This is a genomic window from Maribacter aquivivus (genome assembly GCF_900142175.1).
Classification (GTDB): Bacteria; Bacteroidota; Bacteroidia; order Flavobacteriales; family Flavobacteriaceae; genus Maribacter; species Maribacter aquivivus.
On the sequence record NZ_FQZX01000001.1, the window covers coordinates 1 to 57,671 of the forward strand.

The window sequence follows — 57,671 nt, forward strand, 5'->3', positions numbered from 1 at the left end:
TACACACTATTCTTAATATCACAAGACTTTTTGAAATAAAATAACCAAAGTTTTTTAACCAACCCATAACACCATGATTTACCGACTGTTAGAAACAACGGAAAAACGAATAAAAACAACTTACTGTATTACAGTTACTTAAGTAAAAAAACAGGTGTATTTTATTAATTACCAATACATTGACTCATCTTAATCTATCCGTTAAGAAAAGAAATTCCACACTAAACCAAAGCGTATAACAAAATCACGGTATGGATAATTAGGCGCGGCATAATAATCATACCCAGAAAAAGACGCATTAAAGTGTTCTGCCTTAAGGTAAATTCTAGTTTGTTTAATTCTGGCATTAATAAAGAAATCTAATAAAGGGTATCCACCCAACTCTTCTTTATTCTGTACATAGAACTCACCAAGAATAGGATTATAACCATTCATGTTATAACTAGAGAAATATTTAAACGTAATACCTGTTTGCAGGTACATTGCTTTCTTAAATACATCTGAAGAAAAATACAATGTATTTCGAGTAACCAATTGAGGGACATTCAACACTTGCGTATCTTGGGTTACATTCTGATACATCACCGTATTATTCAAAGCAAACATACCAACCTTAAACTCTTTCTCATATTTAACTTTTAAATGCGAGACACTATTACCCTCTTGTAACGGTTTTATAAATGCATTCTCCATATCATTCCCAATTTCGTCATCTGAGACTGGAGCAAAATATGTGTAGTTATCTAAATTACTATACTTTACCATAAGGTAACCCCATGTTTTTGAAAGCAACTCGCCTTTTAAACTACTGGCACGCTCTTTCTCGAACACTTCGCTATTGTTCCAATTATAATTAAGGTATTCGCTTTGATATAAAAGGTAATTGAAATTTGGCATTCTACTAGAGGTGTGTAAAGAGAATCTCAACCTATGGTTCTTATTTATAACGTACGCCGCCGAAGCATTAAAAAGGTTACCCGCTAATTCGCCTGAAATATTATATTTTAAATCAGCCTTAAAATCAAATTGCCCTATCCGCTTTGTGTACTTACCAACAATACCTAACTCTGTTCCATTTAATCTACTAGGTATTATTGTACCATCTGCTTCTATAAATTGACTGTTAAAGTAGTAATCATAACTATACACGTTAATGCCACCGGTTAACCTACCCAGGGTTCTATTATAAAACTCAGCATTTACTTCATTATAAAATGTCTTTAAAATTGCCTTATCATTAATAGCACTTAGAATAGCATCACCAAACAGAGTATCACTGGCTGTCTCTACAAATTGATAATATTTAGTTTCATAATCAAAAGTATGTCCTATTGATAAGGACGTCTTTTCAAAGCGAGTTGAATCTAACTGCTTTCTAACCAATTTAAAGGTATGATCCAAATAATATCTTTTACCCAAAATTTTGTTATTCGCATCATCTAGATATACATCTACTCTTGGCCTATTGATGAAATCTGAATCTCCTGATTCAAATTGGTCCTCTTTTTCCGATAAACCGCCATTTTCTTCAGAAGTAATATTCTGGGCAGCTATGTGGGCCCTTAACGCATATCTACCGTTTTTAGACAGGTAGTTTGTTGTGGTGATAAAGTTGCCAGATTCTATCTGCGTATCATTATACTTACCAAATGAGCGAAAACCTACATAGCCAATAGAAAAATTCAATCTTCTAGATGTATTAAACGCCAAGTTAGCATCTAACAACTGACCTTCTTCTAAAGTAGTTTTAAAGAACAACTCAGTCATTGGTGTAGCTACGTTGTAGTAATTTATTTGCTCTTTCTCTAAATACTTGCGGTCTTTTGCAATACCCCCTAAACTTGGATAGCTAGTTATCCTTTCAAAATCTACACCCAATTCATTGTATGCCTGACCAATATTACCAAATGGCATTAGTTCAAAATCATCTTCTCGTAGATAATTATATTTATACTCCTTTTGAATAGTAAGTGTCGTATCTAAAAATGTAGTATCTCTTGCAAATGAGATAATTTTATAATCCTCTATCGTTAAGGTGATAGAATCATTTTGCAGTTTGTCTTTAGGACTAATCGGCTTAGTCTTTTTACCTAAAGGAAGTGAATCCTTCATTTTCCCTGACTTTTCGATTACTTCTTGACCTAAAACAATCGAAGAACTTAAACACAATAAAACTAGAATTATATATTTCATGAAGCATTGTTACCCTTGCAAAGTTAATTTTTTTGTTGCTAAGTAAATGTGAAAGTTTAAGCTACTTTAACAACCTGTATATAAAGGTTTGCCAAACTAATATTAAATTTTAACTGTGATCATTATTATTTAAAGGAATATTTTTCTGATTTTTATAAAAAAATGTTAATGAAAGTACTGTTTTTTAATGTTTTCGCATTTTTAGCGTTTACATCGGCATCTGCTCAGTTCAATGAGAATGCACCATGGATGAAAGATTTAACCGAGAATCAACAATCTTCAAAATCTTCAACAAGCTCACATTCCTTATATGAGATATCAAATGCATTTAACGAATATTGGAGCAATAAAGACTATTCTAAAAAAGGCAGTGGTTTTAAACCTTATAAAAGATGGGAAAATTATTGGAATTTTTATGTAGATAAAAATGGAAATCTACCGACTTCTTCCCAATTATGGGATTCTTGGAAAAGCAAACAAGAGAGCATCGGTAAAGTAACAAACCCTACTGCAAACTGGAATGCTATTGGTCCCTTTACCCACGACACTTACTCAGGCGCACTTTCTGGCCAAGGTCGAGTTAATGCAATTGCCGTAGACCCTAGCAATGAAAACATTTGGTATGTGGGTGCACCAGCTGGTGGTATTTGGAAATCTATTGATGGAGGCTCTTCTTGGACAAACCTTTTTGATGATTTCCCCCAAATTGGTGTTTCTGGTATTGCCATAGACCCTAATAACTCGCAAATTATATACATAGCAACCGGCGATGATGATGCCGCAGACTCATATAGCGTAGGTGTTTTTAAGTCTGTGGATGGAGGAAACAACTGGAATGAAACAGGATTGAACCCTAGCACATCGAATATTAATTTATTGATGAACGAGATTACTATTGACCCAACTGACTCTAATACTATTTGGGTAGCCACTAGTGTTGGCTTACAAAAATCTACAGATGGAGGAACTACTTGGGAGGTAAAAGCATTAGGAAACATTCAAGATTTCAAATTAAAACCTAACGACCCAAATACTGTTTATGCTGTAACTTCAAATACATTTTTAAAATCTACAGATGGCGGTAACAACTTTGTAGAAATAACAGATGGTATTCCAGAAAGTTCTGGACGATTAGTAATAGGTACAAGTGCAGCAAACCCATCGGGAGTATATGTTCTTAGAGCACTGACCGGTGGTAATAGTTTTGCTTTTGGCGGTCTATACAAATCTTTAGATAGTGGAGAATCTTTTACAAAAACAGCTAGTGAACAAGATATTTTTGAATCAAACCAGGCTTGGTTTGATCTTGCTATTGAAGTTTCACCCACTAATTTTAACGAAATATATACTGGCTGCTTAAATGTATGGAAGAGTACAAACGGTGGCGATATCTTTACAAGAATCAACAGATGGAATATAACTGATCAAGGTTATACCCATGCAGATATACATACTATAAAAGTCTTCAACAACAAAGTCTATGTAGGTAGTGACGGTGGTATTTATATGTCTGAGAATGGCGGTAATACTTTTATTGATTATACAGCTGGTATTTCTATTAGTCAATTTTATAGAATATCCGTTGCCAAAAATGATTCTGGTAAAATAACAGGTGGATTACAAGATAATGCAGGTTTTATTCGTGATCAAGGACAATGGAATGTTTTCACTGGTGGCGATGGAATGGATTATGAAATTGACCCTAACAATAGTAGCTTAGTTTATGGATTTGTACAATTTGGAGGAAGCTTATTTATATCTTCTGATTCTGGGCAATCTATTGGTGTGGTCGGCGCACCAACTGATGCAAATGGAAATACCATTGAAGGAAATTGGGTAACACCTCTTGCAATTAGCTCTGACGGCTCTGTTTATGCAGGTTTTGATGCATTATACAGACTAGAAAACAATCAATGGACTAAAATATCTTCTTCCATTGGCTCTGGTAACATAGATGATTTAGAAATTGACCCTAAAAATCCTGAAACTATATTTGCCGCTGAAAGTAACATATTATACAGAAGTAGAAATGGCGGCGTAACCTTTAGTTTAATTAAAGTAATGGATTCTGAAATTTCAGATATTTCCATTAACTCTAACGATAGCAACATTATCTATTTAACGACTTCTGACAGAGTAGGTATTGCACTTAGCGACCAACCCACAGAAAGAGGCGTCTTCAAAGTAACTATTGGAGAAACAGAGACAACTTCTGAAAACATAACATTTGATATACCTACAGATCAAGCATTTTTCTCAATTGCTCACCAAGGCAGACATACAGACAATCCTATTTACGTAGGTACTAGTTTAGGTGTATATAGACTTGATGACACCATAACGGAATGGGAAGAGTACTATACCAATTTTCCGAATGTTGCTGTTAGCGATATTGAAATTAATTTAGATGATGAAAAAGTTATAGCCTCTACTTACGGTAGAGGAGTTTGGGAATCTACAATACCAGTTCAAATACCAGATAATGAAATTAGATTAGTTTCTATAACACCTAATTCTAATCAAGTGTTATGCGGAGATTTTGCACCAACTGCTACTGTAGAAAACCAAGGAGTTAATGCTATTACCGCTGTTGATATTGAATATTCTATTAATGGTAATGCCTTACAAACCTTTAACTGGACAGGTAATTTATTAAGCACTGAAACAGTTACTATAGAATTACCACTAGAAACGACTGTAAATTTCGGTGAGTCTACAATTGAGCTAACTGCAACTATTGATAACGATAGCTATGAAGACAATAATACTTTACAAAACAGATTCTTTTTAAACACCCCAGGTACTGGTGGTGAAATAAATACTTTTGAAACTGAACAAGAATCTTTGATTGCATATAATGATGGCAATTCTGAAAGCGTATGGCAAAGAGGTATACCTACAGGTACAAACTTAAACACAGCAACATCTGGCAGCAATGTGTACGGAACCAATTTAAGTGGAGACCACCCAAATAGTACCAAAGCTATCCTTCTAAGTAATTGTTATGATATGACTACTATTATAGCACCAGTACTTAAATTCAATATGGCATATGACCTTGAGTTAAATTTCGATATCGTGTATGCTGAATACTCTATTGATGGCGGTAGTAATTGGGATATTCTAGGAAGTATAAATAGCGAGCCAAATTGGTATAGTAGCGACAGAACCAATGCCCTCTCTGAAGAAGCAGATGATTGTCAAAACTGTCCTGGAGCACAATGGACCGGTATAAGTACCGAAATGACAGCATATGCTTATGATTTTAACTTAAATGCAGCTAATGGCGAACAAAACCTTACAGGTGAGACCAATGTACTATTTAGAATCGTCTTTCAATCTGACCCATCCGTTACACAAGAAGGCGTCATTATTGATGACTTCGTAGTTGATGGTTCACCCGATGATGATGATGACGATAACGACGGTATTTTAGATGTTAATGATAATTGCCCTTTAACAGCAAATGCCGATCAATTAGATACTGATAGTGATGGAGAAGGTGATGTTTGTGATACCGATGATGATAATGACGGTATTTTAGATGTTGATGACAACTGCCCTCTAATCGCCAACCCAGACCAAGAAGATGATGATTTAGATGGTATTGGTAATTTATGTGATAATGATAGCGACAACGATGGAGTACCTAATGATATTGACCAATGCGATGATACCCCTAATGGAACTATAGTTAATGTTGAAGGTTGTGAAGTTTTCTCTTTACCGAATACTAACTTTCAAATTCAGACTACAGGCGGTGCCTGTAACGCAAGTAATAATGGAAGCATTTTAATTAATGCTGCAAATACTTCGTACACGTATAACGCAGTTTTAACAAATACTGATGGCACAACAAATGCCAGCTTTACAGATGAAAGTATATTTACTGATTTATCTGCAGGAGATTATCAATTATGCATTACTGTTGACGGTCAATCAGATTATGAGGCTTGTTTTGATTTAACTATATCTGAACCAGATGCTTTATCTGTTTCTGCTAAAATCAGTTCACTGAATAATGAGGTTACATTAAGCTTCTCTGGTGGAGATTTATACACCATTTTCTTAAATGAGAAAATGTATTCAACAACGGCTAAAGAAATTACTTTGCCGCTAGAAGATGTAACTACATTGATTACTGTAAAAACCGGATTAGATTGCCAAGGAGTCTATACTGAAAAAATAGTATTAAGTGATGATCTGTTTATCTATCCAAACCCGATTGAAGGTGGAGATTTAACTATCTACCTTGGTGCGAATGCTGCACCAGAGGTCACAATTTCATTATTTAATGTAAATGGAACAAGTATTCTATCTAAACAAATGAAATCTACTAACAACGAAATTAAACTAAGTGTAGATGGACTAGCAACCGGTGTCTATATTTTAAACATTAAATCTGGTAACACGCTATCTAATTACAAAATCATAAGAAAATGAAAACATTAAAATATATAACTTTTACATTAATACTTGCTACACTTTTCATATCATGTGGTGGCGGCTCTGATAGTGAACCAAACCTGGTTGACCCAATTGCACCAGTCGTCTTAGACCCTACCGCAGCTGGTTTAGTTTTCCCTGAAGATAATACTGAATGTAACGAAGGTGTCATAAATGCAAACGACGAAACAAAAAGTACCGTCACCTTTCAGTGGTCTGCTTCTGAAAATACAGATTCTTATGAAGTCAAAATAAAGAACCTTGAAACAGGTAGTATCACTACAGCCATTTCTACTACCAACCAAAAAGAAGTAAGCATAAATAGAGGTACTCCTTATGAATGGTATATTGTTTCTTTAGCCAACGGAACGTCTTCTACTGCAACGAGTGAAACTTGGGCCTTTTACAATCAAGGACAAGGAATAGAAAACTATGCTCCATTCCCTGCTGTTGCTATTAGCCCGCAGAGAGGCGCTACCATTTCTAGCGCTAATACGACAATTACTTTAGAATGGTCTACTTCAGATGTTGATGATGATATTGTTTCTTACGAAGTATTGTTCGATACAGCTGAAACACCGGTAACATCTTTAGGTGATACAACAGAAACTTCTATAGAAGCAACAATTACTGCTGGAACAACGTACTATTGGAAAGTGATTTCCAAAGATTCTTTTGACAATACCTCAAACTCAGAACTGTTTGAATTTAGAGTAGAGTAATAGAAATTAAAAAAGCCAAAGATGCAATTGCACCTTTGGCTTTTTACTTTAACGTTAAATTTATCTCTATAACGAATTAAAGTAATTAAGAAAACTAACTACATCTTTTTCGTGCCTAAGATTTAAATTGTTTTCTTTCACATACAGCTTCATTTCTTCCTTTTTAGCTCCTGTAAAATCTAATATCTGATTCTTGGTTAAACGAACCTTTACTGCATGGTTCTCTTCATCAGCATTAGTTTCATCCAATAAATAATAAGAACTATTCCAAACATATGTTGGTGGAGAATACTTTTCATAAGAGGTACTAGGACTACGTGCTTGTTTTAATAAAGCTTCTGGTTTGAACAACAATTTCAAATTACCCTCATTTAAATCAGTAAAATAACTTGTTTTTATAGACTCGTCAGTATCAACGTAGGTGTAAATACTATACATTTTACCTCCTATTTCTACTTGTATATAAGCACGTTTTAATAAGGAGTAAAATGAATCTTTTGAGATATTATCTAAAATTTCTACTTCATTTCTATATGCGTTATACCGCATCTTTCCTATTTCTTCGACTTTACCGTGTACAATAACCTCTCCATGAACAAATTCCTCATTTAAATACGGAGTTCCCTTTGCTTTTGTAGGTGCTATTTCAGTGCTACTAGTAACAAAATTAACAATGCCCTCTTCTGGCACTGGAGAATATGCATTTTGCGCATTTACACTATTAAAAGCTAAGGCAGCAATTGTAAAGATTGTGAACTTTTTAATCATTCTATTAATTAATTTTTTTTCAATTTAATTGTTTCTAATTGATTAACTGGTTTAAAAAATGTTATTTAAAACTTAAAAATGTAACGGTAGTTTGTTTAATTCCATAACACCTATTTCAACAGGAAATTAAGGGATTTAATTATTCAAAAAGGAAAGTGCTGAACTGCCTAAATTATAATGATAAGACCTCCAATAAAAACCTGTCCCTTCAAATTCCCAAACTACTTCTTTATCATTAGTCACCTCAATAAAACCAGAAGTTCCTGAAGTGATTAGCGTATTACCATTATCTAAACGAACCGCGCCTGATACTCTTGGCGCATACAAACCTTCTCGTGTATAACTCCAAATTACATCTAATTCATTACTTGTATTTACCCGTAAATTAAAGTTAGAAGGTATAGCTAACTCATATACGACAGATTGTTTCGAATCTCCATTACCATTAACATATACTAAAATATTTCCATCACCTGGCACATCATTCTCTAGTAGATTAGGAAAATGATTATTATAAAATAAACGTTCGCCAAATGTATTATCGTAAGCTGCAGGGTTACCAAATCTATATAGTAAATCCCCACCTTTACCATAAGAACCTCCAGTACTTGTTTTAGCTTGAGTGATGGTTGTACTATGATCAATTACCCACACCTCACTAAAATTATTAATGGTCATATAAATTAGATCATTCCCTTCATCATAATCAAATCCATTTGCATGCATTATATCACCATCTGGTTCTACATTTTCTCGCAGCACATCAATATAGTTGATGTTTATTAATTCTGGATGTTCATTAACTATTCCAAAAAGTGGCTTAGAGTCATCTGTATCTTGTACTATATGATCCCAAGATTCCCATTTCCATACTATTTCATCTGAAGCAGTATTAATTTCTATAATAGTTTCTGTGTACACTTTTTCTTCTTCACCTAAATAACCAATAGCATCCAATTCTTCGGTGCTTCTCAAATCCCAAACGATTGCCAAAATATTTCCATTAGGTAACATTTCAACATCATGATGAATTATATGCTCTTCATTTGCATACGTGAATTCCCAATCAACAGAACTATCAGGATTAATAAGTTGAATAATTCCACCGAAACCACCAAAACTAAAATCTGGCGATTCTACACCTAACGACGCCAATAATCTACCATCAGATAATAACTCTACATCATTACCCAAACCAAATTCTAATTGCCATTCATGAACAATCAGTGCCGAATCTTTCTCCATTAAATACACTCTATCATCAGAAGACTCATTAACTAATATGTAACCTTCTTTAGCTAAAGATTTATTGTTTAAAAGAATTGTACCAGTTTCCCCTAAAATTGGATAAACAACTTCGGTTGGCACTTCAGGCTCTTGCTCTTCTTCCTCTTCAATAACCTCTTCCTCAGGTTCCATTTCATCAACAACAGTAACATCATCATCTGATGAACATGCAAAAAATAAAGACAAGAAAAATAAACCCAAGAATTTGGTCAAAAATTTGATTTTCATAATGTATGGCTATTAAGGTTTTAACTATGTCGTAAAATTAAGCTTAAACTTAACTCAAAAAAAAATCAGGCTAAATTGCTTCAGCCTGATTTTAAATAAATAATATAATGATGTATTTAAATCACTATTGATTTATACAAAATTCTTTAGCTTCAGAAGCACCAAATGCTCCACCACCATCAAGAACGTTTAATATAGAACAAGTAATTGTGTAATTACCAGTAACTGTACCATCTACTTGACCATCACCATAAGCATCGAAAATAGTGAACGTATAACAACCATCTTCTAAGAAAACTTCATTAACGATTGTTTCTACACCACGACCAAAAGGACCTGCAGACGCTACAACTGTACCATCAGCATCTGTAATTTCCCAACTAGTCTCGTCACCATATAAATCTGTATTTACAGTAACAACGATATCATTACAAATGATCTCTTTGAAATATTCTATCTCAAGAGTCTCATCAAATGCAACACCACCTGCAGGCGCTTCTAAGTTTACAATCAATGTATAAACTTCGCCTTCCGTTAAAGGATCAAAATTTAAAGAAACATTTAAAATACCACTATATTCACCAGCAGGAATTGTAACAGACCCAAGTGCATAGTTCGCAGCATCACCAACCGTAGATTCATCTACAGAAACATTAAATGTTCTATCTGCAGTCGCAACAGTAGTTACATTTACAGGAACTTCTATACCTAAACCTTCGGTAGGCACAGATACATTGTATTCTGCTGTTGCAAACGAAACTGCTGTTTGCCCGTTTTCATTATCAAATACTATATTCTCCTCTTCACATGAAGCAAAAGCAAATAGTACTGCAATTATTAATATATACTTTTTCATAATTCTATTGTTTTTAGTAGCCAGGATTCTGAACTATGTTTTGGTTAGCATTGATTTCAGCAATAGGAATTGGCAATTGGAATCTAAAATTGTCAGCATCTAAAGTTGGAAAATCTGGAGGTGTACCAGAACCATCAATAATGTCACCCATTGTAGAACGCATAACAGGTTCTCCACGACGTTTTAAATCAAAGAATCTATGACCTTCGAATGACAATTCAACTCTTCTTTCGAACTGAATAGCATCTTCAAGATCTTGACCGGCTTCACCACCGTCATAAGCTACATATCTTAAATCTCTAAGCTCATTAAGCGTTGACAAAGCATCTTGCCCTAATTCAAATTGTGCTTCTGCTTTATTCAATAAAACTTCTGCAGCTCTCATAACCTTAACATCAACACGACCATTTACCTGACCGGTTTCTCCTAAAAATTTAGAAATAGCATTATATTGGTTATCTTGATTTAAACCTACAAATGAGATAACATCTTTTCTAAGGTCATCTTCGTCAATACTATTGAAGAAATCAAAATCAAAAACATATTCTGAAATAGTAGAAGTAGCGTTTGATTGGCTGTATAATACACCAACATTATTACCATTACTTTCAGAAGAAGTATTAATTGCTAGTTTTACAACGATACCAGCTTCATTTGCATCAGTATATAATCCTTCTAATTCTTCAGCAGTTGCCAACGGAACACTAACTTCATCAGCAGCATCAATAACCTTTTGGTATTCACCATTGTACAAGTAAACTCTAGATAAAAGAGCATAAACACCATCAGTGTTCAATTTTCCTTGACCGTTATCTGCACCAATTAGCTGACTAGCTCTTTCTAAATCGCCAATAATTTCGGCATAGTTACTAGCAACAGTTTCTCTAGCTGGTTCTGCAAAAGGATCTTCTGTATCTCCATCTTCAACTTTTATATAAACTACACCCAAAGAAGCATTTGCATCTGCAGATTGAGTTGGTATTTTACCATAAGCCCTAACTAAATCGAAATGCGCCCAAGCTCTAATTGCTAATGCTTGACCCAAGATATTGTCCTTTTCAGCACCGTCACCTAAATTATCAATTTGAGCAATTACCAAGTTGGCAACATTTACAGCCTCATAAGCTTCACTCCAGTACAAATCAATTGCACCAGTGGTACCAGATACATATCTATAATTGTAAAAATCGCTATTTGAACGTCTACCTGTTTGCGCAATAATTACGTTATCAGATAAAATATCAGGAATACCTTGCATACCTGAACCAGTACTTGAGTAATAGTTCCACAATTGTCTGTATGCTCCATCTACACCGTTCTGGAATGAAGAAACACTAGTAAAAAATGTTTCAGGATTTCCTTCTACAAACGGCTGTAGGTCATTCAACTCATCATCGCAGGACATAAAGAACCCAAACGAAAATAAAAGAACTAATAATTTTATGTTATTTTTCATTTCTAACTTTTTTTTTGTTTTTAAAATCCTACTTCAACACCAAAAGTATAAGACCTTGTGTTTGGATAGCTAAATAGGTTAAATGATCCAGGTACGAAACCTACATCTCCAGGCTCACCAGATTCTGCAGAACCTAAACCAACTTCAGGATCACCGCTAAAATCAGTGATTGTAAATAAGTTTTGTCCAGCTACGAAGAACCTTAATGAATTTAGACCCATACCATCAATCATATCTCTTGGCATATTGTAATCTAGAGTCATTGTACGTAATCTTAAATAATCACCTTTCTCCAAGAATCTTGTTGAAGTTTGATCAGCAGTACCTTGGAATAAAGGACTAGGCAAAACGTTAGTATCACCTGGTTGTTTCCAGTAATTAAAAGCATCTGTTCTTTGATTACTATCAATGTTACCTATCGCAACACCTTCTTGTAGTTGATTATTAATAATGTAATTACCTGCTTTATAAACAAAATCACCTCTTAAACCAAAACCTTTATAAGAGAACGCAGTATAAAAACCACCTTCAAAATCAGCAATTGGAGATTTCCCTTCTTGTAATTGTTGAAAAGCAGAACTATATTCATTTGTAACATTACCATCTAAATCATAATATAATGGCTCACCATTTGCAGGATTAACACCAGCATATTCAACTATATAGTAAGAATTAATTTCTTCACCTACACTAAGTATGTTGTCACTAAAAGTACCAGTAACGATATCTTCACCATCAACCAATTCAATAACCTCGTTATCAATGAACGTAATGTTACCACCAAGTGTCCATTTAAAGTTTTGAGTTCTAATAACATCTCCACTTAATGATACCTCAATACCTGAATTTTGAATTTCACCAATGTTAGAGAAAATAGAGTTGTTCTCATCACCAACAGTGTAAGAAATAGGACGGTCTAAAAGTAATTCATTTGAATTTTTCTTGAAGTAATCTACAACACCATTTACACGGTTGTTAAATAATCCGAATTCAACACCAACATCAAATATAGCTTGAGACTCCCATTGTATTTGTGGGTTACCAACACCTACAGGCAATGCAGTAGTTTGACCGTTATACGTGTTAGCAAAATCTAATAGGTTCAAATATTGAAAATCACCAATATTTTGGTTACCAGACGTACCGTAAGATGCTCTCAATTTCAATGTATTGAAAATAGAGTTCTCCATAAAGCTTTCGTTAGCAATGTTCCATGCTGCACTTGCACTATAGAAATAACCATATTTATTGTCAGGACCAAATCTAGAAGAACCATCTCGTCTTAAAGATCCCGAAACGATATATCTACCATCATAGTCATAATCAACAAATAAGCCTTGAGAGAATAAAATTCTTCTAGATTCTGTTGACCCTACAGATGTTGCTTCAGCAGCTACATCTAAATAAGGAATACTTGGAGAAGGAAAACCTCTACCAGAAGCAAACATATCTGTAGCAATATTCTCATTGTATTCTAATAAGAAACTAGCTGAAAGATTATGAACCCCATTAAAAGTATCTGAGTACGTAAATACGTTGTTAACATTGTATTCAAAATCTATATTTAAATTATCTGTCTGTGTACCCGGAAAGTTAGCATCACCAATAAATCCTTGTAATACACCACCAGAAATAGAACGCGTAGTTCTATTATATCTGTTACTAATTAAACCAACACTGAAGTTGTTAGAGAATTTTTCGCTAAATGTCATACCAGCACTTAAGTTACCGATCAACAATAAGTTTCTTGTATCTTCTTGCTCTGTCTGCAAAGCTAAAGCAATTGGAAAACCTGATCTTGTAGGGTTGTAAACATTATTACCTTGATCATCAGTAACTATTGAACCATCGTCATTAGTTAAAAATAAAGGATCATATGGGTTGTAGTCATACATTGCTCTAAAAGGATTTTGAACATTGTTCCTATCTCTTGGTAAATCTGTAGTACTACGAGATACCGATACGTTAGCTCCAATGTTCAACCAGTCCTTAGCTTGGTAGTTGGTATTTAAACGAGCCGACATTCTTTCGAAACCGTCTATATTTTTAATAATACCCGTATTCTTGTCATAACCCAAAGACATGTAGTACGTTAATTTCTCATCACCACCAGAAACCGATAGATTGTTCGATTGAATGATAGAGTTTTTAAGTAACGCTTCTTGCCAATCTGTATCTAAAGATGTTAACCTTGCAATTTCTTCAGGAGTAGCATTTGCACCAGGCAAACTACCTGCAGCACCTACACCTAAAGCAGCATACTGACGCTCTAATTCTAACTTCTGAGTAGTATTCATTACGTCAAAATTGTTAGGAATCATTTCACCGAAACCATAAGATGAAGAAAATTTAATTCTAGCATCACCAGCTTTACCTCTTTTAGTAGTAATTAAAATTACACCGTTAGCACCACGAGAACCATACTTAGAAACGGTAGCCGCATCTTTTAATATAGAGAATGTCTCAATATCACTTGGGTTCAAGTTACTAATTGGGTTAAAATCTCTTTCTGTATCGATAGGAATTGGAACACCATCAATTACGTACAAAGGAGTAGTTTGTGCGTTAATAGAACCAACACCTCTAATTTGAACGAAGGCAGTGTTACCCGGTCTACCGTTTGAAGCAGTAACCTGTACACCTGCAGCTTGACCCTGTAAGATGTTATCAATACTGGTAGAAGGCACGAATGCTTCGATCTTCTCAGCAGAAACGGTTGCAATTGCAGATGTAGAAAGTTCTTTTGATCTAGAACCATAACCTACAACAACAACTTCTTCCAATGCTTCAGCATCTTCTTCTAATTGTACATTAATGGTATTGGATGCACCAACACTCATCGTCACTGTTTTTTGACCTAGGTAAGAAAATCTTAATTTTTCACCTGAATTCACGTTAATGGCATAGTTACCATCAAAGTCTGTTTGAGACCCGTTAGTTGTTCCAACAACTACAACGGACACTCCCGGTAGCGGTAAACCGCTTTGATCGGTTACAACACCGGTCACTGTTTTTTCCTGTGCAAAGGAAAATGTCATGAAGAGCACCAATAAAGGTGTCAACATCCACGTCAACTTCTGTTTCATAAAATTTGTTTTTGAATTAGCTTGCGCCAAAAGTCCAAAAATTTGCTTAGTATTCCAAAAGCTATCTTAACTCAAAAAAGTTATATGTTAAAAAAACACTTATTATTATTTTTTTCTTCTTATTTGATCAATTCTGTTGAAAATAAAACAATTATTTAACAATAAATCAATACTTAAAATTCAAAATTTTAAGTTAAAAAAAACATAATGCTTCTTAAATTTTACAAAAACATTAACGAAACCGGTACAGACGAGGCCGGAAGAGGCTGTTTGGCGGGTCCTGTAACCGCTGCAGCAATAATACTGCCAGAATCTTTCGAGAATTCTATATTAACAGATTCGAAACTTTTATCTGAACGAAAAAGAGAACTTCTAGAGCCTCTTTTAAAGCATGAAAGTGTATGCTTTGGCATTGCTCATATTCAGCCTACGGTAATAGATGACATCAATATTCTAAATGCTTCAATTTTAGCAATGCATAACGCAATAGATTCTCTATCTCAACTTCCCGAGTATATTATTGTAGATGGTAATAGATTTAAACCTTTCAAAAATATAGACCATTCTTGCATAATAAAAGGTGACTCAAAGTACATGAGTATAGCTGCAGCTTCTGTATTGGCGAAAACTGCACGTGATGCCCACATGCTTAAATTACACGAAGAATACCCAATGTACAACTGGAAAAAAAATAAAGGGTACCCTACAAAAGAGCATAGAGCCGCCATTAAAAAATATGGCCCTACCAAGTACCATAGAATGAGTTTTAAGCTTTTACCTGACAACTAATGTTTATTTAACAAATAGTATAACTTTGCACAAACTTTTCGCATGAGGCTTACTTTACTATATGCTTTAATTATCCTTTTCGGCATATCCTGTACATCTAAAAAGAAATCTGAGAATACTATCTTAGATTTAGTTCCCCCAAATGCCAGCATAGTTTTTAAAATAAATGATTTTGAAACGCTTAACGATGAGCTTTCAACTAACGAAATTTTAAATTCACTTGAGTCGCAAAAGCCATTTATAGATGTAAAGAAAATTCTAACTCCGATCAACTCCCTTTCTAATCAAAAAAAAGGGTTATTAGCGCTATCAGCTGATAGCACTCAAATAGATTACACCTACATATCAACAGATAGTTTAGTAAGCATTAATAGTGATAGTATTTCGAACAAAAGTATTGAGACGCTTAATTATAATGATGTAACCATCACCAAATACCAAATTGAAAAGGATACTTTTTATACTACATTTATAGAGAACCATTGGGTTTTAAGTTCTTCTCAACCTTTACTACAAAACCTAATTAATACTATCGAACAACCAATTAAAAATAGTGCATTAGAACGCTTTTACGAAGTTTCGAACATTGACAAGATTGTAAATATTTGGATAGATATAGAAAAGGGCGAAATGCTTTTTCAAAAACTACTTTCTAAAGATCAGCATATTTCAAATTTCGGTAGTTCGATGTCTCTAGATTTATCTTTAAATGACAACGAAATCATATTGAACGGCGTAGCTGAATCAAGTTCGGAAAAAAATCTATTTCTTAATCTATTCAACAATACAAAACCTATTCAAAACAATACAAGGAATTTAACACCTAGCGATGCCAGCAATATGACATCATTTGGTTTAGATGATTTTAAAAAATACACTCACAACAAAACACTTAACAACTACCCCACTACAGTTTTGGATTCACTACTTAGTACTGTAGAAGAAATTGGAGTCGCCGAGTATAACAACGAACACGTTTTGTTTTTGAGAACATACGGTACCGCAACACTACTTGATTATATTAATGAGGAGAAAATATCTACCGAAGAATTTAGCAGTAATGAAATTTGGGGATTAAAACCTAACATTGAACTATTTGACCCCTTAACGCCATTAATTGGAGAACATTCTTTTGAATTTGCGAGTATTGTTGAGAATACTTTTCTCTTTACTAAGTCTAAGAGCACGCTTGAAGCTGTAATCACCAAAATAAAAACAGGGGATACTTTTGACAAGACCACCTTATTTAAAAATGCGGAAAACAAACTTACTTCTTCATCAAGTGTAGTATCTATTGCCAATTTAAAAGGTTTTGTAACCGCCATGAATGAATCGGTCTCCAGTACCTTAAGTAATTCATTCTCCAATAGCAAATTAGACAATTATGTCTTTGGCTCTCAGATAATTGCAGATGCAGGATTCTTTCACACCAATTTCTTTATAAAAAAAATTACAAAAGAAGAGGAGTCAAGTTCTGTTACTTCTGCTTTTGAAGTCAAATTCGATACTGATTTGGCTACATTACCACAATTTGTAACGAACCATAGCAATAGAAGAAAAGAGATAATAGTTCAAGACCAAGAAAATATACTCTATTTGATTTCTAATAGCGGAAAGATTCTTTGGAAAAAACAACTTAACGGGACTATACAAGGTAGAGTTCAGCAGGTTGATCTGTTTAAGAATGGAAAATTACAGCTAGCATTTACTACGAACAACGAGTTTTTAATTTTAGACAGAAATGGAAAAGAGGTTCAACCGTTTACGAAAAAGTACACTGGTGGTAACCTGAACCCTTTAGCAGTATTTGATTATGAGGGTCGTAAAAATTATCGCTTTGTTGTTACTCAAGACAAGAAAGTATTCATGTATAACGACAAAGGAGACATTGTAAAAGGTTTTACTTATGATACTGCCGAAGCCTCTATAGTAACTGCTCCTCAACATTTTAGAATCGGAAAAAAAGATTATATCGTTTTCAAATTAGAGAACGGTAAATTAAAAATAACCAATAGGGTAGGTAAAACTAGAGTCAACGTTAAAGACAAGTTCTCATTTTCTGATAATGATATTAAGCTATATCAGAACAAGTTTACATTTACCTCTATAGACGGTATACTATATCAAATAGATGCTAAGGGGAAAGTTTCATCAAGTAATCTAAACCTTGCTAAAGATCACGGTATGGATGCCACTTCTAGAACTTTGGCTATCATGAACGACAATACTTTACAGATTCGCAACAAGAAGGTGGAGCTAGAATTAGGAGTATATTCAAAACCAACTATTTTTTACCTCAACGATAAAATTTACGTTTCAGTTACCGATATTCAAAATCAGAAAATATATCTATTTGACAGTCAGGCTGAATCAATTCCAAATTTTCCAATTTTTGGTAGCTCAGCAATCGACATGGCAGATATAAACGGAAATAAACAACCAGAGTTCGTATTTAAAGACCAAGAAAACAGCATAAAGGTTTATAAAATACGATGATACACCTGAAGGTCAAATTCACAAGCTTTTAAATACCAAATACACATATCATTCAAAATAGTGAAATGATTTTCATATATTTAAGTAGTTATTAATCAGAATATTAACTAAATAAAAAATGAAAATTAAACTAATTAATACATTATTTTTTTTAATCGGAGTCGCATTCGTTACCGCTCAAGACAATTGTAGCACATTCTACCCTATGAACGAAGGTGTTTCAATGGAGTATACCAATTACAATAAAAAAGGAAAAATTGAAGGCGTTAGTAATTACAAAGTTATTGAAGCAAACCACAGTGGTGATACTACTACTGCTACCATGTCTATAAACTTAAAAGACAACAAAGGCAAAGATGTTTATAGTACAAGCTACAATCTAACTTGTAAAGACAACATGGTTACTTTAGATTACGAATCTTTATTACCTACCGAAATGATGGAGCAATATGGCGATATGGACATTGAAATATCTGGCAATGACATTGAGATACCCAATTCCCTCAGCGTAGGCCAAAATCTCAAAGATGCTAATGTTGCCATGAAAATTAGCATGAGCGGTATTAACATGAATATGACCGTTGATATGACAAACAGAAAAGTAGAGAAAAAAGAAAGTGTCACTACCTCTGCTGGCACATACGATTGCTTTGTTTTATATAGTGAGAATCGTTCTAAAATGATGATGGTTGACCAAGTGTACCCGTCTAGAGTTTGGCTCGCAGAAGGGGTTGGCATGGTAAAGCAAGAAACTTATAAGAAAAACGGCGAAGTTATGAGTAGCACCTTGCTAACGGCACATAGCAAATAATAACTAAATCAAATACCAACTTTGAACCGAGGCTTATACCTCGGTTTTTTCATTTATTTTGGCTTCAAAAAGCACTTGAAAATGTTTGAGGAGTTTTTGTTTTACCTCATCTAAATCAATCTCTTTTTTCCCTAATTCTACATTTAAAGAAGTCACTGCTTTACCCTTAATTCCGCATGGAATCATCATATCAAAATATCCTAAATCGGCATTTACATTTAATGCAAAGCCATGCATAGTTACCCATCTACTGGCTCTTACGCCCATTGCGCATATTTTGCGTGCAAACGGAGTACCAACATCTAACCACACTCCGGTTTCTCCTGGTGATCGTTCAGATTTTATTCCATATTCAGCCAAGGTCAAGATGACCATTTCTTCTAAAAAACGAAGGTATTTATGAATATCTGTAAAAAAATTATCTAAGTCTAATATAGGGTAACCCACTATTTGACCGGGACCATGGTAGGTGATATCTCCTCCCCTATTTATTTTATAAAAAGTAGCTCCTTTAGCTGCCAAGACTTTTTCATCTACTAACAGATTAGAAATGTCTCCACTTTTACCAAGTGTATACACATGTGGGTGTTCAACGAACAGAAAATGATTAGGAGTCACTAAACTCAACTCTTCTCTTCTATTTCTAATCTTAAGGTCTAGGGTATCTTTAAATAACTGCTCTTGGTAATCCCAAGTCTCTTTATAATCCTTCAGACCTAAATCTTGTATGTGCACCTTCTTATTCATCTTACAAAGATATGAAAAGGAATATCCTATTTTTCTAACTCCACTTCGATGACCATAGATTCTGGGTCTTTCATCATCTGTAAAAAATTCACTTCATGCACCATGGTTTTTCCATCCATAGAAAAAGTTGCTTCTTCAATATTGGTAGACTTTACACGTCTTGGAAAATGATACTTAAAAGTATATGTAGAACTAGATAGAAACATTTCTGCACTAGCCAAACTGTCTAAACTTTTTTCAAATAATTCTTGGTCTAAGATTACCGTCTCTCGTTTAAATGTGTTCTTATCAAAACTGTAATTAACTGTAGTAGTCTCTTCTGTTGCGCCACCTGGCATTGATTTACCACCAGCAATAGGACCAACAGCACTAGCATTTTGAAAAGCATTAAATGCATCATTTACATCAGATACTTTTTTAAAATCTGTATACATATCAAAGTTCATTACCCCGCCTTCTGGATCAACCTTCATATGAAGACTAAATGGTTCTAATTTCTTTAATTTAGCTTGCTCCTCTGGTGACAACTGAGCTATACTATCCTTTTTTTCGCGCAATAAATCTTTAAAAACCAAAGTAGAATCAATCGCCTTGTCTAATTGGGTAGAGTCTGAATCTGGAATCATTTGCATCATCTCACTACCATCAAAAATTATACTCATTTTACCCGATCCGTCTTCATTGAAGTAAATTTCTTCAGTAAAATTACAGGCAGCGAAAAGTACTGTTACAAGAACAGTAGTAAGAATTTTAAAAAATCTCATGTATTTTGGTTCTAGTTAGGATTATTCAATATAACTAATGCAGCGATTACCCCTGGCACCCAGCCGCAAAAAGTCAAAAGTAGAACAATTACAAAAGAACCGCAACCTTTACCTAAAACGGCTAAAGGAGGAAAAAATATAGCAAGCAATACTCTAATTAAACTCATTTGATTATTATTTTGATTGATTGATGTACCTTATAGGTCGCAATTGTAAATACTTTGTTACAAAATCTAGTAATTTTATTATCCACAACCCAATCAATGTTCAGAACAGTATTTCTAATCCTTATTCTTTTCTCCTGTTTCAAAGGTTTATCTCAATATAGTTTCGAAGGTCAAATTGCAGATGAGCAAAGCGGAAAGACCATTTACCTATCTATTATTGAAGATTATAGGAAGTTTGGCAGAATTTCAATGGAACAGATTCTTAAAAAAACTATTACCGATTCATTAGGATATTTCAGTTTTAGAGGGAATAACCTTAACTATGACAATAGAATTTACAGAATTCATTTAGATGATTGTTCTGACGCTTCTTCAAATTCTGAACACTTTTTTGGCAGTTGTGAGTTCAGCAAAAGCATACTTTTTGTTGCCAATAATAATGACACCATTACTTTCCCTACTTCTTTTGCAAACGAAGCGCTCTGTGAAATTACCTCAACAAACAGTAAATCATCTACCTTTTTAGATATAGATGTTTTAAAAGAGGAAATGGCTTTCGATTTTAATGACTTTAGAAGTGATGCCAATAGAAAGTTGAATTCTAAAAAGTGGTTCTCTACCTTGCAAGATTTCGGAGAAAATCTAGATGAACCTCTAGCCGAACTCTATATTTTCAACTTTTTATCAGATAAAAGAAATGATACTTATAACTATTACCTAAAAGATATTAGCAAAACTAATTACTATAACGAACTTGGCGAGCGATTAATAGCGAAATATCCAGACGTAGCATTTACCAACCTGTATTTAAATGAAATAGCCATAGATCAACAATTAACAAATGGAAATACACCAAAATCTAATTTCTGGAAATGGTTACTTCTTGCCTTACTCCTACTCTCCATATCGCTGAACGTATACTTTGTTTTCAAACAAAGAAATACTTCAAGAAACTTGCAGAACGATTCTCTTGCGAAGCTGACCGAGCAAGAACATAACATTGTTCAACAAATTCTTGAAAACAAAACCAATAAAGAAATTGCAGCCGCTATGTTTATCAGTATAAGTACCGTAAAGACCCACATTAACAACGTTTACAAGAAATTAGAGGTGTCGTCGAGAGATGAAATAAAGCAGCGCTTCCCATAACCCTTTAAATTTCCACCTAGGGTCTAGTACCTATTTACACCCCATGAAATCAATTTAGTCCTCGTAATTTCTAGAATTTTCAGGTCTAATATAAAAACTGAAAATCATGAAATTATCATTTGTATTGACCACACTTCTTTTAAGCTTCTTCTTCAACACATTTTCTCAGAACACCAACCAAGAGGTTATTATTGAAAATCAACAACCCTTTTTATTGGGAGAAATAACTATTGGCGGACTCTCTACTAACTCCTACAATACATGGTTCAAACCTAATTACGAAAACTATGAAAGCAATCAAATCCAAATTGATTTATTCAAAGACCAGTTAGCTTCTTATAAAATCTTGATTTTTATGGGCACTTGGTGTGGTGACAGCAAACGCGAAGTGCCTAGATTCCTTAAAATTCTAGAATCTGCAGATTATCCTATGGAGAACTTGAAAATAGTTGCTCTTGACCATCGAAAAGAATCGTACAAGAAAAGTCCGCAAGGTGAAGAATGGGGATTAAACATCCGTAGGGTTCCTACATTTATTTTTTACAAGAACGGACGAGAGGTGAATAGAATTATTGAAACCCCTATTACAACTCTAGAAGACGACATATTAAAAATTATTTCAGAGGAAGAATATATTCCCAATTATGCTTCATCATTACATTTCGACTGATGTTCTTTTGGTAAATAATGCTATAAAAAAAACAAGAATAAATCTTGGTATCACCATCATCTAAAAGAAAGGAATGAACCAAACAGATTTTGCAATTATTGATAGATTGCATCGTTCAGTGCTCAACTATAAAAATTTTGCACAAAGACTGTATCCTTTAGTGCTTTCTAAATTGAAAGATTAATACATATCGATTATATTTGCCAGCTAAATAAACGACGGCATGCAATTATCGGAGCAAGAGCTTATCAGAAGAGAAAAATTAGAGAAATTAAGAGCACTAGGTATTAATCCTTATCCAGCTGCTTTATATCCTGTAGATGCTACATCTGCAAGTATCAAATCTAATTATGAAGAAGGTAAAAAGGTAATTGTTGCCGGTAGATTAATGTCTCGTCGTATTCAGGGGAAAGCATCTTTTGCCGAACTACAAGATAGTACCGGTCGTATTCAGGTATATTTTAATAGAGATGAAATTTGTACTGGTGAAGATAAAACCTTGTACAACGATGTTTACAAGAAATTACTTGATATTGGCGATATCATTGGTATAGAAGGTGACCTTTTTACCACGCAAGTAGGTGAAAAAACGATTATGGTGAAAAAATTTACCATGCTTAGTAAATCGCTAAGACCTTTGCCATTACCTAAAAAGGATGCAGAAGGTAAAGTTTATGATGAGTTCAACGACCCAGAATTACGCTACCGCCAACGTTATGTTGATTTGGTTGTTAACCCAAAGGTGAAAGAAACATTCATTAAAAGAACTAAAATAACAACCAGTATTCGTGAGTTTTATAATGCAGCTGGGTATTTAGAAGTAGAGACTCCGATCTTACAACCTATACCTGGTGGTGCAACTGCACGTCCGTTTTTAACACACCATAATGCATTAAATATTCCTTTATACCTAAGAATTGCTAACGAACTCTACCTTAAGAGGTTAATTGTTGGTGGTTTTGATGGTGTTTATGAATTCTCAAAAGATTTTAGAAACGAAGGAATGGACCGTACCCATAACCCAGAATTTACTGTAATGGAATTGTATGTTGCATACAAAGATTACAACTGGATGATGGATACCACAGAGAAACTATTGGAGAAAATTGCAATAGATTCCAACGGAGCTACTAAAATTACCGTGGGCGAGCATGAAATTGAATTTAAAGCTCCATATGCACGTGTGCCAATTCTAGAAGCTATAAAGATACACACCGGTTATGATGTTGCTGGTATGCCTGAAGATGAACTTCGTGAAACTGCCAAGAAATTAGGTCTTGAAGTTGACGAAACCATGGGTATTGGTAAATTGATCGATGAGATATTCGGTGAAAAATGTGAGCACTTCTACGTGCAACCAACATTTATTACTGACTACCCTAAAGAAATGAGTCCGCTTACCAAAGAGCACAGAGACAACCCTGCATTGACAGAGCGTTTTGAGCTGATGGTTAATGGTAAAGAGCTGGCTAACGCTTACTCTGAGCTTAATGACCCCATCGACCAAAGAGAGCGTTTTGAAGATCAATTGAAGCTTTCTGAAAAAGGAGATGATGAGGCTATGTTCATTGACCAAGATTTTCTTAGAGCTCTTGAATATGGTATGCCCCCAACTTCTGGTATTGGTATTGGTATTGACCGTTTGGTGATGTTGATGACCAATAATGCGTCAATACAAGAAGTATTGTTCTTTCCACAAATGAGACCAGAAAAGAAGCCTTTACAACTGTCTGAAAATGAAAAGGTAATTTTCGATATTCTAAAGGCGGAGAAGAAAATGGAGCTTGACGCCCTTAAAACAAAGTCTGACTTAAGTAACAAAGCTTGGGACAAAGGCATTAAAGGGATTACAAAGCAACAATTGGCTAAAATCTATAAAGAAGATGATGTTCTTTTAGTGGAAATTTTAAAATAGTCATTTCAAGGGACGTTAAAAAATAGTAGCTTAGAAGCTGGCAAAACCAACCAGCATGAATTTAAGTAGCAAAATAGGTCTGTTTACAGGGCCTATCATATTTTTCATTATCCTTTTTTTACCCAATGTACTTATCTCTGAAAATGCAGATGCTGTAATTGCTGTTGCGCTTTGGATGGTTATTTGGTGGGTTACCGAAGCTGTCTCCATATCTGTTACCGCACTATTGCCATTGCTGCTTTTTCCTATTTTAAAAGTGATGCCCATTGGAGATGTTGGCGCAAATTATGGCAGCCCCATAGTTTTTCTATTCTTTGGTGGGTTTGTAATGGCTTTAGCTTTAGAGAAAGTCAATCTTCACAAAAGAATTGCCCTTAATATCATTAGACTTACGGGTACAACGGCTAATAAAGTAGTGCTCGGTTTTATGATTGCCACTGCCGTATTAAGCATGTGGATCAGTAATACAGCCAGTACTGTAGTTATGCTGCCCATTGCTATGTCCGTTATTAATCTGTTAATTGAAGACGAAGACGGTTTTACAAAACGAGACCGCAATTTTGCTTTAAGTGTCATGTTAGGGATTGCATTTGCTGCAAATGCTGGTGGTATTGCAACAGTTATTGGCACTCCCCCAAATTCAGTTCTAATTGGCTTATTAGAAAATGAATACAATATTGAAATATCATTTCTCAAATGGATGGTCATAGGGCTTCCGTTTTCCCTAATTATGATTACTATTTGTTACTTTGTTCTGGTAAAAGTTTTTTTTCCGACTCAGGGTTTAAAATTTAAAGCATCTAAAACAATTATTCATGAAGAGCTTCAAAAATTAGGTCCTACCTCAGGAAAAGAAAAAATGGTTCTTGCCATATTTGGAGTTACCATTTTCCTTTGGGTTTTTAGAACCTTAATCAATTCGATATTTCCGAGTTTAGGCTTATCTGATACACTGATCAGCATGTTTGCAGCCATCACACTATTCGCATTACCTTATAATCTTAAAAAAGGAGATTTTATCTTGCAATGGAAAGACACCCAAAAGCTCGCATGGGGAATTCTAATTCTATTCGGTGGCGGACTCTCATTAGCCAAAGGTATGTCGGTTTCTGGTATTGTAGATTTAGTAGCAGCAGTTATCGGGCAAAGTGATTTGAGCATTCTACTCACCGCGTCTTTATTGATCATACTAATGTTGTTTATGACAGAGCTAATGAGCAATGTAGCACTTGTTGCCGTTCTTGCCCCTGTAGTGGCTGGTATAGCTATTGGTTTAGGTCTACCTATTACTTATTTACTAATACCTATTACCATTGCCAGTAGTTGTGCTTTTATGCTACCAATGGCTACACCACCAAATGCCATCGTTTTTGCAAGTGGTTATATTAAGGTTCATGAAATGGCGCGTGCAGGTATTATTCTAAATCTAATAGCAGTACTATTATTAATCGGGCTATTTCAATTTGTACTACCACTAATATTTTAATTTTCAACTGAACAAAAAAATAAAGCCCTTGCAGATGCAAAGGCTTTATAATCGACTAATTCAGAAATGAAAAAATGTTTATTCCTACTTAATAGACGTCTTTCTCTATTTATTGTTACAAATGGCCTTAAGAAATTATTAACTATTTGTTCCAGATATTATTTCAATCTTTGAAAGATTACCTAACTAACTCACAAATGAAAAGAAAATTACTCGTAAAATTATTGCTGTTTGTATGTGTTTTCGGCTATCAAAATGCCGAAGCCCAAATTTTTAAAAAGAAGAAAAAAAATACTGAACAAGAAGCCAGTAAATCATCAAAAGACAAAATTCAACCTTACAACAAGGTTATTACAAAAGATGCTGTTAGCGATGCAGGACTCTTTACCACCCACGTAGTTGACGAGAATCACTTTTTTGAAATTCCAGATTCACTATTCAATAAAGAAATGTTGATGGTAAGCCGTATTTCTAAAACGGCATCAGGTATTGGTTTTGGTGGTGGAAAAATTAATACACAGGTACTGCGATGGGAAAAAAAAGATAAAAAGGTGTTGCTTCGTGTAGTATCGCATGATGTGGTTGCCGCAGATTCTTTACCTGTTCATGAAGCTGTTCTAAACTCCAATTTTGAGCCAGTTTTATATTCTTTTGATATTAAAGCTGTTCAAAAAGATTCTCTAAACCCAACTACGGTTATTGAGGTTAATGATATTTTTATAAAAGATACCAAAGCTTTTGGTATGCCAGATAGATTTAGAAAAAGATATAAGGTATCTCGTTTAGATGAAGGCCGAGGCTATATTGAATCGATTAAGAGTTACCCTTTAAATGTAGAGGTACGCCACATTAAAACATATTTGGCAAGTGCCGCACCTAGTAACCAGAGTTTAGGTTCTATTTCTGTAGAAATCAATAACTCAATGGTATTGTTACCTGAAGAACAGATGAAGCGCCGTTATTTTGACGAACGTGTTGGTTGGTTTGCTCGTGGTCAAGTAGATTATGGTTTAGAAGCTCAAGAGAGTAAGACCATCAAATTTTTAGACAGATGGCGTTTAGAAGTGAAAGATGAAGATGCCGAAAAATTTAAGAATGGCGAATTGGTAGAGCCTAAAAAACAAATTATCTATTATGTAGATAGAGCTACACCTAAAAAATGGGTGCCTTTTATTAAACAAGGTATAGAAGATTGGCAAATTGCTTTTGAAGCTGCAGGTTTTAAAAATGCAATTATCGCCAAAGAAGCCCCAACGGAAGAAGAAGATCCAGAATGGTCTCCTGAAGATGTTCGCTATTCTGTAGTGCGTTATTTAGCATCACCAATACCAAATGCTAACGGACCACATGTTAGTGACCCACGAAGTGGTGAAATATTAGAATCTGATATCAATTGGTATCATAATGTAATGACTCTTTTAAGAAACTGGTACTTTGTACAAACAGCAGCTATTAATCCGGCAGCTAGGGGCGTTTCTTTTGATGATGATGTAATGGGTCGCTTAATCCGTTTTGTATCGTCTCACGAAGTTGGACACACGTTAGGATTACCACATAACATGGGTAGTAGCGTTGCTTACCCTGTAGATTCGCTTCGTTCTAAAACTTTTACAAAGAAATACGGCACCGCTCCATCGATAATGGATTATGCTCGTTTCAATTACATAGCACAACCTGGTGATGAAGGTGTTGCATTAATGCCAGACATTGGTGTTTACGATAAGTATGCTATTCAATGGGGATATAAACCTATACCAAATACCACTGCAGAAGAAGAGAAATCTATATTAGATAAATGGATTATGGCACATGCAGGTGATCCTTTATATCGCTTTGGACACCAACAGGTAGGTGACATTGTAGATCCAAGCTCACAGACAGAAGATTTAGGTGATGACGCCATGAAAGCTGGAGAATACGGTATTGCCAACCTTAAAAGGATTGTTCCTAAATTAATTGAGTGGACAGCAGAAGACGGTAAGACTTATGAAGACCTAGATAAGTTATACGGACAAGTATTTTCTCAATTCAATAGATACATGGGGCATGTTTCTAATAACATTGGCGGAGTATATGAAAATCATAAAACATATGATCAAGAAGGTGCTGTATATACTGCGGTACCAAAAGCGAAACAACAAAGAGCAATGGTTTTTCTTCATGAACAGCTTTTCAATACTCCAATGTGGATGTTAGATCAAGATATTTTGGAGCGCACAGAGTACTCTGGCTTCTTAGAGCAAATGCGTTCTATGCAAGTACGTACATTAAACAATGTATTAAGCTTAGGTAAAATGGCGAGATTAATTGAAAATGAGACCATAGATAAGTCTAAAGCATATTCTCTTGCACAAATGATGAGCGAATTAAGAAAAGGCATTTGGTCTGAAGCTAAAAACGGCAAAGCCGTAGATACCTACAGAAGAAACTTACAAAAAGCGCATATAGATCGTTTAGAATTTTTACTAACAGCAGACAATCAAGCGAAAGCTTCTGATTTCGGTGGCTACAGAAAATCAACAGTTGTCAACACTAGCCAATCTGACATTAGGACTATTGCAAGAGCAGAACTGAACATTTTAAAGCGCGATATTAGAAATGCACGTAATAGAACCTCAGATATGATGACTAAATATCATTACGACGATGTTTCTGAGCGTATTAACGTCATTTTAGACCCTAAGTAAGAACACATATTATGATCGATTAAATGCACTTGTCGATGAACAACCAATATCATCGATGAATGAAATGTATTAACCACATTTTAATTATTCTAGACATCAAAAAAAGCCCATTACACAACAATGGGCTTTTTCATGCGTTATTCTTTTTTAGATTAGCAATGAATTTAAACCCCCAAATCATGACAAGTAAATTAAAAAGCCTTATTTATCTAGCTTGTTTCATCTGCGCTTCTGTTGTTTATCATCAAAGCACAAGTGAAAATGCACAGAAAGAAATTGTAACTAACACTTACGATCAAGAAGCTGATATTGTTATTAACCCTTACAAAACTATGGAGGGAAGAACACCATCTAATTAAAAATTTACAAAATTTACCTACTTAAAAGCGCGGCTACCTACAGCCGCGCTTTTTTATTTTAAGCACTTTACTCTGCCGTTAAACTTTTACTAAAATGAAGTTTCTCATTAAACCTATTAGAAGTATTCATGTCAAAGAAGCAAATAAATAAAATAATAAACATGAAAAAAATACTAATGGCCATTTTAGTAATGGCGGCAATATCCGTAACTGCACAAGATCATAACATGAAAGGTAAAAGAGGCGATATGAAGGATTTATCTCCTGAACAAATAGCTACGCTGCAAACCAAAAAAATGACCCTGGCATTAGATTTAAATGAATCGCAACAAGCTAAAATAAAAACTATACTTACAAAAGACGCTACTGCGAGAAAAGAAAAGATGGCAGAGCGAAAAGCCAACAAGGAAGATGGCAAAAAGGTTTTGACCGCAGATGAAAAATATGCGATGCAAAATGAGCGATTAGACCATCAAATTGCACGTAAAGCAGAAATGAAATCTATTCTTAATACGGATCAATATGAGAAATGGGTAAAGATGGATAGCAGAAAAAAAATGCGTGGTCACGGTAAAGATAAAGGCGAAAAAAAAGGAAAACGTTCTTCTAAAGAATAGTTTTAAAACTACATCAAATAAAAAAGACTTGCTTTTAGCAGGTCTTTTTTGCATTTAATCGACTCGCCATTTCCACGGAAATCTCCCTAAAACACAGTCTTAAGCGCATAAATGATTCATTCATGGATGAATTCGCATACTTAACCAATAAATTTCATGATACTGCTATTATTGAAGTACTTAGTTAGTTCGAATTAAAGACCAAATTAATTTTCAACCTGTGGTCTACAATTAGAATTTTAAGATACTAAACCATGATATCAAAAAAAATAGGTTATTTATTACTTCTTATAGCCTTTAGTTTATTGACCAGTTGTCAACAAGAACTATACAAGTCTAACAACAAGTTTAATATTCCTGAAAAGAGCACCGAAGAACCTCTTGTTCAGTTTTTAATAGAGCCTACAAATTATAGCGCTATTCTTGAAACCGAGAATTTGGCAAAAGCTTTTGACTATTCTAAAATTGCCCATAAAACTTTATGGATAAACCAATTTAACGAGAAACTTACTATTGCACCTACAACCAGAGTTATAACGGTACACGAAACTGCAGGGCTAAGTACCATTGCCATAGACAGTCTTTTAAAGTTTGTTTCTAAAGGTGGAACCTTATTCGTTACTAAAGCTGCCAAAGATGAGCGTATGTCGTACTTTTTTGGATTGACACCTGATGCTGACTGGAGCACGAACAAAGAAGCGTCTGGTCTGTTTTTCAACAAAGCCCTTTTTCCTGGTATGCAAGGACGTGGTTTTGACAATAAAACTGTTCACTTAGGTTTTGACGGAGCTAACTTTTCTAGCAACGTAAATGTTCTGGTAGCGGCACATAATACTAAAGAATATCCTGTTTTAATTGAGAATAGAATAGGTAACGGAAAAGTTATTCTATATAACTCATCCCAAATTCTCAAAAAAGAAATGAGAGGTCTTTTATTTTCTGCAAGTTTACTAGGACTTGAAGGTATTCCGTATCCTATTGCAAATATTGGAACTCTATTTCTAGATGATTTTCCAACGTCTATGTATGATGATAAAGGAAAAGCTATTAACGTACAAAAAGGTATCAGTAAATCTGAGATGCTAAAGGCTGATTGGTGGCCCAAAATGAAAAAACTTGCTCAAGAAGAAGATATCAAGTACTCCGCCTACGTAACTTTTAATGCCAATGAAAAAAATACTGGCGATCCTAATTTTAAAAGCTGGGATCAAACTGGGTTATTAGACGGTAAAAATGATAACGGCACCAATAAATGGCTTACCAATGAATTTACCAATAGAGGCCATGAACTTGGTTTTCGTGGGTACAACGACTTACCGCTTTCTAAAAAATTATGGAAAGACACTGATCTTATTTTAGACAACGCCAAAGCTTCTGCCAATAAATGGGAAGATAATGTTTCAAAAACATTACCTAACTCTTACGTTGCCCCAGATAATCAAATAGATAGTCTAGGTCTTATAGCACTAAAGAAGGGGTTTCCTAGCTTAAACTTTCTACACACTTCTTTTTTAGGAGATGTTTATAAAGGTGGCAATAGAGAGTTTGACCCAGACCCATTAAATAATCGCTTTTTTGATTACCCACGTTTAAGTAGCGGCTATACCATTTCACAGAAAGAACAATGGGCAATAGAATCTACATACCTGTACACTGGCATTTGGTCTCATGTTTTAAATACTAATGATATTTTAAAGATAGGTAGCACATCAAATGCTATTGGTGAATTAAAAAAGCACATTGTTGATTACAAAAAACGACACCCTTACATGAAATTTTTAACTGCCAAACAATCTACAGAGGCAGCAATGGACTGGCGTTACCAAAGTATTCGTCACTTAAGCTACGAAGGACAATATGAAGTTTCTAGTTCTTTAAATACCGATGAAAAAAAGGACTCGTATTGGCTCATGTATGTAGAAGAAAACAACAATGTCAAAGTACATGAATCACTTTCTCTTGATCAAGCAGAATTTTCTTCAGTTCCTTTATTAAACGGTTTTCTTTATAGTATTAAAACCAAAACGCCGAATATTAGCGTACCAGATATTCGTCCAGAAATAAGAACCCTTATAGGTACCACTTCAACTTTAATTACCAACACCAAAAGCGACTATAAATCTTATAATAAGAGCAAGCAGACTATGGTACCGCTCAAGCAAAAAATCGACAGATTAGTTGTGGAGGAAAAAAGTGAAGAGGCATCAAATTTAATGGAGAAATTATTTAAGGATAACAAATTCATTAATTCTCAACAAATAGTCACTTATGCCAAAAGCATGGAAGCGCAAGGGAAAACCGACCAACTTTGGTCTCAGTTAAATGAATTGTACTTAAAAAATCCTTCTAGCTCATATGCTGATTTTTCTAGAGATATTAGCTCCGTAAGTAATTACCCTTCACCCACAGTTAAAAAAATGTGGATGGAGAGACAAATGGAATGGGGACAAAATGATGTAACCATTTTAAAAGAATACTACGACAATTTCAATACTGATGACAACACTAAAATTATAGAACAAGTTTTAGAAGTGCTTTACACTATAGAGCCTACAGACCAGAATAAGTTTGCGTATTACGAGTTTCTAGCGAAGTCTAATGATGAAGACCTTATTAAAAAATTAGACAACATTGAACCTTGTAGCATTTCTAATAGAGATTTAGCAACATCAATTAGCCAGGTTTATGCAGATAAATTAAATTTTGAAAAGGCTGGTCAATGGCAAAAATGCGGTAACATTTCACCAGAAATTGTTAAAGAATGGAAAGAAAAAACAAGAACAATAGAAAGTAAGAAGTTTACAGATTTTGAATATTATGCAAGGTATTTATTGGTTAATGACCCAGACAAGGCGGTTCAAGAATTAAGGGATATTGAAACATGTAGACCAGACCTTGTAAGATTATCTAAAAACATAGCATTATTATTTGCGGAATATACTCAATACCAAAAAGCTTTAGACTGGAGTACTTGCACAAATACTATACCAGTAGCAAAATTATTAGATTGGAATTTAGAATTTGCAAATGGCAGATATTTAAACAAAGTCTACGAGAACCACATAGAAAAAAATCCTAGAGATTATAATACTATGAGCCACATGGCAAAATTGCTTTTATTAAAAGGTGATGTCAATGGAGCTGGTGAAATTGCCATGAAAATACCACCTTCCAAAATCGATCCTGATTTTAAAATTGCATTTAATAATGAGGTAAAAGCAACATCTGACGAAAAGCAATCTTTATACATCAGTAAGTTTAAGGTTTTAATGGATGATGCCATTGTTAAAAAATCAGAGGTTGAAGCAAGAAAAAAGAAAGGTCATTCCATAGGACTTACCTCAACGGCAATAGCAGATGAATTTAACCCAACATTATTCAATAATACTTTTGACTTTGGGTTCTACAATAAGAAACTAGACTTTCACCAATTTTCTATTGTACAGGGTACTGCTTATTCAGTTTTAAAAGACACTATAGTACCTAATGATATTGGTAGAGACTTATTAGGTGTAGCATATCTTTATAAAAAAGAGTCTAACGAAAAGAGTCCGTTTTATGTTGGTGCGAAAGCAGAACTAGATAACTTCAATAAAATATTCTTTCATTTTAAAACGGGAATAGATTTTATTGGTGACACAAGTAAATCTTCTTTAGTATTAAAAGCACATCCTGTTACAACAGGTCCTGGATATGATTTAAACATTTACGATATTCAAGTAAAAGCTACACAAGAGTTTGAATACTCATCTAATTTAAACCACGAATTTTACATAAAAGCCGATTACTATACCGATAGTCAATACTATGCCATTGGTGGTACGCGAGTAGAATACAATTTATTAAACCTAGACAAATTTAAACTTGGACCCTTAGTCGAAGGTGCTTACGGCGTTGGTTCTGAAGACAGAAGAAACGGATTTCCATATTGGTTGACCGAAGACAGACTTTTTGCCGGTGGCGGATTGCAGTTTCAACTTGGTAATGATGATTCTGATTTTAACCTAAAGAGTGATTTCTCTCTTTTTGCAGAACAAGATGAAGATAGCTTTCAACGCTATGAAGGTGAATTATCATATAGAATTAAGAATTTCACCACCATTAACTTAAACTACTCTTACTTTACTATTGACCAGTTTTTCTCGAATGCTGTTCAGCTAGGTATTCAGTATAACTTTAAATAAAAAATAGCTAACTCAAATAAAAAGAGCCCTCATATGAGGGCTCTTTTTTTATTGCTGTAATTCAGATATAATCTTTTTTACTATAAGTCAAGTTCTTTCAATGCACTTATGGTTGCGTCTAAATCTTCATAGCTTAAAGCATCATTTAGAAAATAACTTTCAAAAGCACTTGGTGGCAAGTAAATACCGCGTTCTAACATACCGTGAAAATATTTCTTGAAAGTTTCATTATTACCTTTCGCTGAAGAAGCAAAATCGATAACCGGCTCATCAGTAAAATGCACCGATATCATACTTCCATAACGATTAATTTGATGTGCTACCTTTTTCTCTGTTAATACCGCAGCAATACCTTTATGTAGATATTCTGCCTTATCAGCCAGACTTTTAAATACTTCAGGGTTATTGTTCAATTCTGTCAACATAGCCAAACCAGCACTCATGGCCAACGGATTTCCACTTAAGGTACCAGCTTGATAAACGGGACCATCAGGAGCTAGAAAATCCATAATTTCTGTTCTTGCCGCAAAGGCGCCTACTGGTAATCCTCCTCCGATAACTTTACCATAAGTAACGATATCAGCCTTTATATCTAGCACTTCTTGTGCTCCGCCTTTCGCTAAACGAAATCCGGTCATTACCTCATCGAAAATTAATAAAATGCCTTCTTGGGTACATAGCTCACGTAGCCCCTTCATAAAATCATCCGTAGGTACAATACACCCCATATTACCGGCAATTGGCTCAATAATGATGGCAGCCAATTCTCCTTTATTTACCTCTACCAATTTTTTCACTCCGGCCAAATCATTGTAATCTGCCAACAATGTATCTTTTGCTGTACCTTGAGTAACACCGGGACTATTAGGGCTACCAAAAGTTACTGCACCACTACCCGCTTGAATCAAAAACGAATCTGAATGACCGTGGTAGCATCCGGCAAATTTTATAATCTTGTCTTTACCCGTAAACCCTCTAGCTAAACGAACTGCACTCATACATGCTTCTGTTCCGCTGTTCACGAACCTAATTTTATCCATATTAGGCACCATAGAGATAGCCAGTTTTGCAAGATCTGTTTCTATTTCAGTTGGCATACCAAATGAAGTACCGTTCTGTGCTTTTTCTACCACTGCATTAATTACAGGATCGTAGGCATGACCTAAAATTAATGGACCCCAAGATGCTATATAATCTATTAGTTTATTACCATCCTCATCATACAAATAAGCTCCTTTGGCTTTTTTTACAAAAATTGGATCACCGCCAACAGCTTTAAATGCACGTACTGGTGAATTTACTCCGCCAGGTATATATTTTTTTGCCTCTGCAAACAGGGCGCTACTTCTTTGATAAATCATTCTCTTAATAAATTTTACTATTATTTGACTTTAATAGGCTGCCCAATAGATAAATCTGCACTTCGCAAATTATTCAACTTCATCAGTTCATCGACACTCATATAGTACTTTCTTGATAATGAATATAAGGTATCACCTTTTTGTACCGTATGTATGTTATTAGAATCTGTTGTGACTACCGCTGAATTGTCATAATTGACTTTTCTAGTTTGCTTATCATATTTATGCAAATCGTACTTTTCTATTAAATAGATAAGCTTTTGTGGATACCTTGGATCCGTTGCATAGCCCGCCTTTCTTAAGCCCCTTGCCCAACCTTTATAATCCGTATGTCTTAAATTAAAAAGAAATGCGTATCTCGATCTTGTCGTCAAGAAAATACTGTGGTCTCTAAAAGAATACATTGGATGGTTGTATTTTCTAAAGCATTCTCCCTTTTCATCATCATCATGAAAATCATAATCACCTTCCCAACCTTTATGACATTTAATACCAAAGTGATTATTGGTTTTCATTGCCAACTCTCCTTTGCCGTTACCACTTTCTAAAAGTCCTTGTGCCAAAGTAATACTCGCAGGTATACCATAACCCATCATCTCTAGCTGGGCGGTCTCTGCAAATTTGCTTATGTATTCGGACGGGGAATTTATATTGAAACGAACAAATTTAGATGGCTCTGCAGGCAGACTTGCATTTCCTTCTTTTTTAGAAATATCTGTAGTTGATTTTCTACGTTCGTTTTGAACGTTTTTTGTACGTAATTGGTCTGAGTATCTTTTTTTAGATTTACAGGATGTCAACCCTATACCCATTAACAACACCAATAAAATTATCTTTTTCATATATTCAACAAAGGTAAATTTTTCTTTTTCAGTACACTATTCATGCCAGCAATACCTTGCAAACCACCTGTATGTATTGCTAAAATCTTTGTTTTTGGTGCAAAAGTATCGTGCTTTATCATATCGAACAACCCAAAAATCATTTTTCCGGTATAAATTGGATCTAAAGTAATACCTGTTTTTTCTTTAAACTCATTTATAAATAGAATTAGTTCTTTGGATGTTTTTGCGTAACCCCCAAAGTGATATTCTGTCAATAATTGCCAACGTTTATTGTTGACCTTTTTTTCAATTTCATCTTTCAAAAAATCACCTTTCAATGCAGAAAATCCCAAAACATTCTGATGTGGAAAAGATGCATTTATTAATCCCGATGCTGTACCACCTGTACCAACACTGGTGCAAACAACATCAAACTCTTCATCATCTTTGGTAATAATTTCTTCGCAACCTTTTATGGCCAAACTATTTGTGCCACCTTCTGGCACTAAATAAAAATCACCAAATTCCTTTTTTAAACCTTCAATGAATTCTAGAGTCTCTTTTTCCCTATAGTCGTTTCTGCTTATGAATTTAAAACGCATTCCATCGTCAAAAGCCTTTTCTAAGGTAGTGTTTGTTTGCCAAGATTTTTCAAGCTCTTCTCCACGTATTATCCCAATAGCACGAAATCCTTTTTCTTTTGCAGCATAAGCCGTCGCCGCTATATGATTTGAATATGCGCCACCAAAAGTTAGTATAGTGGTCTGGTTTTCTGCTTCAGCAGCCAATAAATTGTACTTGAGTTTTCTGTATTTATTACCCGAAATAAAAGGGTGTAGAAGATCTTCGCGTTTAATAACAAGGGTAACTTGCTTTTCTGCTAATAAAGGATGTTCAACAAGTTGATTGATGCTTTGCAAGTAGGGCGAATTTAACGCCAAAGATATTTAATAAAGCTGAAAGCTCTGCGATTCGTAAGATAATCCATATCATTTTCATGAATATAAGCTTCACGCTCAAAACTTAAGTTTTGGTATGCTTTATACGTATCTAAATAGTAAATGGCACGAATTGCCCATTCTACCAAATAGAAAAAGTAAAAAGGAAGAATCAATAATTCTTGCTGCTGACGTAAATGTATTTTCTCATGATTTATGAGTACATCGTCATTTTTTAAACTTCCATTTTTTAAAAATATAAAGGGCCATAGTGAAAGCCCCACATAATTTTTATAGAAGAAATGTCTAAAAACCAATATCATAGATTTACTTTGATAATACTATTACAAAGATAAAGCCAAAAATAGGTTGTCAGAAAATTACTAGTTTTTATTGCCAACAAAACCGTTTAAGGGTCAATATGTGCCTTAAGCGCTTTTACACCTATCTTCTAAACATCTTGTCTTTAGGTTATCAACAGAAAGAAGTAACTTTATACTATAAAAAGACATCGATTGCATGAAAGAGATAATCCCCATAGAGGAAGGTGATTTTTATTGGTCTGAAAATGGCTTTAGAGTCTTCACAAAACAATTTCATCTAAAAAGAGGGTATTGCTGTGAGAGCGGTTGCAGACATTGCCCATATGGCTATGACCCAAAAACAAACATGCAATAAGTTTTAACATACCTCGGCATGATATTTGTATTTATTTTTTAATAGAAAATTTAGTACTTAAAACATATAACGTTATGAAAAACATCAAATTACTTGGCTTACCGCTGCTACTTTTAGTTTTTATTACATCGTGTTCATCTATTAGTGTACTTTCTGATTATGATCAAAAAGCAGATTTTAACGGATATAAATCTTACGCCTTCTACAAAACAGGTATAGATAAAGCACAGATATCTGATTTGGATAAAAAACGAATTCTAAGAGCTATTGAAACTGAAATGAGTTCTAGAGGCTTTGTAAAGTCTGAAACGCCAGATATATTGGTAAGCATATTTACGAAAGAACAAGAAAGAGTTGATGTTTACAATAACAACTACGGTTGGGGCGGTGCCTGGGGATGGGGTTACAACCCTTACACTTGGGGACCTGGTTTTGGTTGGGGTGGCGGAACTAGTGTAAGCGCAAGCACACAAGGTTCTCTTTACATTGACCTTATAGATAATAAAACAAGCGAATTGGTATGGCAGGGTAAAGGTGAAGGCACACTATCTAACACCAAAAACATAGAAAAAAAAGAAGAACGTATTAGAGAATTTGTTTCTCAGATTTTAGAGCAATACCCACCTAGCACGGTTGCAATGAAATAATAAAAAAACTAAAGTTTGAAAGGGGTTGTAGATGAATTCATCTACAACCCCTTTTTATTTATAGCAATGGAAAATGAGTGTCATTCTTTACTTCATTTAAGACGAATGCACTTTTAACTCCGCCAATACTTGGTAACGAAGCTATTTTAAACTTGGCGAAATTATAATAGGCATCAAGGTTTTTGACAATTACTTTTAATAGAAAATCAAACTCACCACCCACAACAAAACACTCCACCACTTCTGGGTATTTCATTACCTGCTCAAAAAAATCATCCATCATAGCTCCTTTTTGAGCCTCTAATGACACAAAACTAAAGACCGTAATACTTTCTTCAATTTTATCTTTATTCAAAATTGCTACATAGTTCTTGATAAACCCATCTTGCTCTAATCTTTTAATACGCTCATAAACGGGAGTTTTAGTCAGTCCCAATTGTTCTGCTATAGACTTTGCCACCGTCTTGGCATCTTTCTGTAATATTTTTAATATGGCTCTATCTATATCATCTAATTTCTCTGTCATAACTTTTTCCTGTTTTATGATTATAAGCTACATCTAAAAAGAACTTATTCCTATAATAATATTATTTAAAAGTCATATTTCCTAATTTAAATAATATTAACAATTAATTGGACTGTAAATGATATATTTAATAGAAATATTGCGATTCAATAATTGAAAACTAAGCGTATGAATACTTCTGAATATGAAAGCAATCCTATTTTAGATAAGCTTCCTAAGCATTTAAGACAATACATAAAGCCTCAAAACTATGAGGACTATACGCCTATTAATCAGGCTGTGTGGCGTTATGTAATGCGCAAGAATGTAGATTACCTAAGTAAGGTTGCACATAAATCTTATTCTGAAGGGTTACGCAAAACAGGTATTTCAATTGAAAACATCCCCAATATGTACGGTATGAACCGTATTCTGAAGGATTTAGGTTGGGCCGCTGTTGCCGTGGACGGATTTATTCCACCCGCTGCTTTCATGGAGTTTCAAGCATATAATGTACTGGTAATTGCGTCAGACATTCGCCAGTTAGAAAATATTGCTTACACACCTGCCCCAGATATTATTCACGAAGGTGCCGGGCATGCCCCCATTATTGCCAACCCCGAATATGCTGCTTATTTAAGACGTTTTGGCGAAATAGGATGCAAAGCAATATCTAGTGCTAAAGATTTTGAACTGTACGAAGCGGTACGCCATCTTTCGATTATTAAAGAAGCCAAAGGCACGCCTATAGAAGAAATTGAAAAATCTGAGAAGCATATAGAATTTCTTCAAGATAATATGGGCAATCCTAGTGAAATGGCTTTCATTAGAAACCTGCATTGGTGGACGGTTGAATACGGGCTCATAGGCACTCTAGAGGATCCTAAAATATATGGCGCGGGACTTTTATCTTCTATTGGTGAAAGTCAGTGGTGCATGACCGATAATGTCAAAAAACTACCTTACTCTATTGAAGCGGCAAAGACCTCTTTTGATATCACCAAAAAACAACCGCAACTATTCGTAACTCCGGATTTTGCATTTTTAAGCCAAGTGTTAGAAGACTTTGCCAATACTATGGCTTTGAGAAGAGGAGGTTTATCAGGTTTACAGAAACTTATCGACTCTAAAGAATTAGGTACAATTGAACTAACCACTGGCTTACAAGTATCTGGTAATTTCGAATCACTGATTTCTCATGAAGGCAAACCTATTTACTTTCAAACGAAAGGAAAATCTGCTTTGGCATACCGAGAAAAAGAATTGGTTGGGCAAGATGTCAATCAGCATGAAACTGGTTTTGGCTCCCCTATTGGTAGACTTAAAGGCATCAATATCCCTATTGAAGATATGAGTCCAAGAGACCTTAAAGCATATAAAATTTATGAAGGAGAAATTGTTTCATTAGATTTTACAGGAGGTATTAATGTTACCGGTAAAATTATAACGGGTACGCGTAATCTTCAGGGTCGTATTATTTTAATAACTTTCGAGAATTGTAAAGTGACACATAAAGGGATTACACTTTTTGAATCTAACGAAGAATTATATAACATGGCTATTGGTGAAGAAATTGTTTCTGCCTACCATGGTCCTGCAGATTTAAAGAGTTTTGACCTTTTAGACCATTCGCTAAGTACCGGCAGTAAAAAGAATGACCAAGTAGGTTTAAGTGAACTGGAATCGTACTATAAACTAATTCGTGATTTTAGAGAAGGCAACAACACCATCATATCTAGAACAAAGGTTTTTGAGGTAATACAAGAAAAATATCCGAAAGACTGGCTATTGCCGATTGAAATTTATGAATTGGCAATTTTAAGTAACGAAAAAATACTACCGGAGAAAATAAAAGCACATCTTGAAAACATTAAGCGAGATCAACCTAACCTTGGACAATTAATTGATGACGGATTAGAATTGGCAGCTATAAAATCTAAGGTTTAAGAAGTTGTAAGCCATCTAAAGATTCAATGGTCTGTTCTTGATACGTCAATCTCCAACCCATAGAATTGGTAAGAATATAGAATTTCTGCAATTCGCTAATAAGCCTATTTTCAGCATTGGTACGCAACGCAGAAGCTTCTACCTTTTTCATTAAAGAAGCCTTCACTGTTTTCTTTATTTTGTTATAATCTGCGGCATCAAACTGATTCAGGTAATCTGCGGTTACGTCGTAATATTCAAAATCAGGATTCAGATTAATTTCTGCATCTGGTATGCTTTTGATTTTTACCGTTTTACTTGCCTCGTCAATTTCAAAATCAATCTTACTTAAATCATAAGCTACGGTTACATCTGCATTTACCACTACTAACGCTTTTTTCTCAGCTCTTAAAAGCGGACCAAAAAGTTCTTTCGAGTCTTTGTAATTATAGACTTCTGCAAAATGCCCCTCTGTTACCACTAATTTAGAAACATTGGTAATTTCTTGCTGAATGAGCATAGAATTTTCTTCTAGAATAGATTTATCTTCTTTGTCATCTTGACAAGTTTGAAAGGCAAACAATAATGTCGCTCCTATTACTAAGCCTAAAAATATCTTTTTCATAAAAAATAATGTATTCGAAATTAGTGGTAACAAACGAATATACAGCCTATCGTTTTAACGAAAAATGACCCGAAAGGTGTATTCCTGTATCGTAATTCAGATATTTAAACCAATAATCATTTGAAGGCATTTGTTTACCATTGTAAATACCATCCCAAGCACTATTAGAAGTATTGGGGTCTAGTTGCTTTAAGAGCTTACCATAACGATCATAAATAAATATACCTATATCACCTGTGCCAGATAGTTTTGATGTATCCCAAACATCATAATATGAATCATTATTAGGAGTAAAAAACTTGGGTAACGCCAAAGAATCTACTCCCTGACATGCAATAGGATCTACATTTATTGTAAATCTAGACTGACTAAAACAGCCATTCTCTTCTGCAAATACATAAATTGTCGTTGATGCTGAAATTTCATCACCAGCCAACAAAATAGCTCCATTACCATCTGCTTCACTATAATAATCTTGACCATCAGGTAGTGTAGGCAATGTATATGTAAGACAAACTATAACGTCATCAAATTCAGAAACTGAAACCTCAGTGATATCAACAAAAAAACTACTTTCATCAAAACAATCTCCCGCTCCAGAAGCGCTTTCTGCATACACATATATTATTTGCGATTCAGTAACCTCCTCACCTTCATTTAATACTGTTCCTGTACCACCTGTAGCAGTATAATAGCTATTCCCTGCACTCAATGCCGGTAGAATATACGCGTTGCATACTTCGACATCAGAGAACACATCTGCCACGGTCAAAGGATTTACCATAAGACTGAAAACAGTCTCGTCAAAACAGGTTTCAGATGCTTCAACCCTAACTGTAATATCTTGTTGGTTTGCTGTAGTATTATCAAATGAGTTAGTTAATGCTATTTGATTTCCTGTGGCGTTAAAATAAGAAACCGTCAACCCTGTTTGATTACCTACTACTTGCGATTCAATAGCTGCCAAATCTAAATTAAATGTTGCAAAACCATCGGTATCCGTATCACATAGAACGATATCATCAATATCGTTTGCAGTAGGTCCGTCGTTATTCACTGTTAGGGTAATTGGGTTTCTCTCCAATACCAAATCTGTTACTATAGTACTACTAATTTCGCATGTATAAACACCCGAATCTGTTACTTGAAGATTGGTCAAAACTAAATCTGGAGTATTTGAACTAGGTACAGCAACACCATCTTTAAACCACTCATATACATTTGCACTGCCACTAACTACAGTACTTAATGTAATAGAGCCATCAACACATCCAGTTATATTCTCAATATCATTCACTAAAGCCTGGGGGGTATCAACAAAATTATTGAAGCCGTTATAGTAATTAAATTCATCTTCAAAATCACCAAATTGAAAACGATTACCATAAATTCTAAATGTACCCTCATTTAAAAAAACAAAACTTGGTATATCACCCTCAATATTATTATTATAAATATCAAAACCACTCAGATTGGCCCAGTTTACTAAGCCCGCAGGTAAAACACCTTCTATGTTATTATCATTAATTTCAAATGATCCTAAATTTATTAGACCTGAGAAAGAATCGGGTATGGTTCCCGTAAAATTATTTTGACCTAGCCACAATGTAAGTAACGTAGTAATATTTCCAATTTCCTCTGGCAGATCACCCTCAAATTGATTAAATCGAAGTATTAAAAACTCTAAAGAAACTAAATTTTCAACTAATGGAGAAATAGTGCCTTCTAGCTGATTAAATTCTAATTGCAACGACACTAAATTGCTTAAATCATAAATAGTTTCAGGAATTTCCCCTGTAAGATTATTATTGTTTAAAAGTAATTGCCTCAAATTTGAAAGCAACCCTAATTCAGCGGGAATTTCACCAGTAAGTTCATTTACAGAAAGCCAAAGAGATACTAAGTTATTTAGGTTTCCTAGTTCAATAGGAATAGTTCCTGTAAGTTGATTTCCTGAAAGCAGTAAACTTTCTAAATTACTTAAATTACCAAGTTCGGGCGGTATAGCTCCACTCAAATTATTTGAGCCTAACCATAATCCCACTAAATTACTTAAATCCCCCAATACTGCAGGTATGACCCCTGATAACTCATTGCCATTTAAAATTAGGTATTCTAGGTTTAAAAGATTACCTATACTGTCTGGAATGGGACCAGTGAGGTTAGTTTGATCAGAAAGGTCTAGATACTCTAAGTTCTCCAAATTATCTAACTCCGTTGGTATTGTACCGATCAAGTTGTTTCCGGTATTTGTGTTATTATCCAAATCTATTGATAAAACATTATTACCATCAAAGGTTATACCATACCAATCATTGGATACAACGGTAGCAGATAACGGTGTGGCAAACACCCAATCATTGGTAGGATCTACATCTGTTTCACTAACCCAGTTAGGACCTCCGGTTTCATTATATAACGCTTGTAATGCCTCTAACTCATCTAATGGAAGCTGAGCGCTAGAAGTAATTACACTAAATATTAATAAAACAAGACAGCTTAACTTTTTAATCATTTTGGACATAAAATTGGAAAGTACCTAAAAAATTATAGTAATAATTTATATGCTTAGAAAACTCGACAAAATTCATATTTGCACTAGAAACGAATATGAGAAAATTCTTTCTGGATTTCAGATTTCAACTCGTTCAATTTGAAAAGAAATTTCTGATGTTGTTCAGATTTTTCATTAAACGGTCTGTGCAGTAATCCTGTTTGAATTTTTTGAACTTTTTCCATCGTTATATATGCACTTTGGGAAATCCACACCTCAACAAACTTCTCCCAGATATAATCTATCGCCAACTCATTTGGGTGGATCATATCTTTAGCATAAAAACGATAATCCCGAAGCTCATCCATCATTAGTTCATAACTCGGAAAATATGAGATTTTATTCTCCGCTAATACATTATGAATTGCAGAAATTAAATGGGCTTTACTTCTTTGATTTTCTACAAAACCGTCCTTTAAATGTCTAACAGGAGATACTGTAAAAATGAACTGTACCGCAGGATTTACAGAATGTACCAAGGCAATAGTTCTATTCAAACTTTTCTCTACCTCATCAACGCTTAACAATTCTTTCGTAAAATTGGATTGTGGAACTTTATGGCAATTTGCAACTACCTGATTGCAGGATGTATTTCTATACACCCACGCTGTACCTAAAGTGATGATGATATGGCTAGCTTTTTTTAATTGAGCTGAAGTATTTTCTACAGCAGCATTTAAATCTGTAATCACTATTTTTTTGGATGGATTACTTAAGCAAGAATGCGCATCAAAACTATGCCATTGCCCATTCTCACTAAACACATCTTTTTCTGTAATTAACTCTTGATGAATAGACTTTTGAATGAGTTTTTCAATTGCCAAAGGATGAAACAATATCCCAAACGGATTCTGTAACCCCTGAAATTTATAATATGCTAATTTTGCCCCAATATTCTCAGAAAAACAGGAACCCAAAAGCAACAACTGACTTGAATAGTCAATTGGGTTTTTAGATTTCGATAATGGTATTTTGGTTAAGAGATTCATTTAGGTCGTACACTCTCATTTAACTTATGAAACAATTGATACGGGTAAATTTCATAAATAGCATTATCTTCATTAATAGTGTTATCTCCGTTTTCAAAAGCTTTTTTCTCCCACTCCGCTCCTTCTTCATTACCTAACTTCGTCATACTTCTCCCTTTAAAATAAAGTGCATCGGCAAAATTATCGTACACCATTAACGAGGTATCAAAAGATGCAATTGCCTCTTCATAATTACCTAGCTCAAAATCTGCAATGCCTAAATAATACCAATCTAAATAATGACAGGCTTCTTGTGGCGAATCGTTAGGAAAATCTTTCAACTGCTGCTCTTTACTAAGTAACAAGAATTCTTTGGCTTTAGAGAATTTATTTAATTGAAGGTAATCTAGTCCAATGTAAAAGTTATAGGTATGATCCATAACATAACCATCACCAAACTCTTTTTTGGCTCTCATAAATTCAGATATAGATTTTAGGTAGTCTTTTGAGAAAATACATCTCATAAAACCACTATAATCTAAATACTTTTCTGGATTGTGTTCAACTGCCTTTTCTAAAAACGGCCTACCTAATTGATACTTTCTTGCTTTATATAGCGGCATTGACTTTTGTTGCCAAAGCCAGGCATTTGTTGGGTCTATGGTAAGTGCAGAATCTAAATACTGCTGGTGCTCAAGAGAATGCAACGGAGTTTGAAAAGATTTTTCAACATACTGCCTAATATGCATTGAGTCTATACCTGACAAAACATTTGTTTCAACATCATCAGCCCCCTTAGCACTATCTTGATTTTTATCTGAAAGATTACAAGATGAAATAATCAGTAATAAAATAAAATATCTTTTCATAAAACTATTGTTTTAAACAGCTTCATAAGCTGTCTTTTGAATTCGATTTGTCAATAGCTAGATGATAAAACAAGGAATGTTAATTCCGTTATTTTCAAAAAAATAAAAATCTATAAGAAATTATTATAATCTCTTATAGATTTTCGACTTTAGTACATATAATTTCTGTACAAAATTTCATTTTCAAGCTATGCTATTTCGCTAACTTCTTTGCAGACTTAGCTATTACATCACTAAGGTAACCTAAATTTTTCGCTTTTAAATTGTAACCTAAACCAGTAATGTATTCTCTAAAAATTACTTCTCCAGTTTTTGAATTTACTACCTGAACAAATCTTTCTGCATTAGCTCTCGCATAACGCAAATAATAGAATTCTTTATTTTCCTCAATTGCTTTATCTAAATCTTCGGTAGAAATAAACTCATAGTCATAATCATATTTACTAAAAAGCTTCTCGACTTCTTTATCTTCACCATCAGAAATTTCTGCGGTAAAAGCATTTGTTCTTTGAGTGATATAGGTTGGTACATATAATTTAGCAGTAGTCAAGCTTGCTATCTTTTTAGCATCATAATCTTTCTCATACATCCAATATGTTTCACCTTTGTCTATAAGTTCGTTTGTTTGTTGAAAGTAATTTTTTAAAAATCCTGTTGAATAATTAAAGAAAACGTTTTCAGTATACATTTTTTCTACAATAACCTCCTTCTCTTCAGAAAGAGCAGTATTTACAAAATCTGATGTTGGGAAAAGATAAATTTTAGCTATGGGCTTTTTATTATTTCTGAAGATCTCATTAATCTTTTCTTCTCTTTTTTTCTCTTTTTTCGCTTTAACCTTAGACAACTTTTCATCTATGGTTTCAGCATCATACAATCCGATATTAATATAGGTATGCAATGAATGCACAACACTACCCATTTTGGTAGTTTTAGAACGCTTGAATCCGACAAGCTCTGCTATAGAGTAATTTTTGTTATAATACTCTTGTAAATCATATTCACTTTGAGGAACTATTTTATAAGGGGTCACTGTCCAAGTTTCCTCTAAAATTTTAGCATATTCGTCGGCGTCAATAACATCTGACAAGACAAAAATGGTTGTTGATGCTTTAAATTTTTCTAATGCTTTAGGTTTTAAATCTGATGGCTTACCTACATGGCGTGCACCAAAAGAGACTTGTGAAAAGCCTGAGAAACTTATGAACGTCAGTAATAATAAAATATAATTCTTCATAATTAAATGTTTAATTGGTTGATATAGAACCACATTTAACCATGATTATTGTATTTTATGTCGCTTTAGAACTTACCCCAAATAACCTTCAGCCTTTGCCAATGCCTCTTCTATACCTGCCGGATTCTTACCACCTGCAGTTGCAAAGAAAGGTTGACCACCGCCGCCACCTTGTATATATTTACCAAGCTCACGAACAATTGTTCCTGCATTTAATCCTTTAGAAGCAACCAGTTCTTTAGATATATAACATGATAATAAAGCTTTACCATTTTGCTCTGTACCAAAAAGTAAAAACAAATTGTCTTTATTACTGCCCATTTCAAAGCTTAAGTCTTTTATGCCGGCAGCATCCAAATCAATTTTCTTTGCTAAAAATTGTATTCCGTTTACCTCTTTAAGCTCTGATAATAAATCTCCTTTTAAGTTCTTCGCTTTGTCTTTCAACAATTCGGCTACTTGCTTTTTAAGACTACTATTTTCGTCTTGAAGACTTGAAACCGATTTTACAGGATCTTGAGTGTTACCCAAAACAACTTTTATTTTCGACAATAACTTATCATTATCTACATGCAAATCTTTAACTGCGTCGCCTGTAATTGCCTCAATTCTTCTTATACCTGCAGCTACGGCACCTTCTGACTTAATTTTAAATTGCCAGATATCGCCTGTATTCTTCACATGTGTACCACCACACAATTCTATAGATTTACCAAAACGGATTGTTCTAACCGCATCTCCATATTTTTCACCGAACAATGCCATGGCACCATCTGCAATAGCAGTTTTCATAGGTACATTTCTTTGCTCTTGAAGTTGTAAATGCCCGTCTATACGTGCGTTCACAAAATTCTCTACTTCTTGCAATTCTTCTTGTGTCATTTTAGAAAAATGAGAAAAATCGAATCGTAGGTGTTTAGAATGTACCGCTGAACCTTTTTGCTCAACGTGGTTTCCTAAAATCTCTCTTAAAGCCTGGTGTAACAAGTGTGTTGCCGTGTGGTTCGCTTCTGTTCTGCTACGTTGTTTTTTATCTACGACTGCTTTAAAACTCTCGTCTAAATGTTTAGGTAAGTTCTTAGCAAAATGAATAGTTTCATTATTCTCTTTTTTGGTATCGGTAATGTAAACCACATCACCATGGGTATCTTCTAAATACCCTTTATCCCCTACTTGACCACCACCTTCTGCATAAAACGGAGTAAGATTAAATACCAACTGAAACTGTGTTCCTTCTTTTTTAGAAACAATTTTACGGTATTTGGTGATTTTCACTTCTACATCAAGCATATCATAACCAACAAATTCTTGCTCATTATCTTCTAGCAAAACTTCCCAATCTTGTTTTGAAACTACTGATGCCGATTTAGAACGGTTTTTTTGCTGCTGCATAGCTTCATCAAATCCTTCTTCATCTAACTGATATCCTTTTTCACTAAGAATCAGAGCAGTTAAATCTATAGGGAAGCCGAAAGTATCGTACAACTCAAAAGCTTTTCCCCCATCAACTGTTTTGCCTTTGGTGTTTTTTATAATCGTATCTAACAGCAACAATCCTTGATCTAACGTTTTTAAGAAAGAATGCTCTTCTTCTTTAATTACGTTTTCAATTAATTGCTTTTGATTTTCCAATTCTGGGTACGCATCTCCTAAAGAGTCTGTCAACACATTTACCAAACGGAACATAAAAGGTTCTTTGGTATTCAAAAATGTAAATCCGTAACGCACGGCTCTTCTCAATATTCTTCTTATTACATAACCTGCGCCAGTATTACTTGGCAATTGACCATCTGCAATTGAAAACGAAACGGCACGTATATGATCACTGATAACACGAATAGCGATATCAATTTCTTCATTTTTACCGTAATCAGAACCTGTAATAGTTTCTATTTCGCGAATTAACGGTGTAAATATATCAGTATCGTAATTCGATTGAACTCCTTGTAACACCATACACAAACGCTCAAAACCCATTCCGGTATCTACATGCTTAGCCGGTAAACTTTCTAACGAACCATCTGCCTTACGGTTGTATTGCATGAATACAAGATTCCAAATTTCTACAACCTGCGGATGATCTTGATTTACAAGACTTGCACCAGAAACCTTTGCTTTTTCTTCTTTAGAACGAATATCTACATGTATCTCTGAACATGGTCCACATGGACCTTGATCTCCCATTTCCCAAAAGTTATCCTTCTTGTTACCCATGATAATTCTATCTTCAGGTACAATACTTTTCCAAAGCTCAAAAGCTTCAGTATCTAATTCTAATTTATCTGCATCTTTACTTCCTTCAAAAACAGATACGTACAAACTGTCTTTATCAATTTTAAGAACCTCGGTCAATAGCTCCCATGCCCAAGTAATAGCTTCTTCCTTAAAATAATCGCCAAAACTCCAGTTACCCAACATCTCGAACATGGTATGATGATAGGTATCTTTACCAACCTCTTCTAAGTCGTTATGCTTACCGCTTACACGCAAACATTTTTGAGTATCTACCACTCTAGAGCTTTTAGGCTGACTTATACCTAAAAAGTATTCTTTAAACTGGTTCATGCCCGCATTTGTAAAAAGCAGGGTTGGATCATCTTTAATGACCATTGGTGCAGAAGGCACTATTTTGTGTTCTTTACCTTTGAAAAAATTCAGAAATTGAGTTCTTGTATCTTTGGAATTCATCTAAAATGCTAAGCTTTTACAAATTTTAACGGTTTATATAAAACTATCTTTATATTTGTTTGTTCCCTAATAATTGAAAAAACAAAAATAGGATAAATAACATTCATGTCTAAGGTAAAATACTATTACGACCCAGACACGCTGTCGTACCGTAAAATAGAACCCGAAAAATCTAAACGTTATAGAAATATAGCCTTCTTTATTTTGGGGTCATGCCTTTTTGGTTTTTTAGCACTTATTCTTCTGCTTAACACCAACTTAGTCAATACACCAAGAGAACTTTCTTTATCTCGTGAAGTCAAAAATTATGAGCTTCAATATGAGCTGTTGAATAAGAAAATGGAACAGATTGAAGAGGTTTTAGGTAATATAGAAGATAGAGATAACAATATTTACCGCTTATATTTTGAAGCCAACCCAATACCAGACGAACAGCGCAAAGCAGGTTTTGGTGGTATAAACCGATATAAATCTTTAGAAGGCTTCAATAATTCTGAAATGATTGTTTCTACTACAAAGAGACTAGATATCATTAAAAAGCAAATGGCCATTCAATCTAAATCTCTAGATGAGATCACGAAGCTGGCAGAAGAAAAAGAAAAATTATTAATGTCGATACCAGCTATTCAACCTATTAATAATGAAGACCTAAAACGTATGGCTTCTGGTTATGGCTGGCGTTCAGATCCTTTTACCAAGGCTAGAAAAATGCATTACGGTATGGATTTTACCGCACCTAAAGGCACACCGATATATGCGGCAGGTGATGGCAAAATTACTAGAGCCGACAATAACTCATCTGGTTACGGAAAACATATTCGTATTGAACATGGATATGGATATTTGAGTCTATACGCTCATTTAAGCCAGTACAATGTTAAGAAAGGACAAAAAGTAAAACGGGGCGATTTAATAGGTTTTGTAGGAAGCACAGGAAGATCAGAAGCGCCACACCTTCATTATGAAGTATGGAAAGATAATGATAGAATCAATCCTATGAATTTCTACTACGGTAGTTTATCGCCAGAAGAATTCGAGAACATGTTGAAATTCGCTAATCAAGAAAACCAATCACTGGATTAATGCAAATAGAACTCCCTGAAAAAAGATATTATGGTATTGGCGAGGTCGCCCGTGCCTTTGGCGTAAATGCTTCACTAATTCGTTTTTGGGAGAAAGAATTCGACGTGCTTCAACCTAAAAAAAATGCAAAGGGAAATAGAAAGTTTACTCCCCAAGACATTAAAAACCTTCAATTAATATATCATTTGGTAAAAGAAAGAGGTTTTACTCTCGATGGTGCCAAAACTCATTTAAAAGAAGAAAAACAGAAAACACTTTCTAATTTTGATATTATTCAAAAGCTTGAACGTGTAAAAGCAGAACTTAATAAAATTAAAGACCAATTATAACACAACCATTATGAAAAAAGGACTAATTGCATTAATCGTCATTGCTGTCATAGCATTCGGACTATACCAGTGGGGCGTTGGTTTCAACAACACTGCTGTTGCTTTAAAAGAAACATCTACAAAGACCTGGGCAAATGTAGAAAGTGCCTATCAACGTAGAAATGATTTAATCGGTAATCTTGTAAAAACAGTACAAGGTGCTGCCGATTTTGAAAGAGGTACTTTGACAGATGTTATCGAAGCTAGAGCAAAAGCAACATCGGTTAGCATTGACCCTACCAATATAACACCAGAGCAATTAGCTCAATTTAACCAGGCGCAAAGCGGACTAAGTGGTGCATTAAGCAAATTATTGGTAACTGTAGAACGCTACCCTGATTTAAAATCTAATCAGAACTTTCTAGAACTACAATCGCAGTTAGAAGGTACAGAAAACAGAATAAATGTGGCAAGAGATAGATTCAACGCTACTGTTGAGCCTTATAACCTTCACATTAAAAAATTCCCGAATTCTATTTTAGCGGGTATATTCAACTTTGGCGAACTTGCCTATTACAAAGCAGATTCAGGTTCAGAAAATGCACCAGACGTAGATTTTGATTTTGATTAATAACATATGTCAAGAGTAGAAGATTTTTTATCGGCAACAGAAGAGCAAGAGGTAGTAGAGGCTATTCTTAAGGCTGAAAAGAATACTTCTGGTGAAATTAGGGTACATATTGAAGGGCATACCCGTAAAGATCATTACGAGCGTGCTAAGGAGGTTTTTCATTTATTAAAAATGGATAACACCAAACAAGAAAACGGAGTCTTGATCTATGTTGCCGTAACTGACAAGAAGTTTGTTATTTGTGGCGATAAAGGTATTGACAACGTTGTACCCAAAGACTTTTGGCAAACTACCAGAAATAGCATTCAAACTCATTTTGAAAAAGGAGCGTTTAAAGACGGTCTCGTAGCTGGAGTATTAAAAGCCGGCGAAGAATTAAATAGTCATTTTCCTTGGCAATCAGATGACACCAACGAATTAAGCAATGAGATATCTAAAGGTTAGCCTTGTAATTCTTTTTCTTTGGTGCACTCCGTTATGGAGTCAGTTTGAAATACCTGAAAAGCCGGCACTAGAAACTAGTGTTTACGATTACACCAATCTTCTGACCGACCAGCAAAAAGTGGCTTTAAGTCAAAAACTGGTTCGTTATTCAGATAGTACCTCCACACAAATTGTAGTTACCATTATTGCCAGTACTAATGGAGAAAATATCAACTACCTAGGTGCAAATTGGGGTCAAAAATGGGGAATAGGGCAAGAAGGCAAAGACAATGGCATTCTAATTATACTTGCAGAAAATGACCGGAAAGTAGCCATTAGCACCGGATACGGAGTTGAAGGCTCTTTAACCGATGCACTTTCTAAACGTATCATTGAAAATGTAATTCTCCCTGAATTTAGAGTCGGAGATTATTATGGCGGACTGAATAAGGGCTCTGATGTAATTTTTCAAGTTTTAACCGGTGAATTTCAGGAAGACAGAACTTTTGGAGATAATAGTGGTACTCCATTTTCATCTCTTCTACCATTTATCATATTCGTGGTAATTCTTTTTATTCTGTGGAGTCGTAAAAATGACGACAATGGCAATAACGGCGGCAGGAGACGCGGCGGATTAAGTCCGTGGGATATGATTATTCTCAGCAACATGGGACGCTCTAGCGGTTCTAGTGGAGGATTCGGCAGCGGTGGAGGCGGAAGCTTTGGCGGTGGCGGATTTGGAGGAGGTTTCGGCGGCGGCGGCTTTGGCGGCGGCGGTGCTTCTGGAGGTTGGTAATTTTGTTATAAATAAATTACTTCGTTTCTTTTATCTAGAAAGATTAACGGCAGTTTATATCTATTAGCTTTTCTAGCATCAACTAAACTTAAATCGTTTATATGTAAGTATATAACAATCTTCATCATCGTTGTACCCACCCTTTTATCCCCTCCCAAGAGGGGAGGATCATGTTTTTGGTTGCGAGTTTTGTTACAATAAGAGCTACATAGACTGTTTTTTCTAAAATATTTAATTCAAATCAGAAACTGTTCCCCTCTTGGGAGGGGTTAGGGGTGGGATCTTGTTTGTCGAATTAACTTTAAAAAAAATGACCAAATAGTTTGCGTAGCAGAATTATTTGGTCATTTCTTATTTTCTACAATTAAAGATTAGAATTTATATTTTAACCCTAAGTCCAAAAGCAACTTACTTCTTCCTCATAAATACCGTAATAGGCACCCCAGTGAAATCATACTCCTCACGTATCTTATTTTCTAGATAACGCTTGTAAGGCTCACGTACATATTGCGGTAGGTTACAGAAAAATGCAAACTGCGGGTACGGAGTAGGTAATTGTGTACAGAATTTAATTTTAACAAACTTACCTTTATATGCCGGTGGTGGATAATTTTCTATTATCGGCAACATTGTTTCATTGAACTTACGGGTAATAATCTTTTTATTACGATTATTGTATACCTCAACAGCGGTTTCAATTGCTTTAAAAATACGCTGCTTAGTAAGTACAGAAACAAAAAGTATGGGCACATCTGTAAATGGCTCAATAGCCTTTTTAATTTTCTCAGTATAATGCTTTATAGTATTGGTTTCTTTGTCATCAACCAAATCCCATTTATTAACAAGAATAACTATACCCTTATGATTACGTTGAGCTAGCCAAAAAATATTTTCTACCTGACCGTCAAAACCTCTAGTTGCATCCAATAGTAAAATACAAACATCGCAATGTTCTATTGCTCTTACCGAACGCATTACTGAATAAAATTCTAAATCTTCCTTCACCTTCGCCTTACGACGAATACCTGCTGTATCTACCAGATTAAACTCAAATCCGAATCTATTATATTTCGTATCAATACTATCTCTAGTTGTACCAGCTATATCAGTTACGATATATCTATCCTCCCCAATTAGCGCATTTATAAAAGAAGACTTACCTGCATTTGGTCTACCAACTACAGCAAATCTTGGCAATTCACTTTTTTCTTCAATTACATCTGGTAACTTCTCCACCAAATCATCTAGCAACTCACCGGTACCACCACCATTAATACTAGATAGTGTGTAATACTCACCTAAACCTAACGAGTAGAATTCAACAGCATCTTCTGCTCTTTTAGCATTATCCACTTTATTGACCGCTAAAAAAACAGGTTTTTTAACACGTCTTAATAATTTAGCTACATCCTCATCCATACCGGTTACACCAGTCTCTACATCTACCATAAAGATGATTGCATCAGCTTCTTCGATCGCTAGTTCTACTTGCTTATCGATTTCCTTTTCGAAAACATCATCGCTACCAACAACGTATCCGCCGGTATCAATAATTGAAAATTCTTTTCCGTTCCAATCACTTTTACCATAATGGCGATCACGAGTAACACCGCTAACGGCATCAACAATTGCCTCGCGTCTTTGAATTAATCTATTAAAAAATGTTGATTTTCCTACATTAGGTCTCCCTACAATGGCAACAATAGCACCCATAGCTTAAATTTGGGGCAAAGGTAGTATTTAAAGTGGCAATTACACTATAAGTTAAATAGAGAGATTTGATTGAACATCATCAAAACTTTCCATTTTATAAAATTGTTGTTTTTTAGGTGTAGATAAATAAGGTTCTCCGGCGGATCTTGCACGAACAATTCTCGCAGGTGAACCATAAGCAATAACATTATCTCCAAAATGATCTACAACGAGAGAACCAGCTCCAATAACAGTATGTTGTCCTATTTCAATACCATTTATAATATTCACTCCTAAACTAATCGCTGAAAACCTACCTAGTTTCAAACTTCCGCCCGTACAAACAGATGGAGCTAAACTAGAATATGAATCCATAATACCGTCATGACCTAAAGAAGAATTTGTATTTATAATACAAAAGTCATGAACAATAGAATTCGCATTAATTATTGCACCTGGCATAAATACATTACCACAACCTAAGAGAATATCTTTTCCTAGAATAGCCTTAGGATGTATTGTATTTATAAAACTAAAATCGGGTACTATTTTAGAAATCTTATCAACTATAAGTTTTCTAGTCCAATTATCGCCAATGGCTACAATACCACCCACAACATTGAATCTATCGATTAAATACGGCAAGTCTATTTCAGTACCTAAAACTTGATACCCATTTACACTGGACCCTTTTTCCTTAAAAGAATCTACAAAACCGATAACATTATATTTACCCTCTTTTTCTAAACAATCCAAAACAACGCTACCATGACCGGAGGCACCAAAAATAATCACATTTTGCATTTCATCGGGAATTTTGTACACTTTATCGATAAATCAAAAATAGACTATTCTTTTCTAAATGAAGAATTATAACTTAAATTGAGGTAATAATAATTTTAAAAAAGTCAATAAACAAAGGCGACTAAATACAATCGCCTGAGAATTAGACGCTCCAAGAATACCAAGTTTAATGACTGAATTAAAAAACAAAAGAAAATATTAGCTTAACCCATGAATAGACTACTTATTATAGCCAAAACGCTTCAATTGACGTGAATTACTACGCCAGTTTTTATTCACTTTTACGTATAATTCTATATGAACTTGTTTACCAAAGAATTTTTCTAGGTCTTTTCTCGATTCCACACCTACTTTTTTCAATGCTGCTCCTTTATGACCAATAATAATCCCCTTTTGAGAATCACGTTCAACCATAATTACCGAACGCATACGTATAATGTCTTCGTCTTCAAAAAACTCTTCAGTTTCTATTTCTACTGCATACGGAATTTCCTTTTTGTAGTTCAATAAGATTTTCTCGCGTATGGTCTCATTTACAAAGAAACGTTCTGGCTTATCTGTTAATTGATCCTTAGGATAATAAGCAGGTGACATCGGTAACAATTCTATAATTCGCTCAAAAACACCTTTTACATTAAAATTAGATAACGCAGAAATAGGATGCAGCTCAACACTTGGCAACATTTCTTGCCAGTATTGCACTTGCTCTTCTAACAACTCTTGTGTAGCGGTATCTACTTTATTCAAAAGCAATAAAACGGGAATCTTGCTATTTTTTATTTTCTCAAAGAATGCTTCATCTTTCAATGCCTTCTCGCCTATCTCAACCATATACAATAGTACATCGGCATCTTCAAAAGCAGATTTTACAAAATCCATCATACTACTTTGAAGTTGGTATGCGGGTTTTATGATACCTGGAGTGTCAGACAAAATCATCTGAAAGTCATCTCCATTTACAATTCCTAAAATACGGTGCCTAGTCGTTTGTGCCTTTGATGTAATTATGGATAATTTTTCACCCACAAATGCATTCATTAACGTTGATTTACCAACATTAGGATTACCAATAATATTTACGAAGCCTGCCTTATGATCTGCCATCCTTATACTTTAATATATATTTCTTCAATTCCACATTTACCTTTGGAGCCAACAAAAGTACGGCAATCATATTGGGTATCACCATTAGTGCATAAGACAAATCAATTAAATTCTTCACCAACTCTAATGATGCCACTGCAGCAAAGACAATCATAATTACAAAATACCAGTTATAAAACTTACCAATTTTGGCATTTGTCAAGAAAGACAATGATTTTACACCGTAATAAGAATATGTAAATAAGGTAGATAATGCAAAGGCAGTTACAATAACCATTAGTAATACGTCTCCCCATCCAAACAATGTTTTTTCAAAGGCGGACAGAGTCATTACAATACCACTAGAATCTTCTAAATAAGCCCCGCTCAATATGATTACAATTGCCGTAAACGTACATACCAATATGGTGTCAATAAACGGACCTAGCATGGCCACCAAGCCTTCGCGTATAGGTTCATCATTTTTAGATTGCCCGTGGTACATTGGCGCACTACCTAAACCTGCCTCATTAGAAAACATCGCCCTACGAACCCCAATAATAACAAGCCCCCAAAACCCGCCGGTTGCCAGCGATTTAAAATTCCAAGCTTCCGTAATTATCATTTTTAGAGCTGGTAGTATTTGTTCTGAATTCAGCGCCATTACCACTATTACCGCAATCAAATATACGGCCACCATAAAAGGTACGATAGCAGATGCCACTTTAGCTATATTTTTTAAACCTCCAAAAATCACCAAAGAAGTTATGACAGCTAAAACAATACCTATCGTCCATTTCCAATTTTCTTCACTCATTTCAAATAATGTAGATGATGGTTTAACTACACTCATGAATGTTTCGGTAAATTGATTTGCTGTAAATACTCCCAAAAAACCAAAAAGACCACAAACAGCAAAAAATATTGCTAACGGTCGAGCCTTTTCTCCTAATCCTTTGGTGATGTAATACATTGGTCCCCCTTGTAAATTACCATCCGAATCTGTTCCTCTATACATAATTGCCAAACTACACGAATAGAATTTAATGCACATACCAATCAATGCAGTCATCCAAATCCAGAAAACTACTCCAGGTCCTCCATCATGTATTGCGATGGCAACTCCAGAAATATTACCTAAACCGACT

General features: G+C 34.7%; 45 protein-coding genes (1 of these 45 running past the window's edge). 21 read left to right on the forward strand and 24 right to left on the reverse strand.

All coding sequences use genetic code 11. The features are described 5' to 3' along the window. Positions 1-201: 201 nt before the first annotated feature. Complete coding sequence (locus BUC31_RS00005) at positions 202-2,193, reverse strand: putative porin (protein ID WP_073240329.1); 1,992 nt, start codon at positions 2,191-2,193, stop codon at positions 202-204. 168 nt (positions 2,194-2,361) lie between these two features. Between BUC31_RS00005 and BUC31_RS00010 the strand changes: the two genes are divergently transcribed. Both BUC31_RS00010 and BUC31_RS00015 read left to right on the forward strand, forming a co-directional pair. Further along, positions 2,362-6,636, forward strand: coding sequence for a thrombospondin type 3 repeat-containing protein (locus BUC31_RS00010; RefSeq protein WP_139251872.1), 4,275 nt, complete (start codon positions 2,362-2,364; stop codon positions 6,634-6,636). Then, a complete protein-coding gene (locus BUC31_RS00015; protein ID WP_073240331.1) occupies positions 6,633-7,361 on the forward strand; it encodes a hypothetical protein in 729 nt (242 codons plus the stop codon). The genes BUC31_RS00010 and BUC31_RS00015 overlap by 4 nt, the downstream gene beginning before the upstream one ends. 66 nt (positions 7,362-7,427) lie before the next feature. On the opposite strand, the gene BUC31_RS00020 is transcribed toward BUC31_RS00015, so the two are convergent. From BUC31_RS00020 to BUC31_RS00040, 5 genes are all read right to left on the reverse strand, one after another. Next, complete coding sequence (locus BUC31_RS00020; RefSeq protein ID WP_073240332.1) at positions 7,428-8,129, reverse strand: hypothetical protein; 702 nt, start codon at positions 8,127-8,129, stop codon at positions 7,428-7,430. Positions 8,130-8,264: 135 nt separating this feature from the next. After that, the gene (locus tag BUC31_RS00025; protein WP_073240333.1) at positions 8,265-9,644 is read right to left on the reverse strand and encodes an aryl-sulfate sulfotransferase; all 1,380 of its coding nucleotides are present in this window, start codon (positions 9,642-9,644) and stop codon (positions 8,265-8,267) included. Positions 9,645-9,768: 124 nt separating this feature from the next. After that, positions 9,769-10,500 (reverse strand): hypothetical protein, encoded by a 732-nt coding sequence (locus BUC31_RS00030; protein WP_073240334.1) that lies wholly within the window; start codon positions 10,498-10,500, stop codon positions 9,769-9,771. A gap of 13 nt (positions 10,501-10,513) precedes the next feature. Beyond that, a complete protein-coding gene (locus BUC31_RS00035) occupies positions 10,514-11,956 on the reverse strand; it encodes a RagB/SusD family nutrient uptake outer membrane protein (protein WP_244533986.1) in 1,443 nt (480 codons plus the stop codon). 20 nt (positions 11,957-11,976) lie between these two features. Then, the gene (locus BUC31_RS00040) at positions 11,977-15,042 is read right to left on the reverse strand and encodes a SusC/RagA family TonB-linked outer membrane protein (RefSeq protein ID WP_073240335.1); all 3,066 of its coding nucleotides are present in this window, start codon (positions 15,040-15,042) and stop codon (positions 11,977-11,979) included. Positions 15,043-15,249: 207 nt separating this feature from the next. Here BUC31_RS00040 and BUC31_RS00045 point away from each other — a divergent pair, with 207 nt between their 5' ends. The 3 genes from BUC31_RS00045 (at position 15,250) to BUC31_RS00055 (ending at position 19,138) form a co-directional block, all read left to right on the forward strand. After that, complete coding sequence (locus tag BUC31_RS00045) at positions 15,250-15,831, forward strand: ribonuclease HII (RefSeq protein WP_073240336.1); 582 nt, start codon at positions 15,250-15,252, stop codon at positions 15,829-15,831. 42 nt (positions 15,832-15,873) lie between these two features. Continuing rightward, on the forward strand, positions 15,874-18,327 hold the full coding sequence (locus BUC31_RS00050) for a hypothetical protein (RefSeq protein ID WP_073240337.1): 2,454 nt from the start codon (positions 15,874-15,876) through the stop codon (positions 18,325-18,327). Positions 18,328-18,445: 118 nt separating this feature from the next. Beyond that, positions 18,446-19,138 carry a TapB family protein gene (locus tag BUC31_RS00055; RefSeq protein ID WP_073240338.1) on the forward strand — a complete coding sequence of 231 codons (693 nt, stop codon included), beginning with the start codon at positions 18,446-18,448 and terminating at the stop codon, positions 19,136-19,138. 33 nt (positions 19,139-19,171) lie between these two features. Here the strand turns inward: BUC31_RS00055 and lipB are convergent, their stop codons facing one another. Genes lipB through BUC31_RS00070 form a run of 3 tightly spaced genes read right to left on the reverse strand, consistent with a single transcriptional unit; the run spans position 19,172 to position 20,816 of the window. Next, positions 19,172-19,885, reverse strand: a complete 714-nt coding sequence (gene lipB / locus BUC31_RS00060) for a lipoyl(octanoyl) transferase LipB (RefSeq protein ID WP_073240339.1) — start codon at positions 19,883-19,885, stop codon at positions 19,172-19,174. Positions 19,886-19,911: 26 nt separating this feature from the next. Next, positions 19,912-20,649, reverse strand: a complete 738-nt coding sequence (locus BUC31_RS00065) for a hypothetical protein (RefSeq protein ID WP_073240340.1) — start codon at positions 20,647-20,649, stop codon at positions 19,912-19,914. Between the two features lie 11 nt (positions 20,650-20,660). Beyond that, positions 20,661-20,816, reverse strand: coding sequence for a YqaE/Pmp3 family membrane protein (locus BUC31_RS00070; RefSeq protein ID WP_073240341.1), 156 nt, complete (start codon positions 20,814-20,816; stop codon positions 20,661-20,663). Positions 20,817-20,912: 96 nt separating this feature from the next. Here BUC31_RS00070 and BUC31_RS00075 point away from each other — a divergent pair, with 96 nt between their 5' ends. From BUC31_RS00075 to BUC31_RS00110, 8 genes are all read left to right on the forward strand, one after another. Then, positions 20,913-21,965, forward strand: coding sequence for a helix-turn-helix domain-containing protein (locus BUC31_RS00075; protein WP_073240342.1), 1,053 nt, complete (start codon positions 20,913-20,915; stop codon positions 21,963-21,965). 106 nt (positions 21,966-22,071) lie between these two features. Beyond that, positions 22,072-22,635 (forward strand): thioredoxin family protein, encoded by a 564-nt coding sequence (locus BUC31_RS00080; protein WP_073240343.1) that lies wholly within the window; start codon positions 22,072-22,074, stop codon positions 22,633-22,635. A 223-nt stretch (positions 22,636-22,858) separates the two neighbouring features. After that, the gene (lysS, locus tag BUC31_RS00085; protein ID WP_073240344.1) at positions 22,859-24,550 is read left to right on the forward strand and encodes a lysine--tRNA ligase; all 1,692 of its coding nucleotides are present in this window, start codon (positions 22,859-22,861) and stop codon (positions 24,548-24,550) included. A gap of 55 nt (positions 24,551-24,605) precedes the next feature. After that, on the forward strand, positions 24,606-26,036 hold the full coding sequence (locus BUC31_RS00090; RefSeq protein WP_073240345.1) for an SLC13 family permease: 1,431 nt from the start codon (positions 24,606-24,608) through the stop codon (positions 26,034-26,036). Positions 26,037-26,233: 197 nt separating this feature from the next. After that, on the forward strand, positions 26,234-28,723 hold the full coding sequence (locus BUC31_RS00095) for a zinc-dependent metalloprotease (protein WP_073240346.1): 2,490 nt from the start codon (positions 26,234-26,236) through the stop codon (positions 28,721-28,723). A gap of 179 nt (positions 28,724-28,902) precedes the next feature. Then, positions 28,903-29,082 (forward strand): hypothetical protein, encoded by a 180-nt coding sequence (locus BUC31_RS20060; protein WP_139251873.1) that lies wholly within the window; start codon positions 28,903-28,905, stop codon positions 29,080-29,082. A 161-nt stretch (positions 29,083-29,243) separates the two neighbouring features. Continuing rightward, complete coding sequence (locus tag BUC31_RS00105; protein ID WP_073243661.1) at positions 29,244-29,699, forward strand: hypothetical protein; 456 nt, start codon at positions 29,244-29,246, stop codon at positions 29,697-29,699. A gap of 254 nt (positions 29,700-29,953) precedes the next feature. Further along, a complete protein-coding gene (locus BUC31_RS00110; protein ID WP_073240348.1) occupies positions 29,954-33,883 on the forward strand; it encodes a DUF2194 domain-containing protein in 3,930 nt (1,309 codons plus the stop codon). 80 nt (positions 33,884-33,963) lie between these two features. On the opposite strand, the gene hemL is transcribed toward BUC31_RS00110, so the two are convergent. The 4 genes from hemL to BUC31_RS00130 are packed head-to-tail and all read right to left on the reverse strand — an operon-like array spanning position 33,964 to position 37,329. Then, positions 33,964-35,244: a glutamate-1-semialdehyde 2,1-aminomutase gene (gene hemL, locus BUC31_RS00115; RefSeq protein WP_073240349.1), complete on the reverse strand. Its 1,281-nt coding sequence runs from the start codon at positions 35,242-35,244 to the stop codon at positions 33,964-33,966. 20 nt (positions 35,245-35,264) lie between these two features. Next, positions 35,265-36,086, reverse strand: a complete 822-nt coding sequence (locus tag BUC31_RS00120; RefSeq protein WP_073240350.1) for a glucosaminidase domain-containing protein — start codon at positions 36,084-36,086, stop codon at positions 35,265-35,267. Then, entirely contained in the window at positions 36,083-36,988 is a 906-nt protein-coding gene (locus tag BUC31_RS00125; protein WP_073240351.1) for a 1-aminocyclopropane-1-carboxylate deaminase/D-cysteine desulfhydrase, read from the reverse strand. The genes BUC31_RS00120 and BUC31_RS00125 overlap by 4 nt, the downstream gene beginning before the upstream one ends. 11 nt (positions 36,989-36,999) lie before the next feature. Further along, positions 37,000-37,329: a hypothetical protein gene (locus BUC31_RS00130; RefSeq protein WP_073240352.1), complete on the reverse strand. Its 330-nt coding sequence runs from the start codon at positions 37,327-37,329 to the stop codon at positions 37,000-37,002. A 196-nt stretch (positions 37,330-37,525) separates the two neighbouring features. Between BUC31_RS00130 and BUC31_RS20200 the strand changes: the two genes are divergently transcribed. Both BUC31_RS20200 and BUC31_RS00135 read left to right on the forward strand, forming a co-directional pair. After that, positions 37,526-37,684 carry a C1orf53 family protein gene (locus BUC31_RS20200; protein ID WP_166638585.1) on the forward strand — a complete coding sequence of 53 codons (159 nt, stop codon included), beginning with the start codon at positions 37,526-37,528 and terminating at the stop codon, positions 37,682-37,684. A gap of 74 nt (positions 37,685-37,758) precedes the next feature. Next, positions 37,759-38,331: a DUF4136 domain-containing protein gene (locus BUC31_RS00135; protein WP_073240353.1), complete on the forward strand. Its 573-nt coding sequence runs from the start codon at positions 37,759-37,761 to the stop codon at positions 38,329-38,331. A gap of 58 nt (positions 38,332-38,389) precedes the next feature. Here the strand turns inward: BUC31_RS00135 and BUC31_RS00140 are convergent, their stop codons facing one another. Beyond that, complete coding sequence (locus BUC31_RS00140) at positions 38,390-38,857, reverse strand: Lrp/AsnC family transcriptional regulator (protein ID WP_073240354.1); 468 nt, start codon at positions 38,855-38,857, stop codon at positions 38,390-38,392. Positions 38,858-39,025: 168 nt separating this feature from the next. Between BUC31_RS00140 and BUC31_RS00145 the strand changes: the two genes are divergently transcribed. Beyond that, positions 39,026-40,783 (forward strand): aromatic amino acid hydroxylase, encoded by a 1,758-nt coding sequence (locus BUC31_RS00145; RefSeq protein ID WP_073240355.1) that lies wholly within the window; start codon positions 39,026-39,028, stop codon positions 40,781-40,783. Here the strand turns inward: BUC31_RS00145 and BUC31_RS00150 are convergent. From BUC31_RS00150 to alaS, 6 genes are all read right to left on the reverse strand, one after another. Further along, positions 40,773-41,387: a DUF4230 domain-containing protein gene (locus BUC31_RS00150; protein WP_073240356.1), complete on the reverse strand. Its 615-nt coding sequence runs from the start codon at positions 41,385-41,387 to the stop codon at positions 40,773-40,775. The two genes, BUC31_RS00145 and BUC31_RS00150, sit on opposite strands and share 11 nt — an antisense overlap. 46 nt (positions 41,388-41,433) lie before the next feature. Then, on the reverse strand, positions 41,434-43,902 hold the full coding sequence (locus BUC31_RS00155; RefSeq protein WP_073240357.1) for a T9SS type B sorting domain-containing protein: 2,469 nt from the start codon (positions 43,900-43,902) through the stop codon (positions 41,434-41,436). Between the two features lie 83 nt (positions 43,903-43,985). Then, positions 43,986-44,930, reverse strand: a complete 945-nt coding sequence (locus tag BUC31_RS00160) for a GSCFA domain-containing protein (protein WP_073240358.1) — start codon at positions 44,928-44,930, stop codon at positions 43,986-43,988. Further along, positions 44,927-45,778: a tetratricopeptide repeat protein gene (locus BUC31_RS00165; protein WP_073240359.1), complete on the reverse strand. Its 852-nt coding sequence runs from the start codon at positions 45,776-45,778 to the stop codon at positions 44,927-44,929. The genes BUC31_RS00160 and BUC31_RS00165 overlap by 4 nt, the downstream gene beginning before the upstream one ends. 193 nt (positions 45,779-45,971) lie before the next feature. Continuing rightward, complete coding sequence (locus BUC31_RS00170; RefSeq protein ID WP_073240360.1) at positions 45,972-47,015, reverse strand: hypothetical protein; 1,044 nt, start codon at positions 47,013-47,015, stop codon at positions 45,972-45,974. 72 nt (positions 47,016-47,087) lie between these two features. Further along, the gene (gene alaS / locus BUC31_RS00175; RefSeq protein ID WP_073240361.1) at positions 47,088-49,703 is read right to left on the reverse strand and encodes an alanine--tRNA ligase; all 2,616 of its coding nucleotides are present in this window, start codon (positions 49,701-49,703) and stop codon (positions 47,088-47,090) included. A 105-nt stretch (positions 49,704-49,808) separates the two neighbouring features. Between alaS and BUC31_RS00180 the strand changes: the two genes are divergently transcribed. The 5 genes from BUC31_RS00180 to BUC31_RS00200 are packed head-to-tail and all read left to right on the forward strand — an operon-like array spanning position 49,809 to position 52,944. Beyond that, positions 49,809-50,786, forward strand: a complete 978-nt coding sequence (locus tag BUC31_RS00180) for a M23 family metallopeptidase (RefSeq protein WP_073240362.1) — start codon at positions 49,809-49,811, stop codon at positions 50,784-50,786. Beyond that, complete coding sequence (locus BUC31_RS00185; protein WP_027066328.1) at positions 50,786-51,115, forward strand: MerR family transcriptional regulator; 330 nt, start codon at positions 50,786-50,788, stop codon at positions 51,113-51,115. The genes BUC31_RS00180 and BUC31_RS00185 overlap by 1 nt, the downstream gene beginning before the upstream one ends. 10 nt (positions 51,116-51,125) lie before the next feature. Further along, positions 51,126-51,725 (forward strand): LemA family protein, encoded by a 600-nt coding sequence (locus tag BUC31_RS00190; RefSeq protein ID WP_073240363.1) that lies wholly within the window; start codon positions 51,126-51,128, stop codon positions 51,723-51,725. Positions 51,726-51,731: 6 nt separating this feature from the next. Then, positions 51,732-52,169, forward strand: coding sequence for a TPM domain-containing protein (locus tag BUC31_RS00195; protein ID WP_073240364.1), 438 nt, complete (start codon positions 51,732-51,734; stop codon positions 52,167-52,169). Beyond that, the gene (locus BUC31_RS00200; RefSeq protein ID WP_073240365.1) at positions 52,150-52,944 is read left to right on the forward strand and encodes a TPM domain-containing protein; all 795 of its coding nucleotides are present in this window, start codon (positions 52,150-52,152) and stop codon (positions 52,942-52,944) included. Before BUC31_RS00195 ends, BUC31_RS00200 begins: the two co-directional genes overlap by 20 nt. A 408-nt stretch (positions 52,945-53,352) precedes the next feature. Here BUC31_RS00200 and der read toward each other — a convergent pair whose 3' ends face one another. From der to BUC31_RS00220, 4 genes are all read right to left on the reverse strand, one after another. Continuing rightward, positions 53,353-54,657 carry a ribosome biogenesis GTPase Der gene (gene der / locus BUC31_RS00205; protein WP_073240366.1) on the reverse strand — a complete coding sequence of 435 codons (1,305 nt, stop codon included), beginning with the start codon at positions 54,655-54,657 and terminating at the stop codon, positions 53,353-53,355. 51 nt (positions 54,658-54,708) lie between these two features. Then, complete coding sequence (locus BUC31_RS00210; protein ID WP_073240367.1) at positions 54,709-55,440, reverse strand: NeuD/PglB/VioB family sugar acetyltransferase; 732 nt, start codon at positions 55,438-55,440, stop codon at positions 54,709-54,711. A 219-nt stretch (positions 55,441-55,659) separates the two neighbouring features. Then, entirely contained in the window at positions 55,660-56,544 is an 885-nt protein-coding gene (era, locus tag BUC31_RS00215) for a GTPase Era (RefSeq protein ID WP_073240368.1), read from the reverse strand. Further along, positions 56,531-57,671 carry the 3' portion of an alanine/glycine:cation symporter family protein gene (locus BUC31_RS00220; protein WP_073240369.1) on the reverse strand. 224 nt of this gene lie beyond the right edge of the window, so 1,141 of the gene's 1,365 nt are visible here — the last part of the coding sequence; its start codon lies beyond the right edge, outside the window; the stop codon is at positions 56,531-56,533. The genes era and BUC31_RS00220 overlap by 14 nt, the downstream gene beginning before the upstream one ends.

Bases quoted from the DNA above. Each gene is read 5' to 3' on its own strand.
- BUC31_RS00185 (WP_027066328.1), top strand. From the start codon at position 50,786: ATGCAAATAGAACTCCCTGAAAAAAGATATTATGGTATTGGCGAGGTC.
- BUC31_RS00035 (WP_244533986.1), bottom strand. From the start codon at position 11,956: ATGAAAAATAACATAAAATTATTAGTTCTTTTATTTTCGTTTGGGTTC.
- BUC31_RS00120 (WP_073240350.1), bottom strand. From the start codon at position 36,086: ATGAAAAAGATAATTTTATTGGTGTTGTTAATGGGTATAGGGTTGACA.
- BUC31_RS00195 (WP_073240364.1), top strand. From the start codon at position 51,732: ATGTCAAGAGTAGAAGATTTTTTATCGGCAACAGAAGAGCAAGAGGTA.
- BUC31_RS00200 (WP_073240365.1), top strand. From the start codon at position 52,150: ATGAGATATCTAAAGGTTAGCCTTGTAATTCTTTTTCTTTGGTGCACT.
- BUC31_RS00210 (WP_073240367.1), bottom strand. From the start codon at position 55,440: ATGCAAAATGTGATTATTTTTGGTGCCTCCGGTCATGGTAGCGTTGTT.
- BUC31_RS00145 (WP_073240355.1), top strand. From the start codon at position 39,026: ATGAATACTTCTGAATATGAAAGCAATCCTATTTTAGATAAGCTTCCT.
- BUC31_RS20060 (WP_139251873.1), top strand. From the start codon at position 28,903: ATGACAAGTAAATTAAAAAGCCTTATTTATCTAGCTTGTTTCATCTGC.
- BUC31_RS00075 (WP_073240342.1), top strand. From the start codon at position 20,913: ATGTTCAGAACAGTATTTCTAATCCTTATTCTTTTCTCCTGTTTCAAA.
- BUC31_RS00080 (WP_073240343.1), top strand. From the start codon at position 22,072: ATGAAATTATCATTTGTATTGACCACACTTCTTTTAAGCTTCTTCTTC.
- BUC31_RS00055 (WP_073240338.1), top strand. From the start codon at position 18,446: ATGAAAATTAAACTAATTAATACATTATTTTTTTTAATCGGAGTCGCA.
- BUC31_RS00050 (WP_073240337.1), top strand. From the start codon at position 15,874: ATGAGGCTTACTTTACTATATGCTTTAATTATCCTTTTCGGCATATCC.
- BUC31_RS00030 (WP_073240334.1), bottom strand. From the start codon at position 10,500: ATGAAAAAGTATATATTAATAATTGCAGTACTATTTGCTTTTGCTTCA.
- BUC31_RS00015 (WP_073240331.1), top strand. From the start codon at position 6,633: ATGAAAACATTAAAATATATAACTTTTACATTAATACTTGCTACACTT.
- era (WP_073240368.1), bottom strand. From the start codon at position 56,544: ATGGCAGATCATAAGGCAGGCTTCGTAAATATTATTGGTAATCCTAAT.
- BUC31_RS00180 (WP_073240362.1), top strand. From the start codon at position 49,809: ATGTCTAAGGTAAAATACTATTACGACCCAGACACGCTGTCGTACCGT.
- BUC31_RS00010 (WP_139251872.1), top strand. From the start codon at position 2,362: ATGAAAGTACTGTTTTTTAATGTTTTCGCATTTTTAGCGTTTACATCG.
- BUC31_RS00045 (WP_073240336.1), top strand. From the start codon at position 15,250: ATGCTTCTTAAATTTTACAAAAACATTAACGAAACCGGTACAGACGAG.
- BUC31_RS00065 (WP_073240340.1), bottom strand. From the start codon at position 20,649: ATGAGATTTTTTAAAATTCTTACTACTGTTCTTGTAACAGTACTTTTC.
- BUC31_RS20200 (WP_166638585.1), top strand. From the start codon at position 37,526: ATGAAAGAGATAATCCCCATAGAGGAAGGTGATTTTTATTGGTCTGAA.
- BUC31_RS00140 (WP_073240354.1), bottom strand. From the start codon at position 38,857: ATGACAGAGAAATTAGATGATATAGATAGAGCCATATTAAAAATATTA.
- BUC31_RS00160 (WP_073240358.1), bottom strand. From the start codon at position 44,930: ATGAATCTCTTAACCAAAATACCATTATCGAAATCTAAAAACCCAATT.
- BUC31_RS00170 (WP_073240360.1), bottom strand. From the start codon at position 47,015: ATGAAGAATTATATTTTATTATTACTGACGTTCATAAGTTTCTCAGGC.
- lysS (WP_073240344.1), top strand. From the start codon at position 22,859: ATGCAATTATCGGAGCAAGAGCTTATCAGAAGAGAAAAATTAGAGAAA.
- BUC31_RS00190 (WP_073240363.1), top strand. From the start codon at position 51,126: ATGAAAAAAGGACTAATTGCATTAATCGTCATTGCTGTCATAGCATTC.
- BUC31_RS00005 (WP_073240329.1), bottom strand. From the start codon at position 2,193: ATGAAATATATAATTCTAGTTTTATTGTGTTTAAGTTCTTCGATTGTT.
- BUC31_RS00025 (WP_073240333.1), bottom strand. From the start codon at position 9,644: ATGAAAATCAAATTTTTGACCAAATTCTTGGGTTTATTTTTCTTGTCT.
- BUC31_RS00070 (WP_073240341.1), bottom strand. From the start codon at position 20,816: ATGAGTTTAATTAGAGTATTGCTTGCTATATTTTTTCCTCCTTTAGCC.
- BUC31_RS00020 (WP_073240332.1), bottom strand. From the start codon at position 8,129: ATGATTAAAAAGTTCACAATCTTTACAATTGCTGCCTTAGCTTTTAAT.
- BUC31_RS00105 (WP_073243661.1), top strand. From the start codon at position 29,244: ATGAAAAAAATACTAATGGCCATTTTAGTAATGGCGGCAATATCCGTA.
- BUC31_RS00090 (WP_073240345.1), top strand. From the start codon at position 24,606: ATGAATTTAAGTAGCAAAATAGGTCTGTTTACAGGGCCTATCATATTT.
- BUC31_RS00165 (WP_073240359.1), bottom strand. From the start codon at position 45,778: ATGAAAAGATATTTTATTTTATTACTGATTATTTCATCTTGTAATCTT.
- BUC31_RS00155 (WP_073240357.1), bottom strand. From the start codon at position 43,902: ATGATTAAAAAGTTAAGCTGTCTTGTTTTATTAATATTTAGTGTAATT.
- BUC31_RS00135 (WP_073240353.1), top strand. From the start codon at position 37,759: ATGAAAAACATCAAATTACTTGGCTTACCGCTGCTACTTTTAGTTTTT.
- der (WP_073240366.1), bottom strand. From the start codon at position 54,657: ATGGGTGCTATTGTTGCCATTGTAGGGAGACCTAATGTAGGAAAATCA.
- BUC31_RS00130 (WP_073240352.1), bottom strand. From the start codon at position 37,329: ATGATATTGGTTTTTAGACATTTCTTCTATAAAAATTATGTGGGGCTT.
- BUC31_RS00040 (WP_073240335.1), bottom strand. From the start codon at position 15,042: ATGAAACAGAAGTTGACGTGGATGTTGACACCTTTATTGGTGCTCTTC.
- BUC31_RS00110 (WP_073240348.1), top strand. From the start codon at position 29,954: ATGATATCAAAAAAAATAGGTTATTTATTACTTCTTATAGCCTTTAGT.
- BUC31_RS00150 (WP_073240356.1), bottom strand. From the start codon at position 41,387: ATGAAAAAGATATTTTTAGGCTTAGTAATAGGAGCGACATTATTGTTT.
- lipB (WP_073240339.1), bottom strand. From the start codon at position 19,885: ATGAATAAGAAGGTGCACATACAAGATTTAGGTCTGAAGGATTATAAA.
- alaS (WP_073240361.1), bottom strand. From the start codon at position 49,703: ATGAATTCCAAAGATACAAGAACTCAATTTCTGAATTTTTTCAAAGGT.
- BUC31_RS00095 (WP_073240346.1), top strand. From the start codon at position 26,234: ATGAAAAGAAAATTACTCGTAAAATTATTGCTGTTTGTATGTGTTTTC.
- hemL (WP_073240349.1), bottom strand. From the start codon at position 35,244: ATGATTTATCAAAGAAGTAGCGCCCTGTTTGCAGAGGCAAAAAAATAT.